Origin of the sequence: Micromonospora sp. NPDC047548 (assembly GCF_040642975.1) — a bacterium.
Taxonomy (GTDB): domain Bacteria; phylum Actinomycetota; class Actinomycetes; order Mycobacteriales; family Micromonosporaceae; genus Micromonospora.
This window is the reverse complement of sequence record NZ_JBEYTI010000016.1, coordinates 1-57,671: the sequence shown is the minus strand read 5'-3', so window position 1 is coordinate 57,671 and position 57,671 is coordinate 1. Positions and strand designations below refer to the sequence as shown.

Genomic DNA, 57,671 nt, shown 5'->3' with positions numbered 1-57,671 from the left:
TAGTAGAGGGCGTGCGCGATGTCCATGTTGCCGAGCAGGCGCCACAACTCCGCCCACGAGATGGTGGTGGTCAGCCAGGTGACCGACTCGTCGAACCAGATCTCACGTCCGGTGCTGCCAAGGGCCGCGACCGTGAACGCGACGAGCGAGACCGGCAACGCGATGCGGGCTCGTGACGCCGGCGCCTGCGTCGCGCTGAGCGGAGGGTCGGCCCGCACCGACGTGGCGGGCACCGTCGGGGGGAGGCGCCCGCCCGAGTTGACAGATCGGAACACGGTCACGCTGGCACCGTCCAGTCAGGGTGGTCGGCGTCGGTCAAAGACTGCGGCAGGGCCTGCCTACTTCTCAATTTCGGTACGCGGGAGCATGGCCGACGACCAGGTGAAGTCGTACCTGGAGGCGGCGACCGACTGGGCGAAGGCCTTGGTGACGGCGGGAGAACTCACGATCCTCCAGTCCAGCTCCTTGTTCACCTCGAACCAAATCAGGCCGATGATGTCCTTGTGGCGTGGCAGCAGTTGGAACGTCTGTCTGATCCATTCGGCCTTGCGTCCCTTGCCGTCGGAGGCGCCGGTCTCGGTGATGACCAACGGCCGGTGGGTGAAGGCGCGGATCTCCTTGATCGTCTGGTTGAAGATCGCGTCGAAGGACCGGTACGTCGAGAGCGCCCCGGTGCCGTAGTAACCCGAGAGTCCCACCCAGTCGACGTAGTCGTCCCCCGGGTAGAGCGTGGAGAGTTTCGGGGTCGAGTTGTCCCATCTGACGTTCGGGCTCCATACCCAGATGACGTTGGTGGCCCCGGCCGCAGTGAAGAGGTCATGGACGTGGCGCCATGCCTTGACGTAGTCACCCGGCCGGTTGCCGTTGACCGCTTCGGACCACGGGTACCAGTCGCCGTTCATCTCGTGGGCGAACCGGATGGCCACCGGGTAGCCGAGTGACTTGATCCCCTGCGCCCAGGACAGCACGTACGCGTCGAGGCTCCCCCGCGAGATGCGGGACAACCGGTAGTCGGGTTGGTGGGAACGTATTCTGTCGATCTTGCGGGCGCTGAAACCCTTCTTACGGGCCGCGTTGTCCAGTTGGTAGTCCCATGGTTCCCACGCCAGCATCGGCAGCATGCCGCGGTCGCTGATCCGATCGAAGAGCGTCCGGTCGAACGCGGCGGTTGCCCATCCCGCGCCGAACAGCATCACCTGCGGTTGGCGCTTCGCGGCCGCCGTGAACGCGTTCACGGCCGTGAAGTTGTACGGACCTTCATTGGTCATGACGCCGATGAACGTCTTTCCGGGCGGCGGGAAGAGTCCCGGGTCCGGTCGGGGCGAGGGGGTTGGTTCGGCCGTCGCCGTCATGCTCGGTTCGGCGGTCGCAGTCCTGGTCGCCGCGGCATCCTTCCGTTCCCCGGACGCGGTCTGTGGCGCGATGACGAAGGCATAGGCCAGCAGCAGCGCGGCGATCAACGCCATCGCGCCGCGCGGGAGGGTCAGCCTCGCCATGGCACACCCCGGTCGGCCGACACCCGCGACCTCGGCGGGCGGTGCTCCTCGCTCGGGGCACGAGCGGCGATGTCGGGCCTGTCGTCGCGTTGCCCGCTGCGGGCTCTCAGGCCTGACGCGATCGCGATCAGCGGTGGGCCCAGACCGGTCAGGAGGGTCAGGACCGGCCACGCCCGGAGCAGGGTCACGCTGTTGCCCAGCACGAAGCTCGCGCCGAGCAGGGCAGCGGCGAAGGCCGCCCACCCGAAGTGCAGCCGGAAGGTGGCGAGCGACTCTGTGGTGCGCAGCTTCCCCTTGGCCGTCACCACGAACGCGAGCCTGCGCCGCAGCAGCGCACCGACACCGGCGGCCACGTAGACGGGACCGGTGAACAACGCCAGCGCCATGCCCACCAGGCCGATCTCCTCACGTTCGTGGGGAGCGATGTTGAAGCGGCGGAGCCAGAGCCACAGTACGAACCAGGTGCCGATGGTCGAGCCCCACAGCACCGACCACACGGTGACGTCGAGCTGGGCCGTGCTCACCCCGGTGAGCAGATACAGGGCCGTGGCGAGGTTGCCCAGCAACAGGCTGACGGCCACGCTCGGGTAGTAGAACTGGAGCAGGCGGTACTGCCAGCGGCGTCGCGATCTCAGTTCGCGCGGCGCGCGCAGGTCGGGGCGTACCAGAATCTCGCAGATGCCGGCAGCCCACCGCTTCTGCTGGTTGAAGTAGTCCGCCCACGACGTCGGGCCTTCCCCGATGGCCACCACGTCCGGGGTGTAGACGCCCTTCCACTGATTGCCCGTCTGCGGGTTGACGGCGGCGTGGACCCGGATGCTGGTGAGATGGTCCTCGATGATCGAGTCCTGGTAGCCGCCAACGCTCCGCCACGCCGCTGGTCGGTAGAGATGGCCGGTGCCGGTGAGCAGCGGTGCGTCCAGACCGTTTCCGCCACGCGCGATGAGCCCGTTGTAGAGGTACTGCTGGACCGACGCGCCGTGCGCGACCCAGTTCTCGTGCATGTTGCCGTAGACCTGGGGCGTCACCACGAAGGCGACATCCGGGTCGCGAAAGTAGCCGAGCGTCCGTTCGAGGAAGCCCGGCAACGGCACGTGGTCCGGGTCGACGTTGGCGACCACGTCGTAGTCGTGTTCGTGCTCCGCCCGCCAGGCGTTGTGATTGCCCGACTTCGTCCGGGCGCGAAACTCACCGGTCGGCTGGTTGTACTCCGGTCGGCCCTTACGGGTGAAGTGACGCACCCCGAGCCGCGCGGCCATTTCCTTCACCGCCGGGTCGTCACCCTCGTCGAGGATCCAGACGTCGACCAGGCCGCAGTACACGATCTGCGTCATCCTCCGCAGGGTTCGCTCGGCGACGTCGATCGGCTCCTTGCTGGGCACGATCGTGGTGAGCAGGGCCACTCGCAGGCCGACCGGCGGATCGACCGGGACCGGATCCTTGGCGTTGAACGCGAACACCCAGACGACCACGTTCTGCGCGAGGCGGATCAGCTCGACGCCGACGACCACGCAGAAGCCGAGCCGGGCCGCCATCGTCTGCCAGCTTCCGAACCCGGTCACGCCCGATCCGGGCACGTGCGCGGGAAGTAGCAGCCAGCCGATGAACAGCAGGCCCGCCGCGGTGTTGACGAGGACGAACAGGGTCAGGATCAGCCGTGACGCGGGCGAGACAGCATGGCGGAACTCGACCGCCGCCTGCGGGTGCTTCGGCGCGACCAGGGGTCCGGCGGTGGTCCCGCACGCCGCGTACGCCCGACGAGCTCTGACGTTTCGCTGCCGGCGATCGGGGGGCTGACCGGATGGAGCCTGAGGTGAGGTGACGACCGGAAAGCCACCGCCTGCCCTCCCCTCCCCGCCGACGCGAGACAGGCGTGTATCGCTGGCGACGCCCACATTGCCCCCATGAAAGAGATTTCTGCCTGCCGCGAACCCGGCTACAGCTGATGCTATTCGGCCGATATAACCAAAGGGTCCGAATTGTACGAATTGTCCTTGGTCTCGGCTCGGGACCGGCAACGGCGCCCACCACCGTCCTCATGCAACTGGCAGAGCCGACGTGAGCCCATACGGTGTCTCGACGGGCAGCGACGCCGTCACCCCGGGGCGGTGTCCACCGCTCAACGATCTTCGCGAGCCTGCTCGTGTCCTGCTGATGGCCCCTGGGGTTCCCAGCGGGCCACCTGCACCGGCACACCGAGCAACGCGATCGCCACCAGGGCAGCCACACACCACCGGGCGCGCGCCCGGGCAAGAGCGACCGCGCTGAGCGTCGCCCAGGCCGGGAGCGTGAAGAGCAGGAACTGCGGCAGCCAGACCGGCGTCGCCTGCGCGACGAGCAGCAACACGAGCGGCGGCACCGCCGCCCAGGCGGTGTAGATGGCAGCGGAGCGCCGCAGCGGGAGGCTGAACAGCGCCAACCCGAGCAGCACGACTCCCAGGGCGGTGACGCCGAACAGTTCCCGGGGAGTCGCGGCCAACACGGCCAAGCTCGGATCCGATCCCCGCGCGATCTGCGCGCCGGGCTGCTCGCCGAGCAGTACCGGCGCGGCGGCCGCGGGTAGCGCGCCCAGGAACGCGACGACCAACCATCGGCCGGCCACGCCGCGCCGAAAGGCGAACACGGCCCAGCCGTGCCCGGCGAGCAACAGCAGCGCGAGACCGTGGCACAAGCCCAGAACCAGCACCGCGGCGCCGTAGACGGCGAAGCGCCCGAACTTCGGCCGATCGATGGCCAGCACGAGGAAGAACGTGGCGAGCACGGCAGCGAACACCGTCAGCGCGTACGGCTGGGCTTCCTGCGCGTACCGCGTCGACGTGGGCAGCAGCGCGAAGATCACTCCGGCCAACAGGCCGACCCGCGGCGCGAACAGCCGGGCCGCCAACCCGCCGACGAGGGCCGCCGCAGCGGTGGTGGCCAGCATCGCCAGCGCACGCAGCGCCAGGCCGGACGTGCCGAGAACCTCCACCCACCACCGCATCAGTGGTGACCCGGCCATGCTCCAGATCGCGACCTCGCCCCTCGACCGGGCGGGCTCGCCGGCCCTGACCAGGCAGAGCGCGCCCATCACCAGTGCCGGTACCAGCCATGCGGCGACCCGCCACCGGAGGGTGTCGGTCGCCGGGTCGGGGGCGGTGCCGTGGTCTTCTCCCCAGGGGTCCTCGACGCTGACCTCCGTCAACGCCAGCCGGGGCAGGACTACCGTGTTCGCGTCCTTCATGGTGTCTCACGCATTTCTGTCGGATCCGATGGCCGAGGCCGCGGCAGAGGCGCCTCGAAGCGAGAGGCCAGCGCCCTATTGGCACGCGGAGTGAGCAGCGCGAACCCGCGCCGGAGTCCTGGATCGAGTACCGGATGTCATCTGAAGCATAGTGAACAAGAGCGGACAGATCGCCCAGATGCGCCATAAGCTCCGAGACGGGTAGCAACCTCAACGCTTCGCCCAGAAGACCCCGGCAGTTGGCCGTCGGGCAGCCCTCGGCACCGGGAGCGCGACCTGGTCACCCTGATCCACAACGCCGACCCCCGCCGACAAGGCCGAGGTCCACCGCCAGCTCGCCCTGTGGCAGACCCACCAACCGAACGCAAACGGTACGAGTCATAAAACTCGCACCGTTGTCCGCTGGTTGACGGCGTCGTCCCAGGCGCACTGGAAGCCGGTGACGATGGTGTAGGTGGTGCCGCCGTAGCCCTGCGTCACCCAGGGTCGGCTGGCGAACTGGACGCGGATCTTTGAGTTGCTGCCCAGTTGCCGGCCTGGAACGTGCAGGTCACCGAGCCATTGGCGTCGCTCCGGCTTCGGCAAGGACATGAGCCAGGAGGCGATCGCCGAGTACTCCGTCACCCGCCACCTCATGATCAAGCACGCCGCACCCGCGGCACGTGACTCCTTCCGGCCGGCCTGACCGCTGTCGACCGCGGCACCACGGATGAGGCGCGGCCGATCCACCTGTCTGCTTCCCGGGCAGGACCACGTGGTCTATCCCCCGGCCATCGCCCCGAGGATGATGAACGGTTCCTCGCCGAGGATCACCCGCTCGGGCAGTGGCGTGTCGGGCGGCTCGTTGGACAGGTCCTCCTCGCAGGCGTAGAAGCGGACGAACGCCCGGCGCTCGCCGCTGTGCCGGTCGCGGATTGTGCCGAGCAGCATCGGGTATTGCGTCTCGAGGGCGTCCAACACCAGGCGCTGGGTGATCCGCCCATCACGCGGACCGGCCACCTCCAGGCACACCTCGCCGCTGAGGTGAGCCAGGTTCTTCAGGTGGGTCGGGAGAACGACCCGGATCACGGCAGCACCTGGGCTTCCACGGAGAGCACGGCCGGCAGGTCCCGGACGATCGGCGCCCAGGTGTCGCCTCCGTCGGCCGAGTGGTAGACCTGGCCACCGGTGGTGCCGAAGTAGATGCCGCCCGGGTCGAGCGTGTCGACCGCCATCGCGTCGCGGTACACGTTGACATAGCAGTCGGACTGCGGCAGGCCGTTGGTCAACGGCTCCCAGTCGTCGCCACCCGTGCGGCTGCGGTAGACGCGCAGCTTGCCCTCCGGCGGGAAGTGCTCGGAGTCGCTCTTGATCGGCACGACGTAGATGGTCTCCGGCTCGTGCGCGTGCACCGCGATCGGGAACCCGAAGTCCGACGGCAGGTCGCCGCTGACCTCGCGCCAGTTCGCACCGGCGTCGTCGCTGCGCATGACGTCCCAGTGCTTTTGCATGAACAGCGTGTCGGGCCGGGACGGGTGCTGGGTGATGTGGTGCACGCAGTGGCCGACTTCGGCGTCCTGGTCGGGGATCTCCCCCGAGCGCAGGCCCTTGTTGATCGGCAGCCAGCTGGCGCCGGCGTCGTCGCTGCGGAATGCGCCCGCCGCCGAGATGGCGACGTAGATCCGGCCCTTGTGCACCGGGTCCAGGATGATCGTGTGTAGGCACAGGCCGCCGGCACCGGGCTGCCACGACGGCCCGGTGGGGTGGGTACGAAGGGAGGTGAGCTCCGTCCACTTCTGGCCGCCGTCGGTGGTGACGTAGAGGGCGGCGTCCTCCGCACCCGCGTACACGGTATCGGGGTCGTCGCGGGACGGCTCGAGGTGCCAGATGCGCTTGAACTCCCAGGGGCGCGGGGTGCCGTCATACCAGAGGTGCTCGCCGGCCTCGCCGGAGTAGGCGAAGTCGTTGCCGACCGTGGCCCAGGTTTTGCCGCCGTCGTCGGAACGCTGGATCAACTGCCCGAACCAGCCGCCGGACTGGGACGCGTAGAGCCGGTTCGGGTCGGCTGGCGACCCGGTGAGGTGGAAGATCTCCCAGCCACCGAAATGAGGTCCCTCGACGGTCCAGTCGCTGCGCTTGCCGTCCGACGTCAGCACGAACGCGCCCTTGCGTGTACCTACCAGCACCCGTACGCCGCTCATGTCCTCATCCTTCCGCTCGACGAGGCACGCCGGTGAGGCCGTGCGCCGCGGAGCGAAGCTCATCGGTCTCAGCCTCGCAGACGCTCGTCCCGACCGTCGTACCTCGGATCTCGATGTACACGGCAGACCCAGTCTTACTCTTCCGCTGCGACAATTCGGCGGGCGTACGGAATCGACCATGGCCGTGGCGGTGTTGCTCGGGCTGGCTTCGAGGATCGTGGCGTACCGGCACGACCGGCACGGCGCGGAGCTGATGGCTCCCTGGCAGCCGCCGACGCCAACGTGGTGAAGCCGGTCTCCCGATTCCCAGCGGCGACCTGGTCCTGGTCCAGGTCCAGGCTGGCCTGGCCGTTGGCGGTCTGGAATGCGTCCGCGAGCGCCGGGTTCGCCCGCCATCGATGAGGGGGCGGAGGGCGGGACGGTTCCCGCCCTCCGCTGGGTTACTGGGTGAGTTCGGCGACCTGCTCAGCCGTCAGCCGAGGCGTCTCGGCAGAAGGTTCACTGTGCGTCCGGGCGGCCGCGGACGGCGGATCGGCGGGCCGGCGCAGATGCCAGTCCGTCACCGCCTGGTACGCGGCCACCACCGACAGCAGCCGGTCCTCGGCGTACGGCAGGCCGCCCAGGATGGTGCCGATCGGCACCCCGACGGCGGTGAACCCGATCGGGAAGGCGATCTCCGGCAGACCCAGGATGTCGAAGGGTACCGGGTCGGTCTGCACCACCACGTCACACAGGTCAAAGAGCTCGTTGAGCACCCGTTCCATCAACAGCAGCTTGGCCCGCTGACCGGTGATGAACTCATTGCCGCCCAGCAACGCTCCTTGCAGCCAGCTGGTCACCGACACCCCGAAACCGCGCAGGTCCGTGCGCAGGTACGGCATGAACGGCTCGCTGCGCTCGGGCAGGCGAATGTTGTTGAAGGTGCTGCCGGTCAGCTGGCTCCACCCGTCCGGCAGGGGCACGTCCACCAACGTGACGCCGGGGATCGCGGCGAGCTGGGCCAGGTACGCCTGGCGGGCCAGCGCGGTGGTCGAGGTGCCGTTGGCAAAGCCGGGCAGCACCCCGATCCGGGTGTTCCAGCGCAGCTTGACCCGGTTCCGCTGGTACACCGGGGTGGCCGCGTCGATCAGGTCGGGTACGTCGGGCAGCCCCTGGCTGCGCGGGTCCGCGGGGTCCTCGCCCGCCATCGCGGTCAGCATGATGGCGGCGTCCCTGGCGTCGCGAGCCAGCGGGCCCGGATGATCACGGGTGTAGGTGAGCGGAATGATGCCGGCCGCCGAGACCCGGCCCATGGTCGGCTTGAGCCCGGTCAGGTTCTGGGCGTTGGAGGGGGCGGTGATCGAGCCACCGGTCTGGGTGCCAATGCCCGCGGTGGCCATGCGGCCGGCCACCGCGGTGGCGGTGCCGGTGGATGACCCGCCGGGATCGGTGTTGCGGTTGGTCGGCGTCCAGGCGTTCACCGTGGTGATCACACCGGCTGGCGTGGTGGCACGGGTGGTGGCCAGCGGGCCCATCTGAGTCTTGCCGAGCACGATCGCGCCGCTCGCCGTGAGCCGAGCCACCGCGGTCGCGTCGTACGGCGGCACGAAGTCCTTGAACAGGAAGGAGTTCGCGGTGGTGAGGACGCCTTCGGTGTAGTAGTTGTCCTTGATGGCCAACGGAATGCCGTGCAGCACCCCGGGTCGGGGCCTGCGGACGGCATCTCGTGCCGCCGCGATGGCCGCATCGGCGAGCACCAGGTTGAACGCCTGGTAAGTGCCGTCGTACGCGGAGATGCGCGCCAGGTACGCCTCGACGAGCTGCTCCGGGGTGAGTTTGTTGGCACGGATGAGCCAGGCGGCCTCGGCGATGGTCAACTCGGTCGGATCGGCGACCGCCTCCGGCCGGGGCTCAGCGTAGGCGTTCGGCTGGTCCAGCGCCCGGTTCCTGGTCCCCGCCCTGAGGTTCGCCGACAGGGGGCCGCTCGCCCCGGCCATCGAGGGCAGTGCGACGGTGGCGCCCGCGGCAGAGGCGGTGGCCAGCGCGGCAGCGCGGGCCAGGAATGCCCGCCGGTCGATCGACCGGTCGAGAGGTTCGCCAGTCATGCCTTCCGCCATTCTGTGCTGTTCGAGGGATACAGAATCGGCACGCGCTGCTGCGACAGCGCCTTGGCGGCATCGGGATCAGTGGCGCCGGGAGCGGGCAACTGGTATGCGGCCAACGTCGCCACGGTGCCCCGCAGGAACGAGCGCAGCGAGGCGAGCACCGAATCCCGGCCGGGCGAGCCGGTCTCCGGGTCGGCAGTGTTGCCCGGCGGAAGCTGATCAAGATCAATGCCGAGAGCGGCCAGTCGAGCCCGGATCAAGATGTTCAGGTCAGCATCGGTAGGCGGAGTAGGGGCCATGGTGCTCCTCTAAGTGATGCAGGTCGCCGTCGGAGTGAACCGAACCTAGGCTGGTCACGGTGGCCTGAAAGCACCTTGGGCATGGAAATTGAGAGATACTTGAGTCTGCTGCTGCGACGTTGACGAAGGCCGCACCTGAACGAGCGGGAGTCCGACAAGCCGCTCGGGGACGCCGCGCGCACCGGCGACCTATCACTCGGATTGCTTGTCACCGGGGCGAGCGTCCGGGTGACCCGAGCGGCACGCTGCAGTCGCCCGTCGGCGGCAACCCGTCGTTGTTGAGAACGAAGTCCGGCGCGTGGATGCGCGCCGGCGCCGTGGGTGGCGATCCCATCCCGGCAGTGGCGGTGGCGCGCGGCGGCGAGCGCGGTGAAGTTGGCCATCGAGCCGCCGCTCATGAAGAGGCCACCCGCGCTCGGGTCGCAGCCGAGCGCCTCCTTGATCCAGTCGATCGCCACATGTTCCAGCTCGGTGGGGGCGGGCGCTGATCGCCAGGCGGGGCGAGGGATCCACCGCGGACTCGTCGATCGGGGCCCGGCCCAGCACCGCAAAGTCCCGGCGGGTGTGACGATCTCAGTGCGCTGCCACGACCACCGCTTCCGGCTCGAGGTCGGCGAGCCGGGCCGGCCGCACGACCACGAGCAGAACCGCCATCGCCGCCACCATCCCACCTGCAACCACGAGGGCCATGGCCACCGCGCCGGTGCCCAGCACGCCCACCAGGGGCGCGGCCAACGCGCCGACCCCGAACTGCACGGCGCCGAGCAGAGCGGACGCCGTACCGGCCGCCTCCCCATGCCGGGACAGGGCCAGGGCCGGCGCGTTCGGCATCGCGAGGCCCGCCGCCGCGAGCACCACCCACAACGACACCAGCAGGCTCGGCAGCCCACCGAGCCCGGTCACGGCGAAGGCGAGCAGCGCGAAACCGGCCCCGGTCCCCACGCCCAGGGCGGCGACGAGGATCCGCTGCGGCGAGTAACGGCGCAGCAGCCGTACGTTGAACTGGGTCGCCGCGATCAGCCCGACCGCGCCCGCGCCGAAGGCCAGCCCGAACTGCTGCTCATCCAGCCCGTACTGCTGCTGGAGGACGAACGACGACCCGGCCACGTAGGCGAACAACGCCGCCATGGCCAGCCCGGCGACCAGAACCAGGCCCACGAACGTACGGTCCCGCAGCAGCGAGCCGTACACGATCAATGTCGGGACCACCCCGCCGCGCTGACGCCGATCAGCCGGCAGCGTCTCGCGGAGGCCGCGCGCGGCGACCACGACGAGTAGCACACCGAAGGCGGCCAGGGCCACGAACACGCCGCGCCAGTCCGTCCAGCGCAGCAGGCCACCACCAAGCGTCGGAGCGAGGATCGGCGCCGCCCCCATGACCAGCAGCAGCCGGGAGAGCAACGTCGCGAAGGCCGCACCGCTGAACAGGTCGCGGACCACGGCCATCGCGACCACCGAGGCCGCTGCGACGCCGAGGCCCTGCACCACCCGCAATCCGCCGAGAACCGTGATGTTCGGTGCGACGACGCAGAGCACCGACGCCACGACGTGCAGCGCGATGCCGGCGATCAGCGGCGCCCGCCGGCCGACAGCATCGGACAGCGGGCCGATCAGCAACTGGCCGAGGGCGAGGCCCGCCAGCGTGCCGGTGAGGGTCAGTTGGACCGCCGCCGACGTGGTCTGGAAATCGGCGACGATCGCGGGAAGCGCGGGCAGGTACATGTCGATGGTCAGCGGACCCACCGCGATCAGCGACCCGAGCACGAGGACGAGCCGCAGGCGCTGTCGGGGGCTCATCAGGTCACCCGGCATCAGCGGGGCGGCCGAACCCTCAGGGGCGTCGACAGGGGCGGTCATCGGGTCGTCTCCGACCGGTCGCTGCGCGGCCGGGCCGGGAACAGTGCAGGAGTCACATCTGGCTCCAAATCCAGATCCGGTCATCTGATTCCCGGTCGACCGGGAGGTAACGGAGGTCACACCCGACCGGCGGCAGGCAAGCGGTGACCCCCGCCACGACGCTCCGCATAGAACGTGCAGGGTCTACGCAGTGCGGTGTCCACTAACGTTCACCGGGTTTCCGGTGGGTGTTGTGGATCCTCGCCGGGTGGGCGAGCGACTCCCCACCGGGGTGGTGGGGCGGGCCTCCGCGGGCCAACCGATCCTCGCGCCGCCCGGGTGGGCGGCGGGGGTCACGTCGGGACCGGCCAGCACCGGGGAGGTGCCGGCCGGCTCGACGGTGCGTTATCACCTGCGGCAGCACGGCGGCTGTCGGGGTGATGGGTCCGCCGCCCGGTGCCCGGGTGGCGATGCTGGCGGCCGCGGTCAGGTCTGCCGGGTGAGGCGGCCTGGGAGCGAAAGACCGAGGTTGGGAACCACGTCCAGCCAGGTCAGCCACGAAGACCACGTTTCCGAATCTGTAGGCGTCACCGCCGAGGCAAACGGTGGGGCCGCTGAACGGGGCGGCATTACGGGATGAGCAGTCCCCAGTAGGTGGCCCAGGGCAGGAACAGCAGGCCTGCGGCGACGAGCAGGCCCAATCGGATCTGGTCGGCGCGGGAGAGGTCGCGGTGGTGCCGTCGCCACGACAGGGCGGTCGCAGCAGTGGCCACGACGGTGGCGACAGCGAGGAACTGCAGGACGAGCCAGGGCATCGGGCGGCCGATCACCACGGGGCCGAGGACGTTCGCTGCGGTGGCCATCACGAAGAGGATGTACATGAATGAGCCCATCGTGGTTGCCAGGCCGGCGGCGGCCAGCCAGCGTGCGGGACGCCGCACCAGCGGTGGGTTACGACGCCCGCGGACACGGCGCGCGGCGGCGGTCAGCGGGTAGCCGGCGAAGGCCACCAGAAACACCAGGAGCGCGGAGAGCTGCAGCCACGGAGATTCGTACCAGGCGAGCGGCGTGGGTGCGGGGGCGGGCAGGTCCTGAGCCGGAGCCGGGTCGGCGCTCGCCTTGGGCAGGGTACGTCCCAGACCGTTCATCCAGGACGCTTCATACTCGCCGTAGTTGCGCGGGAGGCGGTCAAGCCGGTCGAAGCCACCCTTGGCGGTGAGGTGCAGGTTGTGCCGTACGCCGGGGATGAATCGGATGGTGTACTGGGTGTTGCCGCCGCGCTCCAAGGCCTGCTGGATGATCTGGCTGCTCTCGCGCGGCAGGGCTTCCTGGTCGAGTTCGCCCCATTGGGCCAGTAGCGGCTGGCGCACGTGTTCCCAGGCTGGCGCCGGGTCGAAGTTGGCCTCTGGGAACAGGCCTGCGCCGATTGTCATCCGTACGGCGGTGCTCTGCATTGTGTGCGGGAACGACCCGGACACGCCGGCGTGTCGGAGGAACTGGCCGTAGCCCCATGCCGTCTGGGCAGCCGGGGTGGTACCGACCGCGCCGACAGTGATGAGGAACTTCACGTCGGTGGAGCGATTCGCGGCGAGCGGCGCGGCGTACGCTCCTTCCGACAGCGCCCACATCCCGAGCCGGGCTGGGTCGACGTCGGCGCGGGAGCGCAGTAGTTGCAGGCCCGCCAGAGCATCGTCGGCCAGCAGTGAATAGTCGCGATGGAGTAGGGAGTAGCCCACGGTCCGCTTGTCGTAGATGAGCGTCACAATGCCCTGTCGGGCGAACGTTTCAGCTGCGGAGCGCAGCTCCTGGCGGCCTCGATTGCCGGCCCCCTCGATCATCACCATCGCCGGACGGCGGTGCGGCGTCGATGCGGGCGCCAGTACGGTGCCGTGCAAGACCACGCCACCGCTGCCGGAAAAGGACACCTCGGTGGTGGTCAGATCCTGCGGCGCGGCGTGTGCTGAAGCGGCCGGAACGACCAGGACCGCAGCGAATGCCGCCAAGGCCGCCAGGATCCGTGGCAACCGTCGGGCCGGGCCCGGTTCCTGGGCAGTGACTCCGCCGGTTCGATCCGTTGCCCTTGTCTGAATCGTCCCGTATCGCAAGGCAGCCATCCCATTCAGGTCGTCGTCGGACGCGCCGGGTGGCGCGCCATTCGCGGTGTTCAGCCTCGCCTGGCCGCGAGACGCGGACCAGGGTCGCGGCGCCTGACGTGGTCGGGGTGCAGGCACCTGGACCGATCGGGGTTCCTGCCTCGTCGACCCCGAATAACACGAGATCTAGCGTGGCGTTCGTCTGGGACCACAGTTGCTGTCTTCAGTACGCCTGAAAGGATCATCATCATGCGGCAAAGGATCGTGTCCGGGGCACGTGAACTCGGGCAGTTGCTGACCGGAGCAGCAATAGGGTTGCCCGCGCCCTTCCTGCTAGCCCTGATCCTGGTCTCGGTGCCGGCGACTCTGGCGGCGGGTCTGGGCGTCCTGCTCTTTGCCGTCGCCATCGGGCTGTCCCGCCGGCTGGCCGACCTGGAACGCCGCCGGGCCGCCGAGGTGCTGGGCAGACCGGTGCACTCCCCGTACGCGCCGTTGCCCACCGGCCTACCCGCCCGCGTCCGTACGGTGATCGGCGACCCGGCCACCTGGCGCGACCTGGCCTGGCTGCTGTGCCAGTTCGTGGTGGGCGTGATCAGTGTGACGCTGGCTCTCGGGCTGTGGCTGGCAGCTGCGCAATGCCTGGTCGCGCCGTTGCTGTGGGCGTTTCTGCCGGACCCCACGTCCTTCGATCCCATGGTGCTGGAGATCACCGGCCGGTCCGGTCCGTTGGCGTGGTTGCTGGTGCCGGTCGGCGCCGGCCTGGTAGTGCTGGCCTACCGGCTGCCGCGGCATCTCATCACCGGTCAGGCCCGGCTGGCGAGCTCTCTGCTAGGACCCACGTCTGCCGCCGAGCTGTCCACGCGGGTGGAGCAGCTGACCGCCACCAGGGCCGCTGCCGTTGATGCGTCCGCCACCGAACTTCGCCGCGTCGAACGTGATCTGCACGACGGCGCACAGGTGCGCCTCATCGCGGTGACAATGAATCTTGGCATGGCCGAGGACGTCATTGATGCCGATCCGGCCGGCGCCAAGGCGCTGATGGCCGAGGCGAAGGCCAGCGCCGGCGCAGCCCTGACCGAACTGCGGGATCTGGTACGCGGCATTCACCCGCCGGTGCTGGCCGATCGGGGCCTGGCCGGGGCGGTGCAGGCCCTGGCGCTGGACAGCAGTATCCCGGTCGAGCTGGATCTGCGACTTGACCGGCGCCTGGCCGCGCCGGTGGAGTCCGCGGCATACTTCGCCATCGCCGAGTCGTTGGCCAACGCGATCCGGCACAGCGAGGCCCATCGCGTCCAGATCACCATCGCCGGCGGTGGGTTGACGTTACAGATCACCGTGCGCGACGACGGACACGGCGGCGCGGACCCGTCGCGCGGCACCGGGCTGCGTGGCATTCAACGTCGGTTGTCCGCCTTCGACGGAACCTTCCGCCTTACCAGCCCTCCAGGCGGGCCCACCGTGCTGAACATGGAGTTGCCGTGCGCGTCCTGATCGCCGAAGATCAACTACTGCTCCGCGACGGGCTGACCCGGATGCTGACCGCGAACGGCTTCGACGTGGTGGCCGCCGTCGACGAGGGCCCGCGACTGACCGAAACACTCGTGTCGCTCCGGCCCGACATCGCCGTGCTCGACGTGCGCCTACCGCCCACCTTCACCGACGAAGGACTGCGCGCCGCCATCGCCGCCCGCCGCCAGGTGCCTGGCCTTCCCGTCCTGATCCTCTCCCAGTACGTCGAGCGGCTCTACGCCCGTGAGCTGCTCTCGGACCGTGCCGGAGCGGTCGGATACCTTCTCAAGGATCGTGTTGGTGACGTACGACAGTTCATCGAATCGATCCGCCAAGTCGCCACCGGCGGCACCGTCATGGATCCAGAAGTCGTCGCCCAACTGCTGAACCACCGCGACACCCTGTCGACCCTCACCCCCCGAGAGCGAGACGTGCTCCGCCTGATGGCCGAGGGCCGCTCCAACGCCGCGATCGCCGCCAACATGATCATTACCGAAAAGTCGGTCAGCAACCACATCAACACGCTCTTCGCCAAACTCGGCCTACCACCGGCCGGCGGCGACCACCGCCGAGTACTCGCCGTTCTGACCTACCTCGACCGATGAACTCACCTGGTGTCCGCCACGATGCAACTCCTTCGGCGACTGCCCTGATCTTGGTGGGTTCGCCGCTCCGGTCGCCCCGTCGGGTACCTCGACGCTGGCCGGCAGCGCGCGGTCGAGCTGGGGTGAGCGCGTTCGCGGTGCTGACGGGCATGGTGTGGCGACGTACGTGCGTGAGCACGGGCGGGGCAGCCCGACGTACCCCTACTATCAGCTAATAGTAGTTGCCCTAGGATGGCGATCGCAGCAGGTGAGAGTGACGTGTGGGCGTTTGGCTCACGCTCCCTCGGCGGAAGGATCAACAGTGCCTTTCCAGCGGCGACGCCGGGCGGCCTGACCTTGCTTGAGGCATCGTCGGGCCTTCCATGTCATCGGTCGTCAGCACGCGCAGCCACCCGTTGGGCACTGCGGTTGTGGCTGGCGCTGTTCCCCGCGCTCGTCGTGGCGTTAGGGTTCGCCTCTCCCGCGGCCGCCCATTTCAAGCTGATGGAGGCTGTGCCGGCCGATGGCGCGCGGGTCGACGGCACCGTTGAAGAGATGCTGCTGAAGTTCAGCGCAGCCGGCACGCCGACCGGCGCCGGGTTCAAGCTCTCTGATGGCAAGGGCAATGCCGTACAGGCCACCAGCCACACCCCTGACGGGGGCCGTACGTGGCTGGTCCACCCGAGGGCTCCCCTGACCACCGGCACCTTCACGCTGCGGTGGAGTGTCGCAGCCCCGGACGCCCACCCATTGGCAGGCACGATCACCTTCAAGGTGGCCTCGCCTGCCAAGAATCCAAGAGCGACCGCCGAACCGCAGGCCACGGCCAGCCCCCACGGACACGCCGGCCATGGCGGGCCAGACATGCCCTCGGCTCAGCCGCCCACCCCTGCGGGCGGAAACGCGGTGGGCCATACGGCCGACGCGGAACAGGGGCCGGTGCGGTTCGTCGGCGCCGTCGGGCGTTGGCTCTCCTACGGGGCGATCCTGCTCGGTGTCGGTGGTCTTGTCTTCGCGCTGACGACGTTGGTCGGTACCCGCAGTGATATTCGCGTGGTGCAGGTCTGGGTGCGCACCGCTGGCTTGGCGGTAGCGGCCGGAGTGATCCTCGAGCTGGTTGCGCTCGCGGCGGTCTTCAGCGAGCAGGGCACCTTCGCGTCGGCGGCCAGCGCCCCCGCGCTGGCCGCTCTCAGCCAGACGCCGGTTGCTGCCAGCCTGGTCCTGCGCTTCACCGGTGCGGCCGGCCTGCTCGCCTCCGGTTCACTCGAAGCGGCACTGATTCGGGGCCGGCACGCTGTCGGACGTCACTCCGTTCCGACCGTCGCCGCGATACCCACCGACTCCCGGATCCGGGTGACGCCTGTCCCCGGGAATCTGACCGGCGACAGCGTCCAACGGGTGCGAGCGCGCGCTGTCCGGCCTGTGGTCCTGGGTGTCACGGTGGCACTGTTGCTGGGCTCCTTCCTGCTCGACGGGCACACCGTCACCACCCAGCCTCGAGCCGTCGTCGTGGTGGCCGATTTCGCCCACACCATTGCCGCAGCGGTGTGGGTCGGCGGTGTTCTTCTGCTGGCAGTCCTGCTGCTGGGTCGGGCCCGCTTGGGCGTACCGACGGGTGCCGCTGAGATGGCGGTGCGGTTCTCCATACCGGCCGCCGCCGCGGTGACACTCACCGGTGTTGCCGGCATCGCGTTGACGCTGCTGATCCTGGAGCGACCGGCGCATCTCGTGACCACCGACTGGGGGCGCATGCTCCTGGTCAAGGTCGCCCTGGTGGCAGTTGTTTCGCTCGTCGGGCTGTACAACACGAGGCACGTCGTGCCCAGGCTGGATGACCGTGCGATGGACAGCACTCAACTGCTACGCCGTACGGTCCTGGTCGAGGCGTTGCTGATGGTGGCCGTCGTGCTCGTCACCGCGATCCTCGTCAACGCCGAAACCTAGATTGGACGAGCGCCTGGGAGCCGCAGGAGTCGGGATGTCGGGGCCGGCTTTGCCCGGGCTGACCGCGGGGTGTTGGGGAACGGCGTGGCAGCACGAGCGGTGCACAAGGTCGTCGAGCGGCACCCCGTCGGGCTACTGCGCCGACGTCGAGGTAACCCGGGGCCGGACACGTCGTGGCCGTCTCGTAGTCGGTGGGCACGCGCCGGTGGGGCAGCCGGACCGCGGCTGCCCCACCGGCGACCTACGTGCGGTCAACGGATCCGGCCGCAGTTGTTGACTGTCTCCTGGTCTGGACCAGGGTCAGCCGACGCGCGCGGGCTCGGCGTCGTTGGCGGGCTGTCGCTTGGCCGAGCGCAGGCTGAGCCCGGCGATGACGGCGCCTGCGGCGGCGATGATCCCGGCGCCGACGAAGGCGGCGGAGTAGCCGTCGGTCAGAGCGGGCAGGTCGCCGAGCCGGTCGGCTCCGGCGGCGGAGGCGACCGCGGTCATGGCGGCCAGGCCGAGCGCCGAGCCGACCTGGTAGCTGGTGTTGACGATGCCCGAGGCGAGGCCGCCTTCCTCGGGGCGGGCGCTGGAGATGGCCGTACCGAGTGATGGGATGAACGCCAGGGACATGCCCAGCGCCGCGACGAGCGAGGCGGGCAGGACGTCCACGGCGAAGCTGCCGTCGGGGCGGACCAGGGCGAGCCAGCCGAGTCCGATGGCGAGGACCGCGAGACCGGTGACCACCATCGGCTTCGGGCCGAACCGGGCGATGGCCCGCGGGGCGAGCGCGATCATGCCGATCATGATGAGGATCGTCATGGGCAGCAGCGCGGCCCCGCTGGGGAAGGCGCTGTAGCCGAGGACCTGCTGCAGGTAGAGGTTGAGGAAGAACCACATCGGAATCCAGGCCGCTCCCAGCAGGATCTGGGCGACGTTGGCCGCGGCAAGGTTCGAGGCGCGGAAGATCGACAGTCGCATCAGCGGCTCCCGGCGGGCCGCCTGGATGGCGACGAACGCCGCCAGGGCGACGACGGCTCCGGCGAGGACCAGCCAGGTCTGTCCGGAGGCCCAGCCGATCTCGGGGGCGCGGACGATGCCGTAGACGGCGGCGCCGAGACCGACGGTCACCGTCAGCGCGCCGATGACGTCCAGCGAGCCGCGGCGCGTGCCGCCGGCCGGCATCAGCGACGGGGTGGCCACAAGCGCCAGCAGTGCGATCGGGATGTTGATGTAGAAGACCCAGGGCCAGCTGATGTATTCGGTGATGACGCCGCCGAGGAAGACACCGGCGGTGCCGCCGGCGGGTGCCGCGGCGCCGTAGAGAGCGAGCGCCCGGGTGAGTTCCCGGGGCTCGGCGCCGAAGAGCATCATCAGCAGCGTCAGCGCCGACGGGGCGATCAGCGCCGCACCGGCACCCTGTACGGCGCGGGCAGCCAACTCGACGGCGACGCTGTCGGCCAGGCCGGCGGCCGCCGAGCCGATGAGCAGGATGAGCCAGCCGGAGGCGAACATGCGCCGGGCGCCAAAGAGGTCAGACAGCCGGCCGCCGAGCAGCAGCAGGCCACCGAACGCGACGACGTAGGCGTTGAACACCCAGGACAGGTTCCCGGGTGAGAAGCCGAGATCGGCCTGCATGCGAGGTAGTGCGACGCCGATGATCGAGGTGTCCATGATGACCATGAACTGGGCGAGGGCGATGAGTCCGAGGGCCCACCATCGCTTGGCAGCGGATGACATTACGATCACTCCTTCAGTTACCCCTAGGGGGTATGGGTACCGTGGATTGTGTACCCCCCACCCGTATCCGGTGTCAAGGTGACCGCGACCACCTCTACCGCCTAGGCACCGAAGCGATGAGACCTTGAGCCAGATACCCCGTCGGGGTATCTTCACCTTGCCGGCCGCCGAGAGCGTGCTGGCCAATGCGTCGCCGTCCGGGGCGCCGCGTCGTCGACCCGGTCCCGACAGGTATCCCGAGGAGATCTTCATGTGCACGAATGAATCGAGCTGCGGCTGCGCCACCGTCACCATCGACAGCGCGCCGGCGGCCGCCGTCACCATCGACGGCCTCCGCAGCACGTACACCGTCTCGGGCATGACCTGCGGCGGTTGCGCCAAAATGGTCGCCCGTCATGTCGGCGACGTCGCGGGCGTGACCGATGTGCAGGTCGACGTGGCCAGCGGGGCAATCACCACCATCAGCGACGCCCCGCTCGAGACCGCTGACATCCGCGCGGCCGTGGAGCGGGCCGGCTACCGACTCGCGAGCTGATCCGCCGGGCCTGCCGCGCCCGCCGTCACCAGTCGTGGCACCCGGACATGGCACCCCGCCGACCCGTCAAAACCATCAGGAGACCGACATGACCAACGACGACCTCCCCCACCGAGACCAGGCCGCACCAGGGCTCGTGGTCTACGGCACCGGATGGTGCCCCGACGTGCGACGCAGCCGCGCCCTGCTCGACACCGCCGGCATCGCCTATGACTATGTCGACCTGGAGGAGGACCCCACAGCGACAGAACTCGTCCGCCGGCTGCAGCGGGGGCACCGTCGGGTTCCCACGCTGGTATGGCCCGACGGCAGTTTCCTGGTCGAGCCCACCGATGATCAACTCCTAGCCCATCTGGGCACAGATGGCGCGAAGCCTGGCGACGTCGGCGACTGACCGACGTCGACGCCTGTTCCTTGAGCTCCGCCGGGTTCCGTGCCGTGGGCCAATGCGGTGTTGCGCGCTAAATGCAGGTGATGACGGCAGCGAACAGGCCGATGCCCATGGGCGCTGTCAGAGCCATCGAGGCGAGCACGCCTCGAATGAGACTGCGGCGGCGCGGGAGTGGCTCCTGGAGTCGTCGGAGCCGGATGGCCGTCTCCGCACCCGCCATCGAGAGAGTGGACGGCGGGTGCGGCGCGCCGGCGAAGGCCAGCAGCGCCGCTCGTACGGCCGACTGGCCGCACTCGCGTACGGCGGCGGCGTCCGCGCGTAGCTCGACGAGCAGGCGAACGGCTGACGGCGCCTCCCGAGTCAGCGGCAGCCACGGCATGGCCGCCGCGAGCCCTTCCACGACAGACACGAGCAGATGGTGACGTTCGCGCAGGTGTGCTCGCTCATGACTGAGCACCGCGGCCAGCTGATCCGATGGGAGATCACGGGCGCTGGTAGCCACCACCGTTACTCCGCCGGACCCCCCGACGCTGTAGGCCAACGGGGTCGGGTGAGGAATCCACAACACGGGCACGCCGCCGGAGTCCGGTGGCAGGCCGGAGAGCGTCATGAGGTCAGCGTGAACCCGTCGCGTGCGACGCGCCGTCCGTGCTCTACGGCCGCAACCAACAGCGAATCTCGCCAACACCACGAGCATGGTCAGCGCGCCCGCCATTCCGAGAGCTTCGTCGAGGGCGGGTACCCGACTGGGTCGTGCCCAGTGCCAACAGAACTGGGCGAGCTCACGCAGCGCCACATCATGCGCGACGCTCGGGGCGAGGAGCACGGCGACCGCAGCGCCGAAGGTGGCCAGCACCGCGAAGGGCAGGCAGAGCCAACCGAGCAGCACGGCGAGAGGGTCCGCCACGCGGTGGAAGCAGAGCCGAAGCGCGACGGGCCCCCACCAGGCGACGATGACGGCGCCGACGACGAGCGCGAACGCGAGGCTCACTGCGAAGCGTCCCGTTCGTGGAGCACCTGCTTCAGGATGTCGAATTCCCGGTCGGAGGCCGACCTCGCGAAGTGCAGCAGTACCAGGTCGGGGTCCGTGCTGGTGTCCAGCACCTGGCGCAGCGTGCGGGCCGCGATCTCCTCACGGGTCCCGGCCGGGCGGTAACGGTAGGCTCTGCCCTCCTTCTCCCGCACGACCCAGCCTTTACGGTGCAGATTGTCCAGCACCGTGAGCACGGTCGTGTAGGCCAAGGGACGTCGTACGGTCAGCACGTCGAGGACTTCTCTGACCAGCAGGGGCCCTTCGGCATGCCAGAGCACGTCCATGACCGCCGCTTCGAGTTCACCGAGCCCCTTCACACCCTCTCCTCCCGCGTCCGTCAGAGTACGCGGGCGGACGGGCTTCAGCGGTGCCGGGACGTGCCGCGTGCAGCAAGCCGTGGGAATCCGCGGCCCGGTGCTGCCGGAAGCGCTCACCGCCACGTGATCTGGTTCTGATCACGGCCCAGAACTGCAGCTGAAGCAGCCATGACTGCGCAGAACGCAGCGGGCCCTCATCGGTTAGGCGAGGGGCCGCTGTGTGTCGGTTGTGGCGTGGCGGTCACAGTCGGTCGAGGATCTTCTGGAGGGTCTCGACCTCTGCAGCCTGATCAGCGGCGATCTTGGCGGCGAGAGCCTTGGCGTCGACGTTGCTACCGTTGGACTGCTCGGTCTTGGCCATCTCGATGGCACCGCTGTGGTGGCCGATCATCATCTGGGCGAACTTCTTGTCGAACTCGGTGCCCTTGGCCGCGGCGAGGTCCGCCATGTCCTGCTCCGACATCATGCCCGGCATGCTGTGGCCTGGAAGAGGGCTCATGCCCGGCATGCTGTGGTCGCTCGGGAGCGAGGTGGGCCTGCTCCACGCCGCGAGCCAGCCCTTCATGGTGGTGATCTCGGGATCCTGCGCTGCCTTGATCTTGGCAGCCAGGCCCTTCAGTTCGGGATCGCTGGCTCGGGTCGGAGCCAGGTCGGCCATCTCGACCGCCTGCTGATGGTGCGGGATCATCATCTGGGCGAACATCACGTCCGCGTCGTTGAAGGTGCCGTTCGCCGAGGCCGCGGCACTCGCCGACGGGCTGCTGTTGCCGTGGTCGATGCCGGCCGTGTCGTCGCCGCCCCCGCAGGCCGCGGTGACGAGCAGGGCGGACAGAGCGACGCCGGCGAGAACGGTCCGGCGCAGGGTCGTGCGCTTCATCAGGTACGAAATCCTTGTCGTTGGTGGGTTCGGAGAGCGAGGTGCGCGTCCCCAACACGCCGAACGTCAGAGCGACGAGCAGCACGAGCCGTGAACGCTTTGCGCCCGCCATGCGCTCCGATCGACCATTTTTGTCTAGTTCATTCCGTAACAGACTAGTTGGTGCATTTTTTTGACCGTCGCCGCCCGAGGCGAGTTGGGGAGACGACCGCTCACATCAGGGGGTCAGGTTGGGTATGTCGAACCACGTGAACGGCGCCCACGGCAGGTTACGCAGCACGGTGCTGTAGAGCAGGAAGGCGACGGCGTAGGCCCAGTAGACAGGCGGCGACAGGTGTAACGCGGGTAGCTCGCGGCCGAACCAGGCGCCGACTGTCCAGCGGATGCCGACATAGACGATGAACGGAACCGCGATCAGGGCCGCCAGGTGGTGGCGGGCAGCTTCGACGAGATTTCCGTGCAGCAGGTAGTAGAACATCCGTGTGCCGCCGCAGCTCGGACCGTTGATGCCGGTCAGCGCGTGCCAGAGGCACGGACCGGTAGGGTCGTCGACCCGGTCGGTCGGATTGAAGCGGAGAACGAAAGCGGCCGCGGCCGAAACGGCGCCCGCCATCGCAAGAGTGACCCACCGCTGCGCCGTGCGATCTGGACTCAGCGCATTCCGTCGCATCGTCGCCCCCTTCGTCCGTTCGGTGCCACGAGCGTCGAGATGGGCAGGAACCCCCATCCCGACACGCTGCTACTAACCGCGAATAGTAGATGACCTACCATGGACAGCTGCTGAGGGGATCGTGAGATGCGAGGAGATCAAAATGACTGCCAGGCCAGCGCACCGGAGGACCTGGGCAGTCGTGGCGGTGGCCCTTGTCGTCCTGGTCGCGGCGGTCATCGTAGGCAGCGGATGGCGTGATGGTCCGGGACGTGATGGGCCGGGACGTGATGGTCCGGGCCCGGATCGCCATGCTTCCTCGTCCACGTTCAGTCATGTGCACGGAATCGCGGTCAACCCGACCGACGGGAAGCTCTACGTGGCGACCCACCACGGCGTCGTCCGGATGTCCGACAGCGAGGCGACGCTCGTGGGCGATGCGCGTCAGGACACCATGGGCTTCGCAGTGGTCGGCCAGGATCACTTCCTCGCCTCCGGCCATCCGGCGCCGGGGGAGCCCGGGCCCGCGCACCTGGGCCTGATCGAAAGCCGCGACGCCGGACGCAGCTGGCAGTCCGTCTCGCTGTCTGGACACGCCGACTTCCACGTGCTGCGCAGCTCCGGCACGGTCACGTATGGCCTGGATTCCACCTCGGGGACGCTCATGGCCAGCAGCGACCGGGTCACCTGGGACACTCGTTCTCAACTCGACGCCTATGACCTGGCGGTCGACCCACAGCGGGCGGACAGCGTGCTCGCCACCACGCAACGGGGACTGCAGCGGTCGACAGACGGAGGCCGCACCTGGCAACCGGCCGCCGGCCCGGCCGCGGTCCTGCTGCACTGGCTCGACGATGAGCGCCTCTACGCCATCGGCGTGGACGGGCGGATCCGGCGTTCGACCGACGGCGGTGACACGTGGTCGTCCACCGGCGGTACGGTCCCGGACACTCCGGCCGCGTTCACGGTCCACGGTGAGCAGCTTTACGTCGCGACGCGCAGCGGCGAGGTACGGCGCAGCGTCGACGCGGGAACTACGTGGCAGCCACTAAAGACGTCACCGTCGTAGCGGTGGCCACCCCGTGGTCCGCTACCGATTCTGCTGACGGCTGTGGCCCGGCCGGCTCAGCGCCGGCCGGGCCAGTGTCGCAAGTATTCAGCTTTGTCGGGGCGTCAGGCGGACTCGCCTGAGCAGTTGCGCGTTGAGCGCCACGACGATGGTGGAGGCGGACATCAGCACGGCGCCGACCGCCGGGCTGAGCGCCAGGCCCGCCCAAGCCAGCGCGCCGGCCGCGACCGGGATGGCCACCACGTTGTAGCCGGCCGCCCAGGCGAGGTTCTGCACCATCTTGCGGTAGGACGCCCGGGACAGCCGGATCACGCCGGTCACGCCGCGCGGGTCGGAGGACGCCAGGACCACCCCGGCGGATTCGATCGCGACGTCGGTGCCGGCGCCGATGGCGATGCCCACGTCGGCGCGGGCCAGGGCCGGGGCGTCGTTCACCCCGTCACCGACCATCGCCACGGTCAGGCCGCGGGCCTGCAGGTCGGCGACCGCCTTGTCCTTGTCGGCGGGAAGCACCTCGGCGAAAACCTCGTCCACCCCTGGTCGGAAGCCCAGGTCGGCGGCGACCGCCTCGGCCACCGGCCGGGCATCCCCGGTGATCATGACGATCTTCTTCACGCCCTGTGCCTGCAACTCGGCGATCGCCTGCCGAGCCTCCGGCCGCACCTCGTCCTCGAGAGCGAACGCACCGATCGCCTCCGGCCGCCCGCCGGCCGGCAACCGCACCAGGTGCAGGACGGCACCACCCCTGGCCGACCACCGGCTACTGATGGCCTCGAGCTCGGCCGGCACCGCGGCGCCGAGTTCCCGCAGCAGGGCGGGCCCGCCGACGGCGTACGGGACACCGTCCACAACAGCTCGTACCCCACGTCCGGTCAGGGAACGGAAGTCAGAGGCGCTGGCCGGCCCCCCTCGATCCCGGGATGCCTGCACCAGTGCCCTGGCAAGCGGGTGTTCGCTGTCGGCCTCGACGGCCCCGGCGACACGCAGCACCTCGTCCTCGGTGAGCCCTTCGGTGGCGGCGGTCGCGGTGACGGTGTGGGCGCCCTTGGTAAGGGTCCCGGTCTTGTCGAACAGGACGGCGTCGACACCGCGCATGCGTTCCAGCGCCAGGCGGTCCTTGACCAGGATGCCGGCCTTGGCCGACACCGCGGTCGACAGGGCGATCACCAGCGGGATGGCCAGCCCGAGGGCGTGCGGGCAGGCGATCACCAGCACCGTCACGGTACGGACGACGGCCTCGTTGACGTCGCCGAGCGCCCACCAGGCGGTGAAGGTGGCCAGCGCGGCGGCGGTGGCCAGGTAGAAGAGCACCGCGGCGAACCGGTCGGCGAGCACCTGGGCGCGGCCAGCGGACGCCTGCGCCTGGGCGACGAGACGACCGATGCCGGCGAGGGCGGTGTCCTCGCCGACGGCCTCGACGCGTACCCGCAGGGCGGTGTCGGTAGCGACCGTGCCCGCCACGACGCGGTCGCCGACGGCACGGGGAACCGGCCGCGACTCCCCGGTGATCATCGACTCGTCCAGCTCGGCGCTGCCGTCGAGGATGCGACCGTCGGCGGGAATCCGAGCGCCGGAGCGGACCAGGACCACGTCGCCGACCCGAAGCTCGGTCACGGGCACCGGTCGCACGAGTCCGTCGCTGTCGACCCGCTCGGCGTCGTCGGGCAGCAGGGCGGCGAGGGCGCTCAGGGCTCCCTGCGCCTGCCCGATGGCCTTCATCTCCTGCCAGTGGCCGAGCAGCATGATGGTCACCAGCGCGGCAAGCTCCCACCAGAAGTCAAGGTGGAACAGTCCGAGGCTGGTGGCCAGGGAGGCGACGTAGGCGACGGTGATCGCCATCGAGATCAGCAGCATCATGCCCGGCGTCCGGTCCCGAATCTCCTGCACGGCGCCGGCCAGGAAGGGCCATCCGCCGTAGAGGAAGACCACGGATCCGAGGACGGGGCCCGTCCATGTCATGCCCGGAAAGTCGAGGGAGTAGCCGAACCAGTCCATCACCATGTGGCTGGTGGCCACGATCGGCAGGGTCAGCGCCAGGCTGAGCCAGAACTTGCGGCGGAACTGCTCCGGGTCATGCCCGGCGTGCTTGTCATGCCCGTGGCCGGCGTGGTCGCCGTGGTGATTGTGGTGCTGTTGGTGGCCGTGATGCTCGGGGGGGCGGGGGGCCGGCGCGTGGGCGTCGTGCATGGCAACGCCCACCTCGTGGGCGGGGCGTGAACGGACCTCCGCAGCCGGGAGGGCTGCGTGATCGGTGTGGTGACGTGTCATGGGGGTCCACCTCCACCACGAAAATATACCCCCAGGGGGTATAACGCAAGCCGATAATTGCCGGGGCGCCTGTGCGGGGACCAACGGCGTAGGGCGTACGTCCGGCTGGGCTGATTCAGCCCACCCGGGAACCCAGCCCGGGGCTGACACGTCACAGGACGCATGACGGGTAGCAGCGTCCACGTACCCCATCGACCGGCCGTGACCGGCATCCTCCGAGTCATGACTCAAGCCCGGGTCAGGCGACTGATCCTGGTCGTCAGCCTGTCCCTGGTCGCCGGCTGTACGGCGGAGCCGGCCATCGCGCCGCCACGTGACCGGGGAGTGCCGGCCGGCGGGTTCCGGCTCGTTGCGTTCGACTCCTGCACGGAGGCGCTGCAGCAGCTCAAGACGGCTGCCAAGGCGTACGTCGGGCCCTGGGGGTTCGGGTCGAACGGAAACATCCGCACCTTTGGCGGTGCGGAACAGGCCGGGGCGCCCGCGGCAGCGAAGCGGGCGGATGCGGCGCCCGGGGCTGCCGCCCCCGCCTACTCGGGTACCAACACCCACGAGGCCGGGGTCGACGAGCCGGATCTGGTCAAGAGCGACGGCAAGCGGATCGTCACCGTCAACCGGGGCAAGCTGTACGTGATCGATCCGGCTGACCGCCGGCTGACCGGGGAACTGAAACTGGCGCCCGGTGCCGACGGGTTCGGCGGGGCCGAAGACAGCCTGCTGCTACAGGGCGACCGGGCGCTGGTGCTGCTCCGCGAGGGATGGGCCGGGATGGCGAAACCCGCCGCCGCTGAGGGCGGCGGCTCCGTGCCGGCAGACGGTCGCTCTGCCCGGACGCCGGAGGACATCGTCGGCCCCCGGCTGATCATGGTTGACCTCTCCGGCGCGCCGGAGATCATCGGCGAATACCGGATCGACGGCGATCTGGTGGATGCCCGTCAGGTGGGCATGACGGTCCGGGTCGTGGTCCGCTCCGCGCCTCGGCTGACCTTCCCGTACCGGGAACAGGCCACCGACGAGCAGCGCACCGCCACCAACCGCGAGATCATCGACCATGCCACCCCCGACGACTGGCTCCCCCGGTACGAGGTCACCTCCGGCGGGCGGACCAGCACCGGACGGATCGGCTGCGACCGGGTGAGCCGGCCGGCCAGCTACTCCGGCACATCGCTGGTGACCGTGCTCAGCTTCGACCTGGGTGTGGCCACGCTCGGCGCCGGCGACCCGGTCACCGTGATCGCCGATGGCGACACCGTCTACAGCAACGCAACCCGGCTGTACGTCGCCAACGATCAGCGCTGGCGAGTGCTGCCGATGGCGACCACGCGGAACGCCGCACCCGATCCCAAGGACGAAACCACCGAGATCTATCAGTTCGACACCTCCGGCGCGGGCGCCCCGCGGTACGTCGCCGCCGCGTCCGTACCGGGCTGGCTGATCAACCAGTACGCCATGTCGGAGTGGGACGAGCACCTGCGGGTTGCCACCACCAGCGGCCGCACCTGGGGCAACAAGCCCGACTCGACCTCCAGCGTGTACGTCCTGCGCGCCGACGGCACGACGCTGACCCAGGTCGGCAAGGTCACCGGACTGGGCAAGGGAGAACGGATCCACGCCGTACGGTTCGTCGGCGGCACCGGCTACGTCGTCACCTTCCGGCAGACCGACCCGCTCTACACGGTCGACCTGCATGATCCGACGACGCCGAGGGTGAGCGGCGACCTGAAGATCAACGGGTATTCGGCGTACCTGCACCCGGCCGGCGAAGGGCGGCTCCTCGGCGTCGGACAGGAGGCGTCGGGCCAGGGCCGCGTCCAGGGCACCCAACTCTCGCTCTTCGACGTCTCCGATCCGGCCAAGCCGACCCGGATCGCTCAGTATCACGTCAAGCAGGGGCACTCCGAGGCGGAGTTCGACCCGCATGCGTTCCTCTACTGGCCGGCCGAACGCCTGGTCGTGCTGCCACTGACCGTCTACGCCAGGGGCGCCGTGAGCAACCCTGGTGCGGTGAAGAGCCAGAGTGTCGTGGGCAGCCCGGGCCTGCCGAGCAACGTGGCGCTGGCGCTGCGGGTCGGCGACGGCGGGTTCACCGAGCTGGGCACGGTTGACCATACGCTGGGCACGGGGCGTCCCGAGGATCTGGCGCCGATCCGCCGGTCACTGGTGGTCGACGGAGTGCTCTGGACCGTCTCCGCCGCCGGCCTCAAGGCAACCAGCGTCTCCACCATGAAGACCCTCGGCTGGCTGCGTACGGCGTAACCCGCACTGCGTGCCCGCCCTGACCAACCGTGCGTCGACCAAAAACTTTTGTTCGTTTCCTACAACTGGGGCTGCGTAGGGTTCGGCGATTGCGACATGGCGCTGCCCGCCGGCAGGCGGAAAGGTGATCACTGCCGGGAGCCGCCGTCTCGCGGCGCGCACATCGTGGGTCTACCGAAGGAGTCGGTCGGGTGTTCAGCCGTGTCGCCATCGTCAACCGTGGTGAGGCCGCGATGCGGCTCATCCACGCGGTCCGAGAGCTGGCTGCGGAGACCGGGACCCGGATCGAGACCGTCGCCCTGCACACCGACGTCGATCGCACCGCCACGTTCGTGCGTGAGGCGGACATCGCCTACGACCTCGGTCCCGCGTCCGCCCGCCCGTACCTCGACCTGACGGCGCTCGAGCGCGCACTGGTGGAGACCGGGGCCGACGCCGCGTGGGTCGGCTGGGGCTTCGTCGCCGAGGACCCGACGTTCGCGGAGCTGTGCGAGAAGATCGGAGTCACTTTCGTCGGGCCGAGCGCGGAGGCCATGCGCAAGCTCGGCGACAAGATCGGCGCGAAGCTGATCGCCGAGGAGGTCGGCGTGCCGGTCGCGCCGTGGAGCCGCGGCGCCGTCGAGACTCTGGACGCCGCCCTGGCGGCGGCGGCCGAGGTCGGCTACCCGCTGATGCTGAAGGCAACCGCGGGCGGCGGCGGGCGCGGCATCCGCATGATCACGAACGAGGCCGAGCTCGCCGACGCGTACGAACGCACCAGCCAGGAGGCGGCGAGGGCGTTCGGCAGCGGCATCGTGTTCCTGGAGCGCCTGGTCACCGGCGCCCGGCACGTCGAGGTCCAGGTGATCGCCGACGGTCAGGGCACCGCGTGGGCGCTCGGTGTCCGTGACTGCTCAGTGCAGCGGCGCAACCAGAAGGTCATCGAGGAGTCGGCGTCGCCGGTGCTCAGCCCGGTGCAGGCAGCCGAGCTCAAGGCGTCGGCCGAACGGCTGGCCGTCGCGGTCGGTTACCGCGGCGCGGCGACCGTCGAGTTCCTCTACCACCCCGGCGACCGACTGTTCGCGTTCCTCGAGGTCAACACCCGCCTGCAGGTCGAGCACCCGATCACCGAGTTGACCACCGGGTTCGACCTGGTCAAGGCGCAGCTGCACGTCGCCTCGGGCGGGCGGCTCGAAGGCGAGCCGCCGGTGGAGCGCGGGCACGCCATCGAGGCCCGGCTGAACGCCGAAGACCCCGACCGCGACTTTGCGCCCTCCCCGGGCCGTATCGAGCGGCTGGACCTGCCCGCCGGCCCGGGTATCCGGGTGGACACCGGCGTCAGCGAGGGTGACACCATCCCCGCCGACTTCGACTCGATGATCGCGAAGATCATCGCCTACGGCCGCGATCGCGACGAGGCGCTCGGCAGGCTGCGCCGGGCGATGGCGAACACCACGGTGATCATCAGGGGCGGCGCGACGAACAAGAGCTTCGTGCTGGACCTGCTCGACCAGCCCGAAGTGATCGACGCCAGCGCGGACACCGGCTGGATCGACCGCGTCCGCGGCCAGGGCAGGCTCGTCGGGCACCGGCACTCCGGCGTCGCGCTCGCGGCCGCCGCGATCGAGGCGTACGAGGAGGAGGAGCGCGTCGAGCGGCAGCGGCTGCTGTCGACGGCGGCCGGCGGACGCCCGCAGGCGCAGCACAGGAGCGGCCGACCGCTGGATCTCAAGCTGCGGGGCGTCGGCTACCGCGTGCGCGTGGCGCGGGTCGGCGCGCACCGGTTCCGCGTCGGCATCGAAGCAGGCGGCGACGTCCGGATCGCCGACGTCGAGCTCGACCGCTTCGACCGCCACACCGGGCAGATCGTCGTCAACGGCGCCCGGCACCGGCTACTCACCGGGACGCACGGGCCGATCCACCTGGTCGAGGTGGACGGCGTGACGCACCGGGTCAGCCGCGACGAGGGCGGCGTCCTCCGCTCCCCCATGCCCGCCCTGGTCGTCGCCACGCCGCTCGAGGTCGGCGCCGAGGTCGAGGCGGGCGCGCCGGTGCTGGTGCTGGAAGCCATGAAGATGGAGACGGTGCTGCGGGCGCCGTTCCGGGCGCGACTGAAGGAATGCGCCGTCTCCGTGGGCAGCCAGGTCGAGGCCGGCGCAGCGCTGCTGCGGCTGGAGCCGCTCGCCGACGACGACGCCGAGACCGCCGACGGCTCGACCGCCGCGTCCGTCGAGGTGGACCTGCCCGCCGCACCCGCGGAGCTGCCGGCGGGCACCCGCGCCCGGCGCGGTCAGGAGGACCTGCGCGGCCTGCTGCTCGGCTTCGACGTGGACCCGCACGACGAACGCCGGGTGCTCGACGCCTACCTCGCCGCCCGCCGGGCGGCCACCGCGGACGGCCACCGGCCGCTGGCCGAGGAGCTCGGCCTCGTCAACGTGTTCGCCGACCTCACCGAGCTGAGCCGTAACCGGCCCACGGGTGAGGACGGCGGCGGCGCAAGCCACGTGCACAGCGCCCGCGAGTACTTCCACACCTACCTGCAGAGCCTCGACGTCGAGCGGGCCGGGCTGCCGGACGCGTTCCAGGCCAAGCTCGCCAAGGCGCTCGGACACTACGGTGTCACCGACCTGGAGCGCTCCCCCGAGCTCGAAGCCGCCGTGTTCCGGATCTTCCTCGCCCAGCAACGCGCGTCCGCCGACGCCACGGTCGTCGCGACGCTGCTGCGCGCGTGGCTGCGGGAGCCGCCGCCGGCCGAGACGCTGGGCGAGCCCGCCGGTCTCGCGCTGGAGCGGCTGGTGGCCGCCACGCAGGTCCGCTTTCCCGTGGTCGCCGACCTCGCCCGCGGCGTGGTGTTCGCCTGGTTCGCGCAGCCGCTGCTGCGCCGCAACCGCGCCCGCGTCTACGCCGAGGTCCGCAAGCACCTGCGCCACCTGGACGCGTACCCGGAGGCGCCGGACCGCGCCGAGCGCATCGCGGAGATGGTACGCAGCACGGAACCACTGGTACGGCTGCTCGGCCAGCGGCTCGTCCGCGACCACCTCGACAACGCGGTCATGCTGGAGGTGCTGACCCGGCGGTACTACGGCAACAAGGCGCTCACCAGCGTCCGCACGCGTGAGGTCGCGGACTGCACGTTCGTGGTCGCCGAGCGCGCGGACTCGACCGTGGTCTCCGCCGCGGTGCGCTTCGACGCGCTGGGCGGCGCGCTGCGTGGGCTGGCCGAGCTGGCCGGCGACCAGGACGACATCGACGCCGACATCTACCTCGCCTGGGAGAACCAGCCGGAGGACCTGGACGCGACGGCGGCCGCGCTGCTCGAGGTCGTCAACGCGCACCCGCTGCCCCGGCAGGTCCGCAGGCTCACCACCACCGTCGCCGGTCGCGGCGGAGCGGTGATGCACCACCACTTCACGTTCCGTCCGTCGGACACCGGGATGACCGAGGAGCGGCTGATCCGCGGCCTGCACCCGTACATCGCCGAGCGGATGCACCTGGAGCGGCTGCACAAGTTCGACCTGACCCGGCTGCCGTCGGCGGACGAGGAGGTCTACCTCTTCCAGTGCGTGGCGCGGGAGAACCCGTCCGACGAGCGTCTCGTCGCGTTCGCGCAGGTGCGTGACCTGACCGAGCTGCGCGAGCACGACGGCCGGCTGGTCGCGCTGCCGACGACGGAGGACACCGTCGCCGCCTGCCTCGACTCGATCCGCCGCGCGCAGTCGCGGCGCCCGTCGAAGACGCGCTTCAACACCAACCGCATCGTGCTCTACGTCTGGCCACCGAGCGTCCTCACCCGCGAGGAGATGGAGATGATCGCCGGGCGGGTGCGCCCGACGACCGCGGGCGCCGGGCTGGAGGAGATCCTGTTCATCGCGCGGCAGCGCGACCGCACGACCGGCGAGCTGACCAAGATCGCCGTACGGATCTCCTTCGACGCCACCGGCGGCGCCGAACTGACCGTCGGCGAGCCGCCGGTCGAGCCGGTCGAGCCGCTCGACGACTACCGGCTGAAGGTGCTGCGCGCGAGCAGCCGCAACACCGTGTACCCGTACGAGCTGACCGGCCTGCTCGGCGACTTCGTCGAGCACGACCTCGACGACGACCACGCGCTGGTGCCGGTCGACCGGCCCAAGGGGCGCAACAGCGCGGCGATCGTCGCCGGCGTGGTCACCACGCCGACCCCGCGGCACCCGCAGGGCGTCACCCGGGTCGTGCTGCTCGGCGACCCCACCAAGTCGCTGGGTGCCCTGTCCGAGCCGGAGTGCCGCCGCGTCATCGCGGCGCTGGACCTGGCCGAGCGGATGCAGGTGCCGCTGGAGTGGTACGCGCTGTCCGCCGGGGCCCGGATCTCCATGACGTCGGGCACGGAGAACATGGACTGGGTGGCTGCGGCGCTCAAGCGGATCGTCGAGTTCACCCAGAACGGCGGTGAGATCAACATCGTGGTCGCGGGCATCAACGTCGGCGCGCAGCCGTACTGGAACGCCGAGGCGACGATGCTCATGCACACCAAGGGCATCCTGGTCATGACGCCGGACTCGGCGATGGTGCTCACCGGCAAGCATTCGCTCGACTTCTCCGGTGGCGTGTCCGCCGAGGACAACTTCGGCATCGGCGGCTACGACCGGGTGATGGGCCCGAACGGGCAGGCGCAGTACTGGGCGCCGAACCTGCCCGCCGCGCGGGACGTGCTGATGTCGCACTACGAACACACGTACGTCGCACCCGGCGAGGAGGCGCCGCGGCGGGCGACCACCACCGACCCCACCGACCGCGACATCTCCGCCTTCCCGCACGCCGTGGCCGGCAGCGACTTCACCACCGTCGGCGAGATCTTCTCCGCCGCCACCAACCCCGACCGCAAGAAGCCGTTCGACATCCGGACCGTGATGCGGGCGCTCTCCGACCAGGACCACCCGGTACTGGAACGCTGGGCGGGCATGGCCGACGCGGAGACCGCAGTGGTGCAGGACGTACACCTCGGCGGCATCCCGGTATGCCTGCTCGGCATCGAGTCCCGGGCGGTGCCGCGGCGAGGCTTCCCGCCCACCGACGGCCCGGACACCTACACCGCGGGCACGCTGTTCCCGCGGTCGTCGAAGAAGGCCGCGCGGGCGATCAACGCGGCCAGCGGCAACCGGCCGCTGGTGGTGCTGGCGAACCTGTCGGGCTTCGACGGCTCGCCAGAGTCGATGCGCAAGCTGCAGCTGGAGTACGGCGCCGAGATCGGCCGCGCGATCGTGAACTTCCGCGGGCCCATCGTGTTCTGCGTGATCTCGCGATACCACGGCGGCGCGTTCGTGGTGTTCTCGAAGGCGCTGAACCCGAACATGACCGTGCTGGCGCTGGAAGGCTCGTTCGCCTCGGTGCTCGGCGGCGCTCCCGCCGCTGCGGTGGTGTTCGCCGGCGATGTCGCCGCCCGCACCGCGGCCGACCCGCGCGTGCGGGACCTGGAGGCCCGCGCTGCGGCCGCGTCCGGCGCCGACCGCGCCGCGTTGACCGCAGAACTCGACGAGCTCCGCTCGTCGGTCCGCGCGGAGAAGCTCGGCGAGGTGGCCACGGAGTTCGACCGCGTGCACAACATCCAGCGCGCTGTCGAGGTTGGCTCCGTTGACGCCGTCATCCGCGCCGCCGAACTGCGTCCGCGCATCATCGATGCCATCGAGTCCCATCTGCGGTAGTCCGGTCCTCGGCTGCGCGAGGTGGGTGGCAGGGTCACCGAGCGCTGGTCTCGGCATGTGTCATAACTTGCAGGCCACCGGCTTGAACAGTGCATCAGTGCCGGTCTGCGTCCGCCACACCGGGTTCAGTTTCAGCGGGAGGGCTGGGGCTTGCCAGGCTACGAAGAAGTCCGGTCTGCCTCGGCGATAGCGATGCAGCTGCGGGTGGACCGGTGGCTGGCCATTGAGGAAGGCGCCGATGGCGCGCTGCACGACTGGCCGCTTGGTCTGCTGGCCGTGGATACCGGGGACCTCGACCAGGGGGATCTGTGGAGCGCTCTGCCCCTGGGGTGGGAGGGTCATCGTGTCGATGGTCGGCAGGAAAGCGATTTTCGATACCCCAGGTACCGGACAGAGCAACTGGTTGCGATAGAGCGGCGCGTTGTCCAGAAGCGAACGCAGGAACGGCTGGTCCGGGTCGTCCGGCACGGCTCCGCCGGGCACCACGAGAAGGGCGCGTACCAACCAGCCGGTACCGATTCCCCATCCGCGTTCGGCGTCCGGCGGCGGGTAGTAGGTGCGGCCGGCCCGGACCAGCGGGTCGGTGAGGACGGCGCTTGTCACCGCCGGTTGCCGCATTCGGCTGAGGTAGTAGTGGACGACCATGGCCCCTTCGCTCTCTCCGACAAGTGCCACCGGCCGGCCTGTGGCGGCATGGGCACGGTCCACCTGGCCGGCAAGGAGGCGGGCGCTGTCGACGACCGACTGATGGGTGTCGACGGGCCCGTACGGCCGAGCCCGGCCGTCGGCATCGACGCCCCGGTAGGAGAAGCGCATCACCGGGCCGGTCGGTGGCGCCGGATCACCGGGGTAGGCGGAGTTGAAGCCAGCAAGGTAGATGACAGTCTGGGGTACCGCAGGCAGGTCGGGAAGCGACGATGCCGGTACCGTCCGCTTGCTGCTGAGCCGTATGGAGGCGATATCGACGGCATACAGGCAGCCGATGACCAGGACGGCGACGAGCGGAGCCACCGGCACCAGTCGCCAGTGCACCGGCCTCTGACACAGGGCCGCGTGGACCAGTTGGCGCCAGAGCAGACCATTGATCGCCCCCACCACACCCGCCGTTGCCACCACGCTCCAGCCTGGAGTGGCAGCCACGGCGGCGCCGCCCACGGTGAGCACCGCGAAGGTGAGCAATGACCAGCCGGCCAGCCGGAGCGTCGGCAGGCCACGCCACCAGTCGGGCACGATCCCGCCACGGGCAACGAGCGGCGCCAGGACCGGCACCGGCAGCAGTTCCAGGAACAGGAACCAGGCCAACGCGAATTGGGCGGCGACAACCGAGACGGTGGCCCAGGGCACCAGAATCACGGCGACGAACACGGCGAAGAGCAGGCTACGTCCGACTAGCCGACGTAGTGGCGGCCGCGGAATTGCCGTGGGCCAGGCAAGCGCGACGCATCCAGCGCAGAACAGCCCTCGTACGACGACCGCGCAGACCAACCCGATGCCGAAACCGAACCAGCTGTCGTGGTAGACCAAGACCCAACGCAGGTCGTGGAACATGCCGTACGGCCAGATGGCAGCGAACTGGGGTGCGATCGCCCTGGTGCGTAGGAAGCCGGCCCCGTTCATCGCCCCCGCCTCCGCCGCTGCCGCCACCGTTGTCAACGCGAGAAGTAGGAGTAGCCGCGCTGAGCGCATGACGCACCTCGCTTTCCGCCAAACTCGGCGTCGCCGGGTACCCATTTCCCTGAAGGGCAATCGTCCGATTTCCGGCATGGGACCTACGCGGCCGGTGTGACCGGCGAGGCCGAAACAAGTCCCTGTCCAACGGAAGGAACGCCACTGATCGCCGGGTGGGTGTCGAAGCCTGTCCGGGGGCCGGCGGGACGCTGCCCTCTCGCCCCACGGATGGTGAAGATCAGCGCGATCACCGCGATGAAGGCGCCTACCCCGCTGGCGATCTTGTCCGCCCGTGCCGCAATCGCTTCCCATCCAGCCCGTGATCGTTGGCGGCTCAGCTGTAGTCGCCCCGGCGTGTCGACTAGCTCAGCTGCCAACGTTCCAGTCGTAAACGGGCACCATCCTGACGCGACCATCAACCCGAAACGGACACACCATCACGTACCTGAACGGGATGTCCTCATAGCGGGGGTTAGCGGACCACCAGCGTCGCCGTGGCCTGGTGGACCACCGAGCCGCTGGTGCCCGTGATGAGTATCGTGAATGTGCCGCGCGGAGTCCGGCTGGTGGTGCTCACCCGCAGGGTCGAGGCGCCAGAGGCGCTGACGGGGTTCGGCGTGAAGCTGGCTGACGAGCCAGTCGGCAGGCCGGCTGTCGACAATGCCACCGCGCCCGTCAACCCGCCGACCGCCGAGGTCGACACCGTGTAGGTGGTGGTCCCGCCCCGCAGCACCGTCGCCGACGACGGCGAGATGGTCACCGAGAAGTCCGGTGCCGGCGTGACCACCAGCGTGATCCCGGTCGAGTGGCTGGTCGAGCCGCTCGTACCCGTCACCGTCAAGGCGTACGTCCCTGGCGGCGCCGACCCGGACGTCGCGATGCTCAGGCTCACGCTGCCCGAGCCGACGACGACCGACGGCGAGAACGATGCCGTCCCGACCGAATCCGGCAGGCCGCCCAGGCTCATCGCGACGGTACCGGTGAAGCCGTTCAGGCCGGTGACGCCGATCGTGTGGCCGGCGCTGGAGCCCGCGACGACGCTGGCGGAGGTCGGCGTCGCGGCGAGGCCGAAGTCGGGCGGAGCGGTCACCACGAGCAGCACCACAGCGGTCCGGCTCAGCCCTCCGCTGGTCGCGGTGAGGGTCAGTGGGTGCGTACCGGCGGCGATCTTGGGCGCCGTGGTCAGGGCCACCTGGGCGGAGCCCGTCCCGCCGGCGACGACGGCAGGGGTGATCGCCCAGGTTGCCTGTGTGGCGGAAAGGCCGCCGAGCGCGAGCGCGACGTCGCCGGCGAAGCCGTTCACGCCCGCGATGGAGATGGTGTACGTGACACCGCCGCCCGGGACGGTCCTCGCTTCGGAAGGCGACGCGACCACGCTGAAGTCGGGTGCCGTGGACAGCCATTGGTAGGCGGCGAGCGCGTCCACCCGGCCGTACCCGTAGGCGTTGTCAGGCCCGAGCTCCCCCAGATCCACCGCGGTGCTCTCCAGCGCGCTCTGCTGGCGGTCCGCGCCCAGGTCGGGGAACGCGCCGAGCAGGAGGGCGAGCACACCGGCGACGTGCGGCGCGGCCAGCGACGTGCCGGATGCGTCGCGGTAGCCCCCATACAGGTCGGTGGTCCGCACGCCGACGCCGGGCGCGGTGAGCCGCGGCGCGACCGTCTGGTCGCAGGCGGACGGGCCGCGACTGCTCGAGGGATCGATGACCCCAGCGTCGTCGACGGCGCCGACCGCGAGGGCTTCCGGGTTGTTGGCCGGGCTGAGCACGGTGGAGGGATCGGGCCCGTAGTTGCCGGCGGAGAACACCGGCAGGATGCCGGCCGCCCGCAGGTTGCGCAGATCCGGCTGGAAGTCGAGGTTGCAGCCGCCGACGGCGCCGCTCCAGGAGTTGTTGACCACGTCGGGTGCGTCGGGCGTGGCCGGGTTGCCGTCCGGGTCGAGCAGCCATTGGAAGCCCAGATGGATGCGCGAGGTGGTAGTGCTGCCGCGGTCGTTGAAGATCTTTACGGCGATCCACTTCGCGCCCGGCGCGACGCCGATCGACGTGCCCCCTGCCGAGCCTCCGACCAGCGCGCCCATCGTCGCCGTTCCGTGCCCGTTCACGTCGGTCGGAACCGCCGGGTGCTCGCCGTTCGGGTCGTACCAGCTGTTGCTGCCGCCGCGCCAGGTCGCGGTCAGGTCCGGGTGGCTGCCGTCCACTCCGGTGTCCATCGTGGCCACCACGGCGCCCTGGCCGGTGAGGCCGAGGCTCCACAGCGCCGGGGCGTTCACCGCCGCGACGTTCGGCTCCACGGGCGCGGCAAGGTTCGACGAGGCGACCGTTGACGGCGGGGCCTGGACCGTGCGGTCGGGACCGATCTCGCGCACCTCCGGCCGTGCCGCGAGCTCGGCGATCACCGACGGTTGGGCGACGACCGCGACCGCGTTGACCACCCACAGCGGCACCGCGTCGGCCACCAGGCCCTGTGCCCGTCGCCGGGCGAGCAGGTCGAGCACGCCGGTCTGAGCGGCCGCCGCCCGGGCGCGCAGGGCACGCACGAGCGCGACCTGGCGCTTCCGGCGGGACGGCGCGACGACGGTGCTCGGGTCCAGCTGGGACCTGAGCACCACGATGGCCTTCACCATTCCGGCACGTTCCGCGGATGCCGTTGGGCCGGCTTCGGCGGGTGCCGCTGCGGCTCTGTGGCCCACCGTCGCAGGGGCCATCAACGCCGTGACGAGAGCAGCGGCCATCACGGTGCGCTTCATCGGACGTCCTCCCGGATCCTCTGCTCGATCTCGCCGGTGGGCGTTGCTGCCGGCCGGCGGCGCCGCACGGCCATCAGGAGCCACCCGGCGAGCACCGCCAGTACGCCGATCACGACGGCCGCCGCAGCATTTGCGATCGGGGCGAGACCGTCGCGGGACCGCGGCGGCGAGACCGCCGGTGGTGGCACCGACCACTCGAGGGGCACCGCCAGGCGCGCTCCGCCCCGGTGGATCACGGCGGTGGCCGGTACGACGCCGGGGCCCGACAGGTCGCCGGTGCCGAAGAACCGGCCCGGCTCGATCTCCCGCAGCGGCACGACAGTGGATCCGCCGTCGAGCTCGACGGTGACGCTCTCGATTTCCGCCGGTGGTGGACGTCGCGAGCTCGCGGCGAGAACCATGAACCCGTTGGTGCCGGGCCGGTTGGGTGTGACCGAGACCGAGACCACGACGTCGCCGACGGATTCGGTCCGGGTCACGGCGGTCGGCACGCCAGTGTCGGGCACCGTGGACTGCCTGGACGGAGGTGTCTCGACCAGCGCCCCCGCCAGAAGCAGGAGCACGACACCCGCCGCGGCCTCGGCCGAGAGGAGCCGCCGTGACGGCGGCGCGGCGAGCCGGGTCCCCAACCACCCGTGCACTCGGGCGGCGTTGACCAGGCCGAGGCCACCCGCCACCGACAGCAGTACGCCCTTGGCGATCAGAAGGCGGCCGTACGTCGTGTCGACCAGCGCGCGCACCGACTCGACCTCGCGCCCCGCGCTGTAGAGCCCGGTCGCCACGACCAGCGCCACGCCAACGGCGGCCAGCACCGTGAAGCGGTAGCCGACGACCCTCAACAGGTCGCCGCGCCCGGCAGCCGATCTGTCGGGGCGGGCGAGCACCACCGCCAGCGTGGCAACGCCTCCCAGCCACAGGCAGGCCGTGAGGGCGTGTACGGCGACCGCCGCCACGGCCACGGCGCGCGACGGCCCGACCGACGCGGCATGGCCGCCGAGTGCCTCGACCGTCACGGCGACCGACACGAGCAACCCGACAGCCGTCCACGGTGCCGGGCCGCGAATGTGCGGCGCCCGGGCCGGGGATCGCAGGGCGAGTGCGAGCGCGGCGAGGGCGAGCAGAACCGCCTCGCGGGCCAGCCAGAGGTTGCCCCAGCGGGTGTCGGACAGCAGGGTGACGGCCGTCGACGACCCGAGGGGGCCGGACCGGTACGTCTGGACGACGAGGTCGGCACCGCCGACGACCGCCGCCAGCCCGCCCGCGGCGGCCGCGAGCGTGAGCGCCCGCCGGCGCGCCTGGTCGGCGGCAACGCGAACGGGCTCGGCAGCCGCCGGGTCGACCGGTCGGAGCACCACTCCGGCGACCGCCAGTCCCCCGATCAAGCCGGCGAGCAGGCACAGGCCGAGCCACCGGCGGACCACATCGTGTGGAGGCGTGTCGTCGCCCGATTCGAAGGCCTGCAGCGCCGGCCCGCCGGGCGACCGGTTCCCGGCTGTGAAGACCACGACGCCGCCCGTCGTGTGCCCGTCGTCCTCCGCGAGGACGCGCCAGGCGATGCCGTACGTCCCGGGTGCGAGCGTCGGCAGCTCGAGCACGAGCTGGCGAGGGCCGCGGCGGTCGGTCGCGATACGGGTTCCCTCGACCGTCCGCCCGGTGCTGTCGAGCAGCGACGCGCTACTGAACTCGGGTGAGATGTCCTCGCTGAAGCGCAGCAGCGCGACACGGGGCACCCGGGTGACGGTCGTGCCGTTGGCGGGTTGCGATTCGAGCAGAACCGCGTGGGCGGCCGCGGGCCGCGCCGGCAGGAGGACGAAGAGGAGCACACCGGCTGCGCCGAGCAGCCGCAACCAGATCCTGGCAGCCGGCCAGCAGGCCGGGTCAGCGGACCGCGACATGCTCCACCTGCGCGTTACCCAGCAGCACACTGACCCTGCCGCCGCGATGGATCCAGTTTCCCGGGTTTTCGAACACCAGGTAGTACGTGACGCCGGTCTTGTACACGCCGGTATGGGAATGGTTCATCAGCAGCTCGTGGACGACCAGACCGGTCTGCTCGTCCACCACGGCCGGCGGCGTGTCCTCGTCGTGCAGGGTGTTGGCCAGTTCCGGGTCGACGACCGTGAAGCGCAGGTCGACCAGGCCACCGCCGCCGGTCACCGCCACCCGGGTGACTTGCACCCCGCTGCGCTGGCCGAGACTGTCGGCGTCCACAACCGGCCGCGCCCAGGCCGCCGGGACGGGGCTGTCGGCGGTCTTCGCGCCGTCGGTCGATGCGTGCCAGGCCGCCAGGATGAACCCGGTCAGCGCGATCGCCAGGACGACGCCGGTGAGCCCCCCGGCGAGGCGCGCGTGACGCCCGCCCCAGCGCCACCGGCCCCTTGGCGGGGAAACCGGTGTGCCGCCCGGGTCGAGTGAATCGCTCATGGCGGTACCTCGCCTCAGTGGTGGATGAAGGTCAGCATCCCGCCGCCCGTCGCCGGGGTCGGGCCGTCGCCGGTCTGCACACCGTTGGTGACGTGCTGCTGGCGGTTGTACAGCGGGAATCCGCGCGGGCTCGGTCCGGAACCGGCCGGCACCGTGGCGATCGCGTCCTCCGTCGCGCCGGCCGGGATCGTCTCGGCGTTCGCGTCAAAGGGGACGTTCAGCGGTCGGGCGTCGCGGGCGACCACCCGCTCGTGCATGCCGAGCAGCAGCATCGTCGTGTTGTCGTAGCCGGCGTTCAGATAGCGCAGCAGCACGCGTTGCCCGGCTGCCGCCGTGATGCCCGGTGCCGTATCCGGGTAGGCCTTGCCGTTGATGAGCCAGTACGTCGCCCGGTAGCCGTGCATGTCGAAGGTCTCGGGTGCGGCATTGAAGGCGGGGTCGATCGCGCTCAGGACGAGCAGGGCCTCCACGTCGTACGCGGTCGTCGCCGAGTTGTAGGCCTGGTTGGGCGTCGGCGGCCGGACAATGAGCGCGCCGTAGAGCCCCATCGCCGCCTGACGTCCGGCATCACCGCCGCTGCCGTACAGGTAGGTGCCGGGCTCGTTGGCCGTGAAGGTACGGGTGACCGTCGCGCCGACGGCGGCGTCGGTCGGTCCCGCGTTGAAGGCGATGCCCGGGATCTCGAACGAGAGCGGGTGGCCGGCGGGGAGGTCGTTGGTGACTGCGAGGGTGACGGTGTCCCCGACGTTGACGGTCAGGACCGGCCCCGGCAGGCCCGGCGTTACGCCGGCACAGTTCCCGGGCGTCGCAGTGGCGCCGAAGCCCCAGATCGGGACGTTCACTCCGCCGGCCAGCGTGGCGGTACCGACCGTCGCGCACAGGTTGATGGACACCGGTGCGGCCGAGACGCTCGAGCTGGCAAACCCGAGCCCGGCGGCGATCAGGACCAGGACGAGGACCGCCCTGTTCGTCGCCTTCAACGTGAGTGCGCGCATCGCCGATATCTCCTTAGGCTCGCGGCCGTTCATGGCGCGTCGTACGTGAGCGCCATGAGGTTGCCCCACGTCGAGAAGGGGGCCGGGTTGGGGCCGGTGTACCGCTGCGTGTGGACGAGCACGCGGACCTGGCCGCCGTTTGATCCGGTGCCGACGTAGGCGCTGGCGGGCCCGGGCAGCGTCCACGTCGAGGTGACGTCGCTGGAACCCACGTTCTGCGGCTGCGCCGGCGGTGGCGGTAGCGCGACCCACCCGGCCGAGGTCGCGGACGAGCAGCCGGCGGCGCCCGCGATCGTCCAGTTGCAGATCTTGACCGTCTGCTGCGGCGGGTTCGATCCGATGGCCACGCACGTGGTGGCGGTCGTGCTGCCGCAGTTCTCGCCCTTGTAGGTCACCTTGAGGTTCTGGGCGCCGGCCGGAAGTCCGGTGACCGCGGCATACCAGTCCACGGCCAGCGCGGTGACGGTCGCGCTGCTCAGGTGGGTCGCTGCCACCGTGCCGAGTTGGCCTCGTCCCACTGTCCAGGTCGTGGTGCCCTGTCCGCCCGTGACCAGCAGAACCTCGTTGTCGATCCGGACGTAGTAGTCGCCAGAGGCGGGGAAGCCGGCGGCCGAGGCGACGGTGATGCTCGTCTGCGTGGCGGTCGTCGCCGTCGGCCGGGTCGTCGTCCTCGGGTTCACCATGTAGTACCTGGTGTCGTCCACGCCGAGGTCGGCCACGGTGCCGCCCTTGAGCACGCCACCGACGATGGTGCTCAATGTCGGGTAGCCCGTGCACCCGCCGGGTGGGTCGACCCGCAGCAGGGTGGCCATTCCACCGAAGCCCGAGTCGAAGTTGGCGAATTCGTTGAGTGCGTGGCTGTGCCACGGGAAGTACCACTCGCCGCAGATGTTCTGCGACACCACCCCGGTGGGCAGGGTGCCCTGGTAACCCAGGTACGGGCTGCCGCCGTACCAGGTGTTGCCGTCCTTGAAGGCGACGTTGCGGTAGTTGGGCGGAGCCACGGGCAACGGGTTGGTGTTGGGATCCCATTTGTCCTGGTCGTCCCAGCGCAGGAGGAAGTCCTCGGTCTGCCCGGAGCCAATGGTCTCGCCGAAATGCTCGGTAGATGCCGAACCACCGCCGGGCGCGCGCAGGGGCCGGCCGTCCTGGGCGATCAGGGTCGTGTGGTTGCCGTGCGGATGGAAGGGATGGTTCAGGGCACCCGCGTTGATCATCCGGACCAGAGCGGGCGGGGCGCCGGGCGAGGTCGGACGGATCCGCACCAGGGCCCCGTACGGCTGGTTGGGCAGCAGCCCGGAGCCGTTGTCCTGGATGGTGTCCGGAAACTCCCGCCCATTGACGGCGAAGTAGCGGTCGCGCCGGGCGTTGACGTCGTACGTCGTGCCGGTCTCCACCGCATGATGCAGATCGGGATCGATCTCGCTGAGCAGCAGGAGGTACTCGCGCGCCGGGTCGAACGCGGTCGCGGCGTCGTAGGCGTAGCCCGGGCCGAGGCTCGGGCGCACGATCAGGGCGCCGTAGAGGCCCATCTCGATCTGCTTGGCGATGTCCGAGCCGCTCTCGTACAGGTAGCTGCCCGGACTGCCGGCCGTGAAGCGGTAGCTGACGGTCCCGCTCGTCGCCGCCGCCTCGGTGGTCAGCAGACCCGCGGCGCCGCCGGTGGCGGCCACCGCCGCGTCCTGGCCCGGGAACACGATGGACGCCGGCTCCGGCAGGTTGTTGGTGAGGTTGACGACGACGGTCTCTCCCTGGGTCACGCACAGCACCGGTCCGGGGCTCTGGAATTGACCGCTGTCGGGGGCGTCGGCGTTGGCGTAGCTCCACATGAAGACGCTGTTGCCGTCGGGTGTCTCGATGTAGCCAGTCTTCGCCACCAGGTTGAAGGTGTGCGTGCCGCCCGAGACGGCGCCGGGTGTGCACACCATGCCGCTCCTGGGCGCCCCGGCGGGCAGCGCGTCGGCGTGGCCGGGAGCCACCAGCGCCGAGCCGGCGGCGAGCGTGACGACGGCGGCCAGCCGTTGGGCTTTCTGCCTCATCATGGCCTTCCTTCCGCGACGCGCGGCCCGCGCCCGCTCAGACATAGGTCTGACTCACGACTGTTTGGGCTGGCAGGGGACGCGCCGGCGAGTACACCCGGACCTCGGTCATCATTCCGCCGGGCCCCGGGGCGGTGGAGCCGAAGTTCGCGAGCTTCCGCCAGTCCCGGTTCTTGAAGTAGTAGACGTTGTAGCTTCCCCAACTGTCGGAACCGGACGGCCGCGCCGCGTCGTAGCCCGGCGCGTCGAACAGCACGTCGCGCGCCTCACCAGGGCCGAGGTAAAGGGTGTTGGTCCAGTACGACGTGTCGACGGCGCCGTTGCGCAGCAGCGCGGCGTCCTGCCCGATGACGTGCATCGGAATCCCCGGCAACTGCATGCTGTGCTGCTGGTAACCGAGGTTGGCCAGCCGCAACAGGGAGCGGTCCCCAGGGTTGACCTGAATGAGCGCGGAGTTCGGCTGGCTGTAGTCCGGGGCGTCGTCGTAGTTCGGGTTCGGCGTGGCGATGCGCATGTCCGCCGGCAGGCTCGTGCTGTCGTTGGGCAGCACGGTCTGCGGATAGACCCGCCCGTTGAGCGTGAACCACTGCGGGTCGTAGTCCGTCGCGATGGACTCCTGGATGTCCCGGTCACCGTCGTGGAAGTTCGTCCACAGCTCGTTGAACAGGATCGCGAAGTGGCGGTGGTAGCCGGTCGACCCGTCCCCGTCGTTGTACGCGAACCGGGTGAACCCGCCGATCGAGGTGCCGTCCTGCGCGGGCCGGACGAAGACGATCCCCGTCATCCCCATCTGTACGTGCTCGACGTCCTCGAAGTGGCAGTGGTACATGTACGTGCCCTCGCGGTGCGGGCGGTAGAAGTAGGTCACTTGCTTGCCGATGGGCACCGCCACGGACACCTCGGGCACGCCGTCGTTCACCGGCGACGGCAGGTCGAAGCCGTGCCAGTGGATCGTGTGGGAGTCCGTCAGATCGGGGCGCTGCACCAGACCCAGGTTCGTCAGGGTGATCTTGATGTCGTCGTTCTGCAGGAACTCGAGCGTCGGCGCGGTGTGCTTGGTGTGACCCTTGTAGGTGGAGATCAGCTCCGCCACCGACAGGGCGGGGTCGACAGGGACGAAGCCGAAGATGTAGAGGGGGTTGCCCTCCCGGCCGGGGACGCTGAGGTACCCGTCCGTGGCGACCAGGGACAAGGCAGTCGTCGCCGCCTCGGCGCGGCGGGCGCCGAGGGGACTGTTCTGCTCGGCCATGCCGATCAGTCCGCCGGCAGCAACGCCCGCCGCGCCCCAGCCGACCGCTCTGAGGAACTCTCTCCTCGTCGAGATTCGCGCCATGGCTTTCACATCGGACTCCTCACTGGCCGCTCGGGACGACGATTACCGGTATTCCGGGGAGTTCGTCAGCGCCGAGATCCCACGGTGTGGTGTCCCGCTGCGGCAGCAGCAGCTGCGGACGGGTTTGCCCATCGATGTCGCCGGGGGTTCCGACAGGAGCGCCGATCGCGGCGGCGGAACACGCCGACATGGTCGCCGGGACCGGGGTGTTCGAGCAGCGCACGCCGCGGTCGATCGCCGGCGAGGCGCCCTGGAGGTGGTAGTTTCCGGTCAGTCCGACCGGCGGATCCTGCCCGGTGATCGTCACCGCCGCGGTTTGCGGGTCCAGCCGCGACCCGGACACGGTCAGCTCGTTGACGAACGGCGTCACGAACAGCGGGTTCTCGCCGATCCGGTTCGCCTGGCCCCCGGGCACCGGGCGCAGCACGCCGTCCGGACCGAGGTTGAGACCGTTGGTCAGTGTCGAGTAACGCGGCGTGTACGTGTCCGCGTTGTTCGTGGTCCCGGAAACCTCGAAGTCGATGAAGCCGCCGTCGACGAGGGTGGCTCCGGGCCCGAACTGGCTCAGGGTGAACGCGTTGTTGTTCCAGAAGATGTTGTTGAACAGCGCGGCCGGACGCGAGAAGTCGGGCGTGCCGGCGGGCAGCATCGCCTGGAACAGCGGGTCGTTCGCCTCCGATGCCAGGCCGGCGGAGTGCGGGTTGCCGTCGGAGTTCTCCGACGATCCGGTGGAGACGTTGTTGGCCACGGTGTTGTTGACGATCCGCACGTTGGACGAGTCGTCGAGCATGACGGCCCCGCCGATGTCGGCCGCGCCATTGTTGTTGATCATGTTGTTACGGATGTTGATCGGCGCGGTGAGCGCGTCGAGTATGAAGATGCCGCCGCCGTCGTCCCCGGAGTAGTTGCTCTGGACCAGGTTCCGGTCGACATCCACCGCCCCGGTCCCGTCCCCCAGCGCGGCCGGCGAGCCCACCGGCAGCTCCGTCTCGATCGCGATGCCGGCGCCGGAGTCGACCGAGTCGTTGTAGTAGATCTGGCTGTCGTGGATCCTGCCGCCGGGGCTGAGCCCGATGTGGGCGACGCCGGCTCCGTAGTTCACGCTGAAGTTCGAGCAGATGATGCTGTTCGCCAGCTCATACCCGTTCGAGCCGTAGAAGAGCCCCACGGCGCCGGCCTCGGTCAGGCCACCGTTGCCGATCAGCCGGTCGTTGGCGATCCGCACGTTGTAGTTGTGGTTCACCCGCGTGCCGGTCCCGCGCGGACCGGCGTCGTACGGCTGGCCGAGCGCGATGCCGCCGGCGACGATCCCGCCGTTGTTCTCCAGCACGTTGTTGGTCAGCTGCATGTTGTTCGCGGAGGCCTGCAGCTGGATGCCGCCCGCCCCCTGGCCCTGGCCGGTCGTCAGGCCCAGGCCGTCGATGCGGGCCCGGTTGAACACCGCGGTGAGGCCGGTGCCGATGTCGTACGACGTCGTGGTCTTGGCCAGCACCGTGATGTCCGCGCCGCGCAGCACCGGGTGGGCGCCGGACAGGCCGTTGCCCGTCACCCCGGCGTACGGCGAGTTGGCACTGATCGTCGCGTCATAGTCCGGCGTGTTCTGTTGGAAGTACCGGCCGTCGATCACGGTGCCGGCGACGTTGAACCGAGGGTCCTCCGGGTCGCGGGCCTGCAGTTCGTGCGCGCCGATGATTCCGCCCGGACCCAGTCCCTGGAGCTTGAGCGGCTTCCACAGCAGAACGTTCTCGTTGTAGACGCCGGACGAGAGCACGAGCAGGCTGCCGGGGGTCGCGCTGTTGATCGCGTTCTGCAGGGCGTGCGCTCCGCCGTTCCCGGCGGCCGGCGGTGGCGGCGGGACGTTCACCACCGGCGGCGTGTACGCGACGGTGTTCGTGCTGGTGCCGTTGGTGCCCAGTACGTGCACGGTGATCCCGTTGACGCTGGACACGCCGCCGTTCACGTTCGCCGTGGTGATGGTCAGCTGCTTCGGGCCGGGCCGGAAGGTCGTGTTCGGCCCCTGGTTCGCCGACGCATCCGAGGCGAGCGCCGGCACGTTCAGCACGATGGTGTCGGGCGTGGAGCCGCTGCCCGGGGTCCAGCTGACGATGCCGCCGTTGGCCCGGGTCAGGGTCTGCACCTGGCCGCTGCGGTCGTCGGTCAGCGTCGCCCGTACGCCGGTCGCGTCGGTAGCCGCGCCGGTTATGCCGATGAAGTCGGCCTGGACGGTGATCCGGCGGCTGCCGGTGGCCGGCACGACCGGGGTGGAGACCTGAAGCAGCTCGGGCCGTGCCGGGACGGCGGGGTCCTCGCACGCGGTGCCGGAGATCGGATCCAGCGGGAGGTCGAGCTGCGTGGTCAGGCCCGGCCACGCCTCGGCCGGCGTGGTGGCGACGAGCAGGTTGGGGTTGAAGTTGGCGTTCGGGTGCTCCTTGGTCCCGGGGTCGTCGACCTTGATCAGGTACATGCCGGGGCACGGGCCCTGCGGGATCGGGCAGTTGAACGTCTCGGTGGAGGGCACCAGCGCCTCGAAAGAGCCGTCGGGGCTGGTGGTGACGGTGGTCAACAGCCGCCAGGTGTTCGGGTCGTACGGCTGGTTGACGTTCGGCGTGGTGTCCACCCGGGCGTAGATGCCGACCGGGATGCCGGCGATCGGCCGCGGCTCGCCGTACCACGGCGACATCTTGTTGCGCTCGAAGTAGATGTCGTTGAAGACCTGCCCGACCAGGCGGCCAGGCGGCTGCACGTCGCCGGTCCGGTTGTCATCGGCGTCCGTCCCGTTGGGGTCGGTCCGGAAGTTCGTCATGAGGAAGAAGTCGGCGTTGGCGTTCTGGCCGTTTTCGAGGACGACGAGGCGTTTGTCGCACAGCGGTCGGGACTTGCTGGTGGCCTGGTTCCCGGTGTAATAGATGCTCCGGGTGGTCAGCGTTGACTGGTCGATGACGTGGCTGTCACCGGCGCACGGCGGCGGCGGGATCTGCGGTGCGAACTGGTTGCCGAGGTCGACGTTGACGTCTTCCTCTCGGACGATGTGGTACAGGCACCCCTGCCCGCCGCCGGGGACCCCGCCCTTCGGATTGCTGATCCCCGCGACGCCACCAGCCGGGTTGCAGGCACGGCCGTCCGAGCCGTCCTTCGGCATGATCACATGAGTGATGTACGTGCCCGCCACAAGCGGGTGATCCGATGGATCAGACCCGTCCGTGCACAGGTCCGTGCTCATGTTCAGCCCGGTCGGGCAGTAGTCGGCGAAGGCGTAGCCCCCGTCGAACGCCCCGTCCTTGGTCTGCTCGCCGGCGAGCGGCACCTCCAGGCAGTTCGGTCCGATCTTGTCATTGAACTGGCTGCTGATGTCCGCACCGCTGAAGTCCCGAATCGGGTTGCAGCTCTGGGTGGACGTGTTGCCGTCGGGTTCCTGGGGGTCCTGGTCCGCGTTCGGCTGCTGCCAGTGGTCGGTGACGTACTGGTTGAGGACCACGTCGTCGTTGGTGTTCGGCTGACCGTCGGGTCCGGGGCCTTCCAGCAGCACGGTGACGCCGGGAATGCCCGGCTCGTAGTCCTCGGCAGCCTGGAACCGCGCGTCGAACTCGTTGCGCGTGGTGGAGTTGAAGGTGATACCGACGATCTGGCCAGGCGTGCCGGCGGGGTAGTCGCGCTTGCCGAAGTCGACCGTCGCGCGGTGACCCTCGAGCAGGAGCTGGTTGTGCAGCAGACCGCCGCCCTGGTTCGTCGGCACGCACGGGTTGGCCGGCACCGCCGGGGGCGCAACGCTGCACGACGGGATGACCGCTCCGGTGTGTTCGTCGTGCACGGAGGGGCCTGGGTAGGCGCTGAAGCGGGCGAAGCCCTGCTCGTTGATGATCCACCGGCCGAGTGCGCCGCCCTCCGCCGTCGGGTACTCGTAGTGCCCATTGGCGTCGGTGAACGTGCCCTCCTTGATGGAGCCGTCCCGCCACCGCTGGTCCACGTCGGTGTTACCGATCGCCGCGTCGACGCCCGCGTCGTACCGGCCGTTGTTGTTCAGGTCCTTGTAGACGTGGCCGTCCAGCCAGCCGAACCAGCGGGACACCCCCAGCCCGACCTCACCGTCGTCGCCGGTGTCGTTGACGTCGACGGTCTGTCCTCCGGCCACGGTGAGCGGTTTGAAGCGCATGATGTAGGTGAGCTGCTCGTCCCAGACCGACAGGTTGTACGTCCCGGCCGGGACGTTCTGGATGTCGAAATTGCCCGCGGCATCGCCCCGGCCGACGTACACCATCCGGTCCGTGGTGCTGTCCGAGAGCGCGACGAACGGGTTTTCCACCGGCTCGTTGTAGGTGCCGGTGGTGTACGGCGCCCACTCCACCCAGTTGCGCGCTCTGCCCGTGATCTCGCCCGTGCCGGTGGTGGCGAACGGGGTGGGGGCACATACAAAGCCGAACCAGTACGCGGTACGGTTGTTCGGCGGTTCCCACAGCTGCTCGCCCGGAGCGCCGGTGCCGTCGCTGCCTTCCTCGACGGGGGCCAGCAGCTGCAGTCCACCGTCGATGGTCGTAGTCTGGTACCACCGGCTATCAGGGTCGCTGTTGCAGGGCTGGTCCGGCGGGTGCACGTCGATGAAGTACGTAGCCGGCCCCAGGTCGTCGAGCTGGGCGAACCCGGTGCCGTCGGTCAGGCAGTTCCCGCCGCACAGCGGGTTGTTGTTGTAGTCGACCGTGACCGCGTTGCCGGTCTGCTCCTCGAGCCCGATCTTGAAGCCATCCAGGCCCGCCTCTTCGGTGTCCGGCGCGCCGTTGGCCCACGCGTTGTCCTCGAACACGAAGACCCGGATCTTACCCAGCGGCAGGGGGTGCTCCTCGCTCTGCTCAGTCAGATCGATCCGCGCGGCCAGCGTTCCGTCAGCTGCGGCGTCGTCAGGCAGCGTGATGTGCTTGCCCCACATCTTGTGGTTCAGCGAGCGAACCGAAATCAGGTAACGTCCCGCGGGCAGCCTGACTGTCGGTCGGCTCTGGTCACCTTCCGCAACGACCGGACTGTTGCTCTCGCTGTTCAAGGCGAGCGGATCGCTGGGCAGCTTCGTGTTGTCCGCGTTGATGATGTACGTGAAGTTCTCGAGCTGCCCTGCGGCCGGGTTGTCCCGAGCGGTCGCGAAGTCGCGCGCGTCCACGGTGACCGCGCAGCCCCCACCCGGGCACGCCGTAGCCGCCAACGCCGAAGAGACGACACCGGTGAGTCCCATGACCGTGGGAAGGAGAGCGGCGACCATGAGGACGACCGCCGATGGTGCGACCACCCGGCGAGCTCGCCCGGGTCGCCTCCGTACCGGGGGGAGAAGGATTGGCCCTGTCCGTGGATCGACTCGACCCGGACGGCGAGCGGCCGGTGTGGCGGACGACCGCCTGATCGAAGGCTGTGAACGCCACGCCTTCCACGCTGTCCGCAATGCGCTTCTCATCGTCCGGCTCGACCGGTCTGGTCGCATTGGCTCCACCTCCCGGCGCGATGCTCTGCGCGTATCCGCAGATCAGAGCACGTGTCGCGCATGACCCTGATGATGGAGTCGCGCGGTCGGCACGGGACGTTCGTGACAGGTTTGTCATCTGGCTGTCATGCCAGAGGTACGCCGGCCGCGGCCTCCCGCAGGTGCCCTGCGCCGGGTGTTCGGGGGACTCAACCGCCTGCCGCTGATCCCGGTTACTGAGGCGCGGGCGCCAAATCCGTAGGCGGCTGCTGCGCGGCGAAGCGCGGGAAGACGAGCGAGACCGTCGTGCCCACGTCGGGCTCGCTGGTCAACCGGAGCGAGCCACCCCATGACCCGACAACGGCTCGCACGATCGCCAGGCCGAGCCCGGTGCCGGAGAAGGTGCCTCGAGGAGCCGGTGGCACGCCCGCGTTGCTCAGTGCCTCGACCCGCTCCGGTGATATTCCCGTGCCCGAGTCGGCGACCACAATGCTCCAGCTGTCCCGCGCGCCAATCCCCTCGACCTCGATCCGGTCACCGGGTCCAGTGAACTTGACCGAATTCTCGAGAAGACAGTCGAGCGCCACCTCCAGCCGATCCTGATTGATTGACGCCATGCCCACCGTGGAACGCACGCTCCACTGCCGATTCGCCGCGGGCCGCCAACGCCGCACGACACCAGCCAGCACCATGTCGACGTCTCGCATCTCCCGGTGGTACGGCCCGTCCATCTGAATGAGGGTCACCAATCGCTGGGTTATGCCGGCCAGCCGATCCAGCTCCTCCAGCACGATCCGAGTGTCCTCCTGGATCTCGGGGTCGTCGGCGGCAGCCCGCACCAGCTCGGTGTATCCGCGAGCGATCGTGATCGGGGTTCGCAACTCATGCGACGCAAGCCTGATGAAACGGTCCTGGGAATCGGCGCGCCGGCGCTCGACATCGGCGAGGCGGGCGACCTCGGCCACCATCTGCTGGCGCCGCCGCACATGCCAGACCATAACGCCGAACACCGCAGCCATCAGCGGCACCTCAGTGGTCTCCTCCCACCCGATGGCGGCCACCGAGGCGTGGTGGACGAGGATATATCCCGTTGTGAGCGTGATGGCGGCGAGCACGGCGGCCATGACAATCGGACGCCAGGTGGTCAGTCCGTACACGACCGAGAGCCCAATCCACACGAGATGGAAGGGGACTGTCTCCTTTCCCGGCAGGACGTACATCAGGTAGCTGTTGACAACGGCTGTGAGGGCCCAGCCGCCGAGGAACAGGCGGTCATTCCGCGACGAATCGATATCCGACATTGCGTACTGTCTCCACCCGCTCGGGGGTGTCCAGCTTGGTTCTGAGCCGGCGAATGTACACATCGACCACGTTGCTGCCCGGGTCGAACAGGAGTCCCCAGACGTCGGCCAGCAGCTCGGCCCGGCTGCACGCCTGCCCGGCCCGCTCCATCAGGTGCTGAAGCAAAAGGAACTCCCGCAGCGACAGCTCGACCTGCCGACCGGCCACCGAGGCGCGGCGCAGCCGAAGATCCAGGCAGATCGGCCCCACGGACAAGGAACGCCTCGCCGGACCCGGGGCGGGGGCGCGCATCCTCGCCCGCACCCGGGCCACCAGCTCCGCCACCGCGAACGGCTTGACGAGAAAGTCGGCCGCGCCCGCCTCCAGGCAGGCGACCCTGGTGCCGATCTCCGGCACCGCGGACAGTATGAAGACACGTTGGTCGGGGCGGGAGCCAACGAGCCGGTGGAGGATCTCGACACCGCTGAGGCCGGGCAACATCAGATCCAGCAGGACAAGATCAAACTCCGTGGCGAGAGCCGTGTCCAGACCGTCCCGCCCGGTTCCTGCCCGCTCAACGACGTGCCCGTCGTCACGCAGCGCGCGCGACACAAGCCGGGCGATTCGGTCGTCGTCCTCCACCACAAGTACCAGCCCCACCGGACACCTCCGTCGGCGACCGCAACATATCCACCCAACCCCGGATAGCCAAGGCTTCTGTCGTAAATCAAGCGCTGAGACGCCGGTTCGATCCTTCCGGGCGGTGCGGTGCCCGTGCGGGAGACGGGCAAGTCGATCGTCCAGGTCGCGCGTTACCTGGGGATCAACGACGGGACCCTGGCGAACTGGGTGAAGGAGGACCGCGAGGCTCGCGGTGAGGCCGCGGCAGAGCAGCTGTCCGAGGACGAGCGGGCGGAGCTGGCCCGGCTACGGCGGGGGAACGCCGAGCTGGCGATGGAGCGCGATGCCCTCAAGCGACCCTCGTCCTGCGCGAGGAAGCGACGGGCCGGTGAGCGTGGCCGGGTTCATCGCTTCCAGGAGGACCGCGCATGACGTGCCGCACGTGGTGGCCTGCCGAGCCCTGGCGGTGTCCGAGTCGTGATTCGGCAAATGGCGCAACCGGCCGCCAACTCCCCGCCAGGACCGGCGTGTCCAGCCGGCAGCCGCGGTCAGGAAGGTCCTCGACGACTCGGTCGGCACCCACGGCAGTCCTCGCATCGGGATCGAGCTACGCGACCAGGGCTGGCCTGTCTCGGACAACGATCGCGCAACTCATGGTCGGCCGAGCTCGACCTGGCCGCACGGATCAAGCGCCGCCGGCGGGGCCTGACCCGGCCCGGCAAGCGCCCGGCCGCTACGGACCTGGTCAAGCGGGTCTTCACCGTGCCGGCGCCGAACGTCACCTGGTGCGGCGACATGACCGAGTTCGCCCGCGCCTGCGCCCGCTGGAATGGCGCGCCAGGCGATCCACGATTCCAGGCGATTGATACACCGAGTTGGTCGACGACTTCTGGCTCTCCTCAGAAAGCCGATTGAGCCGCCAAGGAATAGCGGGGAGCAGCCTCTCGACGCTGACCTGCCTTACCCGTACAGAGGCCCGCCCTCGGGGTCGGCGCGGGGCGATGCGCAGGCCGCGAGAGCGGGGCCTCGTCGGGTAGTGGGATCAACGCTATTCAGAGCTTGGGGCAGGCTATGCCGGCGCCATCGAAGTGGCCGTGGCCATCGCTGGCGATAAAGGAGTTAATGGCGCCCGTGTACTTGCCCTGCGGGTTCATCTTGGTCGGCCCAATTGAGCCACTAGAAGGGTTTACCATGCCCGCGCTGACGCAATTCCCGTAGGTGTAGTTGTCGCCAGGGCCGGCCTGAGCTGGTGCCGCGAAGCCGATCACGGCTATGCCGCCCGCCGCCAACGCGACTGCAAGTCTCCGCATGGTTCCCCCGTCCTGCTGCCTTCGGCTGGGCCTGGTCGCCCCTGGGAAACCTGGGCAGCAGCTATAAGTTAAGGGCTCGCTACGGTGGGCACCTTGGTTATGCCGAGTTTGGGGTCAAGCAGAAAGTGACGGGGCCACAGCCCTCGTCGCGGGGCGAGGGCCCATTGGATCAATAGTGGACCCGGATGACCACCAACTCTCGACCCCAGGCGTGGCGATCCAGGCGGGCAGAGCGTCGGCATAGGCGTACCGCGGCCACGCGACGAGGGCAGCCCGCTCGTCGATGTTCTCGGCGCGACCCGAGACGGCCTCGGCAATGACCTCGTGCAGCTCCCAGGCAAGGGCGGCCCGGCATCCGGCCACGGCCGCGGCCAGGTAGTAGTTGGACCGTCACGGTGAAGCGGGCCGGCAGGGCGCGCCACAGCCGGCCGGCGAGCCAGGCCAGGTGGCCGGTCACCGCGGCGAAGACCAGCGCCGCGCCGTAATGGCACGGCACAGGGATGCATCACAGGCCGTGAGGTGCGTACAGTTCCGGGTCGGACTTGGGGCGGGCCGGGTAGCTCCGGCGCAGGGAACGGGACGAGACAACGACGGCATGACGGCGGACAACATGACCGATACCGGTCAATACGGCATTGATCGCGGCCGGCTGGAGACCTGTCTCAGCGTCTTTGAGGCGTTGGAGGACCTGCCTCCCGATCACCCCGACGTGGTGCGGGTGCAACGGGCTACCGCGAAGCTCTACAAGGTGATCAAGCAGCGGCGACGCGAGGAACGGCGGGATGCCATCGCGGCGGCCGACCGCGCGGTGACGGCGGCCACCGCCACTGGTGCCCCGGGCCGGATCGACGACGAGACCCAGGGCATCCCGCTCGCCTCCCCCACCGTGGGTGCCACGGCCGGCTTCCTGCACAATCCGCGCGGCTGTTACGTCTGCAAGCAGCGCTACCGCGAGGTGGACGCCTTCTACCATCAGCTCTGCCCGCCCTGCGCCGCGCTCAACCGGGAGCGCCGGAACGCCCGCACCGACCTGACCGGCCGGCGCGCGCTGCTCACCGGCGGCCGGGCGAAGATCGGCATGTACATCGCGCTGCGGCTGCTGCGCGACGGCGCGCACACCACGGTGACCACGCGGTTTCCGCACGACGCCGTCCGCCGATTCGCCGCGATGCCGGACAGCGGGGACTGGCTGCACCGCCTGCGGGTCGTCGGGATCGATCTGCGCGACCCCGCCCAGGTGATCGCCCTCGCTGACTCGGTCAGCGGCCAGGGACCACTCGACATCCTGATCAACAACGCGGCGCAGACCGTTCGCCGCACGCCCGGGGCGTACGCGCAGCTCGTCGCCGCGGAGGCGGCGGCCCTGCCGGACGGCCCGCTGCCGGAAATGATCACGTTCGCCCAACCGGCCGGCCGGGGCGACCCGGCGGGCAGCCTGGCCGCCCTGCCGCAGTCGGCCGCGATCCCCCCGCAGGCGCTCACCGCGCTGGCGCTGACCAGCGGCTCCGCCTCGCCGGAACGGATCGCGGCAGCCACCGCCATCGACGCCGGCGGTCTGGTGCCGGACCTCGACCCGGTCAACAGCTGGGTGCAGCGGGTGCACGAGGTGAACCCGGTCGAGCTGCTCGAAGTGCAGCTGTGCAACGTGACCGCGCCGTTCGTGCTGGTCAGCCGACTGCGACCGGCGATGGCCGCAGCGCCTGCCCGCCGCAAGTACGTGGTGAACGTGTCGGCGATGGAGGGCCAGTTCGCCCGCGGCTACAAGGGGCCGGGGCACCCGCACACCAACATGGCCAAGGCCGCGCTGAACATGCTGACCCGGACCAGCGCCCAGGAGATGCTGGCCGATGGCATCCTGATGACCAGCGTCGACACCGGCTGGATCACCGATGAGCGGCCCCACCCGACGAAGATGCGGCTGGCGGACGCCGGCTTCCACGCCCCGCTGGACTTGGTCGACGGCGCGGCCCGGGTCTACGACCCGATCGTCCGCGGCGAACAGGGCGAAGACCTGTACGGCTGCTTCCTGAAGGACTACGCGCCCTGCGCCTGGTGATCAGCACGCCCACCCCGCCGTCGGCCGCCCGGGCTCAGGCCGACACGGTCAGCACCGTCGCCCCGTCCACCACAGGTCCAAGCTGCGGTGGCTGGTGCAGCGTGCCGTTCAACGTGGCGGCGACGCTCCTCGCCGCTTCGGCCGCCGTCCCGGGCCGGGGTACGTCGGCATCACCTCGGAGGAGGAAGCGGTGGCCAGCTTCGCCCTGGCCGACGGGGACACCGTCAGAGGGGCCGGCGGCAGCGTACGAGCGGGCGTGCGACCGCTCCCGCGAGTTGGCCGGCGCGAGGAGGCGGTGATCAAGGCGGTGCTGCACCCCTGAGATACGATCCGAAACCGCGGAACCGGAGGGTGTCCCGTTCGCCAGAATCAGGGCATGAGCGAGGAGCCCGCCGGCGCCGGCACACGGCAGCGCCCCGGCGTCCATGAGCGCCGTGAGCGTACGCTGCAGCGGATCACCGCGTTCACCGACGGGGGCGTGGCAATCGCCCTGACCCTGCTGGTGCTTCCGCTGGTCAACTTCGCCGATGAGAGTACGGCCCGGCAGTCGGTGGCGCAGTTGTTCGCCGAGCACCTCGGGGATCTTCTCTCCTTCGCGGTGTCATTCCTGGTCATCGCGTTGTTCTGGCGAACACACCGGCACCTCTACGAACAGCTTGTCGATTACGACGAGCACCTCCTCATCCTCAACACGATGTGGCTGATGGCGGTGGTCTTCCTGCCGTTTCCCACCGCGCGGCTCTTCGTCGAGACGCGCCTGCGTACCGACTCCGCGGTCCTCTATCTCAGTAACATGCTGGTCATCAGCCTCCTTGCGCTCGCTCAGGCCTGGTGGGTCGTCCGCCGCCCCGAACTGCATGCGCCGTCAAGTCCGGGAACGTCCCGGGCACTGGCGCCGCCCGTCGCGCTGTCAGTGACCTTTGCCGTCGCAACCCTGGCCGCGCTCGCCTCGCCGACCGCTGGGCTGCTGGTACTCGTCTGTCTGCCGCTGGCGCAGTTTCTCGCCGTCCGACTCACCCGCCGATGAAGGGCGACCCGGACGGGCGGCCAACATGGGGAGAACATGAAGGGCCCAGGTGCCGCGATCATGCGGTCGGCAGGTTCAGCTTTTGGCGTGCATTCTGCAAGCCCTTTTCGTTTCCCGCATTGCTTGCGAATCCGGTCAGATCACCGGTGGCCAGCCGGCGGGTGAAATAGTCAGCCTGCACCGCCCAGCGGAACCGCAGCATGGTCAGCAACCCGTGCTTCACCTCGGCCCGGCTGACGGTGCGGCACGCCAGGTACGCCTCGATCAGGCACTCGGCCCGTTGCGGACCTCCGACGTACATCACCGCCGAGGCAAGGTCGTAGAGCAACGGGCCACTGATCGCCACGCTCCAGTCGATCAGGCCGCAGATCCCGGTCAGGTAGTCCAGCAGGAAGGCCTCCGGGGCGGGATCGGTATGCAGCAGGCCCCAGGAGAGAGCCGAAGGATCAAGAGCCTCGTACGCCGCCACAGCAGCCGCGACCGCCGGCCGGACCCAGGGACGAAGCGCCAGGTGTGCGGCCTGGACGTCCACCCAATGGAATCGGTCAGCGTCACCGAGCGACACATCCCGCAACACCTCGTGCACCCGGCCGAGAGTCCGACCGATCAACCACTGGTCATCTCACGGCCCCGGCGTTGTTCCGGCTTGAGGCGTTCTGTCCAGGTTAAGGACCGGACGGGGCTGGAGTTGTGGGACGAGCGCGGCTTCTGATGATCT

The 57,671-nt window shown here is 69.8% G+C and carries 41 protein-coding genes (1 of these 41 running past the window's edge); 12 read left to right on the top strand and 29 right to left on the bottom strand.

The genetic code is table 11. The features are described from left to right. The 11 genes from ABZ807_RS18240 to ABZ807_RS18190 all read right to left on the bottom strand — a co-directional run. A protein-coding gene (locus tag ABZ807_RS18240; protein WP_357158836.1) for a glycosyltransferase family 39 protein crosses the window boundary here: on the bottom strand, positions 1-281 show its 5' end (the start). It extends 1,276 nt beyond the left edge of the window; 281 of the gene's 1,557 nt are visible here — the first part of the coding sequence; its start codon is at positions 279-281; its stop codon lies beyond the left edge, outside the window. 57 nt (positions 282-338) lie between these two features. Beyond that, positions 339-1,496: a glycosyl hydrolase gene (locus ABZ807_RS18235; RefSeq protein WP_357158833.1), complete on the bottom strand. Its 1,158-nt coding sequence runs from the start codon at positions 1,494-1,496 to the stop codon at positions 339-341. Beyond that, positions 1,484-3,058 (bottom strand): glycosyltransferase family 2 protein, encoded by a 1,575-nt coding sequence (locus ABZ807_RS18230; RefSeq protein WP_357158830.1) that lies wholly within the window; start codon positions 3,056-3,058, stop codon positions 1,484-1,486. The genes ABZ807_RS18235 and ABZ807_RS18230 overlap by 13 nt, the downstream gene beginning before the upstream one ends. Positions 3,059-3,615: 557 nt before the next feature. Beyond that, positions 3,616-4,716, bottom strand: a complete 1,101-nt coding sequence (locus ABZ807_RS18225) for a glycosyltransferase family 39 protein (protein WP_357158827.1) — start codon at positions 4,714-4,716, stop codon at positions 3,616-3,618. A 378-nt stretch (positions 4,717-5,094) separates the two neighbouring features. Then, positions 5,095-5,340 (bottom strand): hypothetical protein, encoded by a 246-nt coding sequence (locus tag ABZ807_RS18220; RefSeq protein WP_357158824.1) that lies wholly within the window; start codon positions 5,338-5,340, stop codon positions 5,095-5,097. A gap of 135 nt (positions 5,341-5,475) precedes the next feature. Then, a complete protein-coding gene (locus tag ABZ807_RS18215; RefSeq protein WP_357158821.1) occupies positions 5,476-5,784 on the bottom strand; it encodes a MoaD/ThiS family protein in 309 nt (102 codons plus the stop codon). Further along, positions 5,781-6,896 carry an exo-alpha-sialidase gene (locus ABZ807_RS18210; protein WP_357158818.1) on the bottom strand — a complete coding sequence of 372 codons (1,116 nt, stop codon included), beginning with the start codon at positions 6,894-6,896 and terminating at the stop codon, positions 5,781-5,783. The genes ABZ807_RS18215 and ABZ807_RS18210 overlap by 4 nt, the downstream gene beginning before the upstream one ends. 440 nt (positions 6,897-7,336) lie before the next feature. Next, a complete protein-coding gene (locus ABZ807_RS18205; protein ID WP_357158815.1) occupies positions 7,337-8,980 on the bottom strand; it encodes an amidase in 1,644 nt (547 codons plus the stop codon). Beyond that, positions 8,977-9,279 (bottom strand): hypothetical protein, encoded by a 303-nt coding sequence (locus tag ABZ807_RS18200; protein ID WP_357158812.1) that lies wholly within the window; start codon positions 9,277-9,279, stop codon positions 8,977-8,979. Before ABZ807_RS18200 ends, ABZ807_RS18205 begins: the two co-directional genes overlap by 4 nt. Positions 9,280-9,852: 573 nt before the next feature. Beyond that, the gene (locus tag ABZ807_RS18195) at positions 9,853-11,076 is read right to left on the bottom strand and encodes a multidrug effflux MFS transporter (RefSeq protein WP_357159068.1); all 1,224 of its coding nucleotides are present in this window, start codon (positions 11,074-11,076) and stop codon (positions 9,853-9,855) included. 668 nt (positions 11,077-11,744) lie between these two features. Then, the gene (locus tag ABZ807_RS18190; RefSeq protein WP_357158809.1) at positions 11,745-13,118 is read right to left on the bottom strand and encodes a hypothetical protein; all 1,374 of its coding nucleotides are present in this window, start codon (positions 13,116-13,118) and stop codon (positions 11,745-11,747) included. 339 nt (positions 13,119-13,457) lie between these two features. Here ABZ807_RS18190 and ABZ807_RS18185 point away from each other — a divergent pair, with 339 nt between their 5' ends. The 3 genes from ABZ807_RS18185 (at position 13,458) to ABZ807_RS18175 (ending at position 17,245) form a co-directional block, all read left to right on the top strand. Beyond that, on the top strand, positions 13,458-14,699 hold the full coding sequence (locus ABZ807_RS18185) for a sensor domain-containing protein (protein WP_357158806.1): 1,242 nt from the start codon (positions 13,458-13,460) through the stop codon (positions 14,697-14,699). Further along, the gene (locus ABZ807_RS18180) at positions 14,687-15,322 is read left to right on the top strand and encodes a response regulator transcription factor (RefSeq protein ID WP_357158803.1); all 636 of its coding nucleotides are present in this window, start codon (positions 14,687-14,689) and stop codon (positions 15,320-15,322) included. The genes ABZ807_RS18185 and ABZ807_RS18180 overlap by 13 nt, the downstream gene beginning before the upstream one ends. A gap of 408 nt (positions 15,323-15,730) precedes the next feature. Beyond that, positions 15,731-17,245 carry a CopD family protein gene (locus ABZ807_RS18175; RefSeq protein ID WP_357158800.1) on the top strand — a complete coding sequence of 505 codons (1,515 nt, stop codon included), beginning with the start codon at positions 15,731-15,733 and terminating at the stop codon, positions 17,243-17,245. A 300-nt stretch (positions 17,246-17,545) separates the two neighbouring features. On the opposite strand, the gene ABZ807_RS18170 is transcribed toward ABZ807_RS18175, so the two are convergent. Next, positions 17,546-18,967 (bottom strand): MFS transporter, encoded by a 1,422-nt coding sequence (locus ABZ807_RS18170; RefSeq protein ID WP_357158797.1) that lies wholly within the window; start codon positions 18,965-18,967, stop codon positions 17,546-17,548. A 124-nt stretch (positions 18,968-19,091) separates the two neighbouring features. On the opposite strand from ABZ807_RS18170, the gene ABZ807_RS18165 reads away from it, so the two are divergent. Then, on the top strand, positions 19,092-19,502 hold the full coding sequence (locus tag ABZ807_RS18165; RefSeq protein WP_357158794.1) for a heavy-metal-associated domain-containing protein: 411 nt from the start codon (positions 19,092-19,094) through the stop codon (positions 19,500-19,502). 88 nt (positions 19,503-19,590) lie between these two features. After that, positions 19,591-19,896: a glutaredoxin domain-containing protein gene (locus tag ABZ807_RS18160; protein ID WP_357158791.1), complete on the top strand. Its 306-nt coding sequence runs from the start codon at positions 19,591-19,593 to the stop codon at positions 19,894-19,896. A 67-nt stretch (positions 19,897-19,963) separates the two neighbouring features. On the opposite strand, the gene ABZ807_RS18155 is transcribed toward ABZ807_RS18160, so the two are convergent. The 4 genes from ABZ807_RS18155 to ABZ807_RS18140 form a co-directional block, all read right to left on the bottom strand. Then, complete coding sequence (locus ABZ807_RS18155) at positions 19,964-20,884, bottom strand: M56 family metallopeptidase (RefSeq protein ID WP_357158788.1); 921 nt, start codon at positions 20,882-20,884, stop codon at positions 19,964-19,966. Continuing rightward, positions 20,881-21,243: a BlaI/MecI/CopY family transcriptional regulator gene (locus tag ABZ807_RS18150; RefSeq protein WP_357158785.1), complete on the bottom strand. Its 363-nt coding sequence runs from the start codon at positions 21,241-21,243 to the stop codon at positions 20,881-20,883. The genes ABZ807_RS18155 and ABZ807_RS18150 overlap by 4 nt, the downstream gene beginning before the upstream one ends. 241 nt (positions 21,244-21,484) lie before the next feature. Then, positions 21,485-22,120, bottom strand: coding sequence for a DUF305 domain-containing protein (locus tag ABZ807_RS18145; RefSeq protein ID WP_357158782.1), 636 nt, complete (start codon positions 22,118-22,120; stop codon positions 21,485-21,487). A 217-nt stretch (positions 22,121-22,337) separates the two neighbouring features. Then, positions 22,338-22,847: a DUF2752 domain-containing protein gene (locus tag ABZ807_RS18140; protein ID WP_357158779.1), complete on the bottom strand. Its 510-nt coding sequence runs from the start codon at positions 22,845-22,847 to the stop codon at positions 22,338-22,340. Positions 22,848-22,932: 85 nt separating this feature from the next. On the opposite strand from ABZ807_RS18140, the gene ABZ807_RS18135 reads away from it, so the two are divergent. Further along, on the top strand, positions 22,933-23,838 hold the full coding sequence (locus ABZ807_RS18135) for a F510_1955 family glycosylhydrolase (RefSeq protein ID WP_357158776.1): 906 nt from the start codon (positions 22,933-22,935) through the stop codon (positions 23,836-23,838). Positions 23,839-23,925: 87 nt separating this feature from the next. On the opposite strand, the gene ABZ807_RS18130 is transcribed toward ABZ807_RS18135, so the two are convergent. Beyond that, positions 23,926-26,025, bottom strand: a complete 2,100-nt coding sequence (locus ABZ807_RS18130; protein WP_357158773.1) for a heavy metal translocating P-type ATPase — start codon at positions 26,023-26,025, stop codon at positions 23,926-23,928. Between the two features lie 303 nt (positions 26,026-26,328). On the opposite strand from ABZ807_RS18130, the gene ABZ807_RS18125 reads away from it, so the two are divergent. Beyond that, entirely contained in the window at positions 26,329-28,359 is a 2,031-nt protein-coding gene (locus ABZ807_RS18125) for a beta-propeller domain-containing protein (RefSeq protein ID WP_357158770.1), read from the top strand. 191 nt (positions 28,360-28,550) lie between these two features. Continuing rightward, complete coding sequence (locus ABZ807_RS18120; protein WP_357158767.1) at positions 28,551-34,016, top strand: carboxyl transferase domain-containing protein; 5,466 nt, start codon at positions 28,551-28,553, stop codon at positions 34,014-34,016. A 60-nt stretch (positions 34,017-34,076) separates the two neighbouring features. On the opposite strand, the gene ABZ807_RS18115 is transcribed toward ABZ807_RS18120, so the two are convergent. From ABZ807_RS18115 to ABZ807_RS18070, 10 genes are all read right to left on the bottom strand, one after another. Then, positions 34,077-35,669, bottom strand: a complete 1,593-nt coding sequence (locus ABZ807_RS18115) for a hypothetical protein (RefSeq protein WP_357158764.1) — start codon at positions 35,667-35,669, stop codon at positions 34,077-34,079. Between the two features lie 487 nt (positions 35,670-36,156). Continuing rightward, positions 36,157-38,307, bottom strand: coding sequence for a S8 family serine peptidase (locus ABZ807_RS18110; RefSeq protein ID WP_357158761.1), 2,151 nt, complete (start codon positions 38,305-38,307; stop codon positions 36,157-36,159). A gap of 119 nt (positions 38,308-38,426) precedes the next feature. After that, positions 38,427-40,325, bottom strand: coding sequence for a copper resistance protein CopC (locus ABZ807_RS18105; protein ID WP_357158758.1), 1,899 nt, complete (start codon positions 40,323-40,325; stop codon positions 38,427-38,429). Next, a complete protein-coding gene (locus tag ABZ807_RS18100; RefSeq protein ID WP_357158755.1) occupies positions 40,309-40,854 on the bottom strand; it encodes a hypothetical protein in 546 nt (181 codons plus the stop codon). The genes ABZ807_RS18105 and ABZ807_RS18100 overlap by 17 nt, the downstream gene beginning before the upstream one ends. Positions 40,855-40,868: 14 nt before the next feature. Then, positions 40,869-41,849, bottom strand: a complete 981-nt coding sequence (locus ABZ807_RS18095) for a multicopper oxidase domain-containing protein (protein ID WP_357158752.1) — start codon at positions 41,847-41,849, stop codon at positions 40,869-40,871. Between the two features lie 29 nt (positions 41,850-41,878). Continuing rightward, positions 41,879-43,888: a multicopper oxidase domain-containing protein gene (locus tag ABZ807_RS18090; RefSeq protein ID WP_357158749.1), complete on the bottom strand. Its 2,010-nt coding sequence runs from the start codon at positions 43,886-43,888 to the stop codon at positions 41,879-41,881. A gap of 37 nt (positions 43,889-43,925) precedes the next feature. Continuing rightward, positions 43,926-45,221, bottom strand: coding sequence for a multicopper oxidase domain-containing protein (locus ABZ807_RS18085; protein WP_357158746.1), 1,296 nt, complete (start codon positions 45,219-45,221; stop codon positions 43,926-43,928). 19 nt (positions 45,222-45,240) lie between these two features. After that, a complete protein-coding gene (locus tag ABZ807_RS18080; RefSeq protein WP_357158743.1) occupies positions 45,241-50,490 on the bottom strand; it encodes a hypothetical protein in 5,250 nt (1,749 codons plus the stop codon). 401 nt (positions 50,491-50,891) lie between these two features. Continuing rightward, positions 50,892-51,959 (bottom strand): HAMP domain-containing sensor histidine kinase, encoded by a 1,068-nt coding sequence (locus ABZ807_RS18075; protein ID WP_357158740.1) that lies wholly within the window; start codon positions 51,957-51,959, stop codon positions 50,892-50,894. Next, a complete protein-coding gene (locus ABZ807_RS18070; RefSeq protein WP_357158737.1) occupies positions 51,931-52,599 on the bottom strand; it encodes a response regulator transcription factor in 669 nt (222 codons plus the stop codon). The genes ABZ807_RS18075 and ABZ807_RS18070 overlap by 29 nt, the downstream gene beginning before the upstream one ends. 114 nt (positions 52,600-52,713) lie before the next feature. Between ABZ807_RS18070 and ABZ807_RS18065 the strand changes: the two genes are divergently transcribed. Then, a complete protein-coding gene (locus ABZ807_RS18065) occupies positions 52,714-52,992 on the top strand; it encodes a transposase (protein ID WP_357158734.1) in 279 nt (92 codons plus the stop codon). A gap of 620 nt (positions 52,993-53,612) precedes the next feature. Here the strand turns inward: ABZ807_RS18065 and ABZ807_RS18060 are convergent. Then, complete coding sequence (locus tag ABZ807_RS18060; RefSeq protein ID WP_357158731.1) at positions 53,613-53,870, bottom strand: hypothetical protein; 258 nt, start codon at positions 53,868-53,870, stop codon at positions 53,613-53,615. Positions 53,871-54,465: 595 nt separating this feature from the next. Between ABZ807_RS18060 and ABZ807_RS18055 the strand changes: the two genes are divergently transcribed. The 3 genes from ABZ807_RS18055 (at position 54,466) to ABZ807_RS18045 (ending at position 56,953) form a co-directional block, all read left to right on the top strand. After that, the gene (locus tag ABZ807_RS18055; RefSeq protein WP_357158728.1) at positions 54,466-55,926 is read left to right on the top strand and encodes an SDR family NAD(P)-dependent oxidoreductase; all 1,461 of its coding nucleotides are present in this window, start codon (positions 54,466-54,468) and stop codon (positions 55,924-55,926) included. 94 nt (positions 55,927-56,020) lie between these two features. Beyond that, on the top strand, positions 56,021-56,248 hold the full coding sequence (locus tag ABZ807_RS18050; RefSeq protein ID WP_357158725.1) for a hypothetical protein: 228 nt from the start codon (positions 56,021-56,023) through the stop codon (positions 56,246-56,248). Positions 56,249-56,302: 54 nt separating this feature from the next. Then, on the top strand, positions 56,303-56,953 hold the full coding sequence (locus ABZ807_RS18045) for a TMEM175 family protein (RefSeq protein ID WP_357158722.1): 651 nt from the start codon (positions 56,303-56,305) through the stop codon (positions 56,951-56,953). Positions 56,954-57,011: 58 nt separating this feature from the next. Here ABZ807_RS18045 and ABZ807_RS18040 read toward each other — a convergent pair whose 3' ends face one another. Then, entirely contained in the window at positions 57,012-57,563 is a 552-nt protein-coding gene (locus ABZ807_RS18040; protein ID WP_357158718.1) for a phosphotransferase, read from the bottom strand. Positions 57,564-57,671: the final 108 nt, after the last annotated feature.

Bases quoted from the DNA above. Each gene is read 5' to 3' on its own strand.
- ABZ807_RS18160 (WP_357158791.1), top strand. From the start codon at position 19,591: ATGACCAACGACGACCTCCCCCACCGAGACCAGGCCGCACCAGGGCTC.
- ABZ807_RS18090 (WP_357158749.1), bottom strand. From the start codon at position 43,888: ATGAGGCAGAAAGCCCAACGGCTGGCCGCCGTCGTCACGCTCGCCGCC.
- ABZ807_RS18210 (WP_357158818.1), bottom strand. From the start codon at position 6,896: ATGAGCGGCGTACGGGTGCTGGTAGGTACACGCAAGGGCGCGTTCGTG.
- ABZ807_RS18075 (WP_357158740.1), bottom strand. From the start codon at position 51,959: ATGTCGGATATCGATTCGTCGCGGAATGACCGCCTGTTCCTCGGCGGC.
- ABZ807_RS18060 (WP_357158731.1), bottom strand. From the start codon at position 53,870: ATGCGGAGACTTGCAGTCGCGTTGGCGGCGGGCGGCATAGCCGTGATC.
- ABZ807_RS18225 (WP_357158827.1), bottom strand. From the start codon at position 4,716: ATGAAGGACGCGAACACGGTAGTCCTGCCCCGGCTGGCGTTGACGGAG.
- ABZ807_RS18130 (WP_357158773.1), bottom strand. From the start codon at position 26,025: ATGCACGACGCCCACGCGCCGGCCCCCCGCCCCCCCGAGCATCACGGC.
- ABZ807_RS18235 (WP_357158833.1), bottom strand. From the start codon at position 1,496: ATGGCGAGGCTGACCCTCCCGCGCGGCGCGATGGCGTTGATCGCCGCG.
- ABZ807_RS18055 (WP_357158728.1), top strand. From the start codon at position 54,466: ATGACGGCGGACAACATGACCGATACCGGTCAATACGGCATTGATCGC.
- ABZ807_RS18195 (WP_357159068.1), bottom strand. From the start codon at position 11,076: ATGAGCCCCCGACAGCGCCTGCGGCTCGTCCTCGTGCTCGGGTCGCTG.
- ABZ807_RS18205 (WP_357158815.1), bottom strand. From the start codon at position 8,980: ATGACTGGCGAACCTCTCGACCGGTCGATCGACCGGCGGGCATTCCTG.
- ABZ807_RS18185 (WP_357158806.1), top strand. From the start codon at position 13,458: ATGCGGCAAAGGATCGTGTCCGGGGCACGTGAACTCGGGCAGTTGCTG.
- ABZ807_RS18125 (WP_357158770.1), top strand. From the start codon at position 26,329: ATGACTCAAGCCCGGGTCAGGCGACTGATCCTGGTCGTCAGCCTGTCC.
- ABZ807_RS18110 (WP_357158761.1), bottom strand. From the start codon at position 38,307: ATGGTGAAGGCCATCGTGGTGCTCAGGTCCCAGCTGGACCCGAGCACC.
- ABZ807_RS18100 (WP_357158755.1), bottom strand. From the start codon at position 40,854: ATGAGCGATTCACTCGACCCGGGCGGCACACCGGTTTCCCCGCCAAGG.
- ABZ807_RS18140 (WP_357158779.1), bottom strand. From the start codon at position 22,847: ATGGGGGTTCCTGCCCATCTCGACGCTCGTGGCACCGAACGGACGAAG.
- ABZ807_RS18170 (WP_357158797.1), bottom strand. From the start codon at position 18,967: ATGTCATCCGCTGCCAAGCGATGGTGGGCCCTCGGACTCATCGCCCTC.
- ABZ807_RS18095 (WP_357158752.1), bottom strand. From the start codon at position 41,849: ATGCGCGCACTCACGTTGAAGGCGACGAACAGGGCGGTCCTCGTCCTG.
- ABZ807_RS18135 (WP_357158776.1), top strand. From the start codon at position 22,933: ATGACTGCCAGGCCAGCGCACCGGAGGACCTGGGCAGTCGTGGCGGTG.
- ABZ807_RS18105 (WP_357158758.1), bottom strand. From the start codon at position 40,325: ATGTCGCGGTCCGCTGACCCGGCCTGCTGGCCGGCTGCCAGGATCTGG.
- ABZ807_RS18200 (WP_357158812.1), bottom strand. From the start codon at position 9,279: ATGGCCCCTACTCCGCCTACCGATGCTGACCTGAACATCTTGATCCGG.
- ABZ807_RS18145 (WP_357158782.1), bottom strand. From the start codon at position 22,120: ATGAAGCGCACGACCCTGCGCCGGACCGTTCTCGCCGGCGTCGCTCTG.
- ABZ807_RS18085 (WP_357158746.1), bottom strand. From the start codon at position 45,221: ATGGCGCGAATCTCGACGAGGAGAGAGTTCCTCAGAGCGGTCGGCTGG.
- ABZ807_RS18045 (WP_357158722.1), top strand. From the start codon at position 56,303: ATGAGCGAGGAGCCCGCCGGCGCCGGCACACGGCAGCGCCCCGGCGTC.